Consider the following 54,741-nt stretch of genomic DNA (forward strand, 5'->3'; position numbering starts at 1 on the left):
GCCAAAGGCCTGCTGCTGTTGCCGCATTACCTGACCGAAGCCACCCAGGAAGGCGTTGCGGCTCACGTTGAAGCCGTGTGCAAATCGGTCAACATCGGCGTCATCGTCTACAACCGCAACGTGTGCCGCCTGACCGCGCCGCTGCTGGAGCGTCTGGCCGAACGCTGCCCCAACCTGATCGGTTACAAAGATGGTTTGGGTGACATCGAACTGATGGTCTCGATCCGCCGCCGTCTTGGCGATCGTTTCAGCTATCTGGGCGGTTTGCCGACGGCCGAAGTCTACGCTGCGGCTTACAAGGCGCTGGGCGTACCGGTTTACTCCTCGGCGGTGTTCAACTTCATCCCGAAAACCGCGATGGAGTTCTACCACGCCATTGCCCGCGAAGATCACACCACTGTCGGCAAGATCATCGACGACTTCTTCCTGCCGTACCTGGACATCCGCAACCGCAAAGCCGGTTACGCGGTGAGCATTGTCAAGGCCGGGGCCACTATTTCTGGGCACAGCGCAGGCCCGGTGCGCACCCCGCTGACTGATTTGTTGCCAGAAGAATACGAAGCCCTGGCGGCCTTGATCGACAAGCAAGGTCCGCAGTAAATAATTCCCAAGGCCGCTGAGAAATCAGCGGCCTTTTGCGTAAGGAAATTCGCAAAACCATGACATGGTCGTAAAAAAGCTGCCTACGGCGGTTCCTGATACACCGCTCCACCTCTGTAAGCGCTACCGCAGGGACATCATTGTTTCACCCGCGCATAAAAATAATTTGTGGGAGTACACGTACCATGCAAGCGACCAAGCCGACGCACGTGCGCTATTTGATTCTGCTCATGCTTTTTCTGGTGACCACCATCAATTACGCCGACCGTGCAACCATCGCCATCGCAGGCTCCAGCCTGCAAAAAGACCTCGGCATTGACGCCGTCACGCTGGGTTTTATCTTCTCCGCTTTTGGTTGGGCCTATGTGGCCGGACAAATCCCCGGCGGCTGGCTGCTTGATCGTTTCGGCTCGAAAAAAGTCTATGCCCTGAGCATCTTCACGTGGTCGCTGTTCACCGTGTTGCAAGGCTATGTCGGTGAATTCGGCGTCTCCACCGCGATCGTCGCGTTGTTTATGCTGCGCTTTCTGGTGGGCCTGGCCGAAGCGCCATCCTTCCCCGGCAATGCGCGCATTGTCGCGGCCTGGTTTCCCACGGCTGAACGCGGCACCGCCTCGGCGATTTTCAACTCGGCGCAATATTTTGCGACCGTGATCTTCGCGCCGTTGATGGGCTGGATCGTCTACACCTTCGGCTGGCAACACGTGTTCGTGGTAATGGGCAGCATCGGGATCGTGTTCTCGCTGATCTGGCTAAAACTTATCCACAGTCCGCGCCAACACCCGATGATCAACGAGGCTGAGTTCAAACACATCGCCGACAACGGCGGCCTGGTCGACATGGATCAAGACAACGTCAGCGGCAAGAAAGTCGACGGCCCGAAGTGGGATTACATTCGCCAGTTGTTGACCAACCGCATGATGCTGGGTGTGTACCTGGGCCAGTACTGCATCAACGGCATCACCTACTTCTTCCTGACCTGGTTCCCGGTGTATCTGGTGCAAGAGCGTGGCATGACCATCCTCAAGGCAGGATTTATCGCTTCGCTGCCGGCGATCTGCGGATTTATCGGCGGCGTATTGGGCGGGGTTATTTCCGATTATTTACTGCGTAAAGGCCACTCGCTGACCTTTGCCCGCAAGGCGCCGATCATTGGTGGCTTGTTGCTATCAACGACCATCGTGGCGTGCAACTATGTCGATATTGAGTGGATGGTGGTTGGCTTCATGGCCTTGGCCTTCTTCGGCAAAGGCGTTGGCGCGCTGGGCTGGGCGGTGGTGTCTGACACCTCGCCCAAACAAATCGCGGGCTTGAGTGGCGGTCTGTTCAACATGTTCGGCAACATCGCCTCCATCACCACCCCGATTGTCATCGGCTACATCATCAGCACCACGGGCTCGTTCAAGTGGGCCTTGGTGTTTGTGGGCTGCAATGCGCTGGTGGCGGTGTTCAGTTACCTGGTCATCGTGGGGCCGATCAAGCGCGTGGTCCTCAAAGAGCCGCCCGTCAGCGGCCCACAAATAAACACACTTGTTTCAGCTCATTCCTAAGGGGCGCGTCATGACGTTGATTGAACATTCCGATTCGCCGCGCACCATCCAATTGCATGCGCGCGATAACGTGGCCGTGGTGGTGAATGATCAGGGAGTACCGGCCGGGACCGAGCTTGCCGATGGCCTCATAACCCTGGATTTTGTGCCGCAGAGCCACAAGGTCACGTTGGTCGACATCGCCGAAGGTGGCGAAGTGATCCGCTACGGCCAAACCATCGGCTACGCCTTGCAAGCCATCCCCCGCGGCAGTTGGGTCAATGAAGACCAACTGCGCATGCCCACCGCGCCGCCGCTGGACAGCCTGCCGCTGGCCACCGATATACCGGCCGCGCAGGCGCCGCTGGAAGGTTTTACGTTTGAGGGCTATCGCAACGCCGACGGCACCGTCGGGACGCGCAATATCCTGGGTATCACTACCACCGTTCAATGTGTGACCGGGGTGTTGAACCATGCGGTCAAGCGTATCCGCGACGAACTGCTGCCAAAGTACCCGAATGTCGACGACGTCGTGGCGCTGACCCACAGCTACGGCTGCGGCGTGGCGATCAGTGCCACTGACGCCTACATCCCGATTCGCACCGTGCGCAATCTGGCACGCAACCCTAACTTGGGGGGCGAAGCGCTGGTCATCAGCTTGGGCTGCGAGAAATTGCAGGCCGGGCAAGTGATGCACGACAACGACAGCTCGGTGGACCTCAGCGAACCGTGGTTGTACCGCCTGCAGGATTCCAGTCACGGCTTTGCCGAAATGGTCGAGCAGATCATGGCGCTGGCCGAAACCCGTTTGAAAAAGCTCGATCGGCGCCGTCGCGAAACCGTGCCGGCGTCCGAGCTGATACTGGGCATGCAATGCGGCGGCAGCGATGCATTTTCCGGGATCACTGCCAACCCGGCACTGGGTTACGCCTCGGACTTGTTGCTGCGGGCCGGAGCGACCGTGATGTTTTCTGAAGTTACCGAAGTGCGCGACGCCATTTACCTGCTGACCTCACGTGCTCAAAGCCAGGACGTCGCCCAGGCGCTGGTGCGCGAGATGGACTGGTACGACCGTTACCTGGCCAAAGGCGAAGCGGATCGCAGCGCCAACACCACCCCGGGCAACAAAAAAGGCGGGTTGTCGAACATCGTCGAAAAATCGTTGGGTTCTATCGTTAAATCCGGCAGCAGCGCGATCAATGGCGTGCTTGGGCCGGGTGAGCGTTTCACGCGCAAAGGGCTGATTTTTTGCGCCACGCCTGCCAGTGATTTTGTCTGCGGCACGCTGCAACTGGCCGCCGGGATGAACCTGCACGTGTTCACCACCGGGCGGGGCACCCCGTATGGTTTAGCGATGGCGCCGGTGGTCAAAGTGTCGACCCGGACCGAACTGGCACAGCGCTGGCCGGATCTGATTGACATCGATGCCGGGCGCATCGCTACCGGGCGAGCGAGCATCGAGGAACTGGGTTGGGAACTGTTCCACTACTACCTGGACGTGGCCAGCGGCAGAAAACACACCTGGGCCGAACAGCACAAACTGCACAATGACCTCACCCTGTTCAACCCGGCGCCGATTACCTGACCCCAGCTTTACCCCAGCAACATCCCCCAAAACATCGCGATGACGGCTAACGCCATCGCGATTGAGCAACTCCAGCCCAGCCCTTTCAACCCCGGCCCAAGGGTAAATTCGCCCATGATGTCGCGGCGTGATGCCATGCGCATCATCAAAAACATGATGGGCACGGCAATCACACAGTTGACCACCGCACTCCAGACCAGCGCTTTCATGGGGTCAATCGGGGCAAAACAAATCAGCACGCCCAAGAGCGTCGACAGCGCAATCACGGCATAAAAGGCTTTTGCCGCCTGGGGTTTATCCGCCAGGCTGTTTTTCCACCCGAAAGCTCCCGCCATGGCATACGCCGAAGAGCCTGCCAGCACCGGAATCGCCAACAGCCCGGTGCCAATAATCCCGCCTGCGAATAGCCAAAATGCAAACTCACCGGCAATCGGACGCAAAGCCGTGGCGGCCTGGGCTGACGTTTGAATGTCCGTAACACCCTGCAAATGGAGGGTGAGGGCGGTCGTCAACATGATGAAGAACGCAATGACGTTGGAAAAACCCATCCCGATCAGGGTGTCGGTTCGGATGCGCTTGAAATTACTCGCAGCCTGCTCCGGGGCTTGGATCAAAGGCTGCGCGCCGGGGTGGTCTTCCATTTCTTCGACTTCTTGCGACGCCTGCCAGAAGAACAGATAAGGGCTGATGGTGGTGCCAAAGATAGCCACCACCATCGTGATATAGGCCGGGTCCCAGGACAGGTGCGGCCACACGGTGCCGCGGACCACCTCGCCCCAGGGAATGTGCACCGCGAACAGGGTGCCGACATAGGCGAGCAACACCAGGGTCAGCCACTTGAGGACCCGCACATAACGGGTGTAGGGAATGAACACTTGCAACAGCAGGGAAATGATCCCGAAGGCAATGGCATAGAGGTGGGCAGGGCCACCGATCAGCAGTTTCAACGCTTCGCCCATCGCGGCGATGTCGGCGGCTATGTTGGCGATATTGGCGATCAGCAGCAGACTGACGATGGTGTACAAAAATGGCGCTGAGTAGTGCTTGCGAAGGTTGCTCGCCAAGCCATGGCCGCTGACGCGCCCAATCCGCGCACTGATCACCTGAATCCCGACCATCAGTGGAAAGGTAAACAGCACACTCCACAACGTGTTCAGGCCAAATTGAGCGCCGGCTTGCGAGTAAGTGGCGATGCCGCTGGGGTCGTCATCGGCGGCCCCGGTGATTAAACCCGGGCCCAGCTTTTTCAGCAGCGCAGTGTCGCCGTCTGCTGGCGGCTTTGAATCGGGCTCGCGACTTTTCATGGGGGCGGCATCGAACGGTGGCAGGCGGCCACACTCAACTGTGACTCAGGCCTGCCCATAAGGTTTCCGACCGTCCGGCGCCTGCGGGGTTACTTGCCCCGCGACTGGCAAGGAATCAACAGGCTCGCGCAGATGGTTACGCTTGTCGGCATCGCGCTCTAGGTCAAAGGCGTCATACAGCTTGCCCGCTGCGGTATAGCTACGCACTTTGAGGCTTGAGCCCTGGACGTCGATGGTTTGATACAACTGGGTTTCTTCGGCGCTGCGATCCGGTTGTCGTTGGGTGCGGTCATTGAGGCCATACATCGTGGAGCCCGCCACCGACACCATGTACACCGGCCCCTGCACCTGGCTGCCGGCACGCGCCAGGCGGGAGGCTTCACGCCCGGCTTCATGGGGCACGCGGTTGTAGCAATGGTCGTGGCCCTGCCACACCAAATCGACCGAGTAACGTTCGAACAGCGGTTTCCAGGCCGCCTTCAACGGCTCGGTGTCTTCGAGGCGGGAGCAGGTGAACACGGGTTAGTGATTGACCACAATGTTCCTGCGCGCCGGGCTGTTTTTCAGGCGGCTCTCAAGCCATTCGGTTTGCTTGGCCAGCGTGCCCATGTCGAGGGCCGCAGTGCCATCGAGCACGATAAAACGCACGCCCTGGTAATCGACAAAATAAGTTGTGTTCTTTAAACCCGCCACGCCGTTGTCCGGCAACGCAAACTGACGGTTCCAGTGCGGGCTCAGGATGCGGCTTTCACTGCCGAGGTATTCGTGATTACCGATGGCGACCACTTGGGGAAGCATCGCGTAGTGGTAGCCACCGGCCTGATTCCACTCGCCCCATTGATCGTCGTGTATCAGGTCATCGCGTTGCGAGACCAAGTCCCCGGCATGCACGATCAGCGCCGGGTTGGCGACACTTTGCAGCGCCTGACGAAGACTGCGCGAGGCCAGCGACAAGATGTCATTCTGCCTATCGCCCATGTAGATAAAGTTAAACGGTTTGAACGCTTCGGCCGGGGTGTGGAACTGCAACCATTCGCTCCAGCCCTCACCTGGCTGGCGCACGGTGCTGAACCGTTTACAAGCGTCGGCAGGCATTTGTTGTCGTCGCGGGTGCTGGGTTGATGAAGGGAAGGGCGGGAAAAGCGAGGGCTGACGTTGCGGTATCCCAGAATGAGTGACTGGGATACCCATCGACATTCAGGAAGAAAACGCCTCTGCGCGTGGCTGCATGGGCTCTTTGTGTTTGAGCGGTTGGTGCCAGGCGAGTTGCGCCTGGACATCACCCACGGCATCCAGGACGCGCTGCGCCCAGTTTTCATCTTCGGGATGGACGACCACCACGCGAAAGCCGTGAGCATGGCCTTCCAGCTTCACGCCCTCGGAGTCATCGACATGCAAGTCGATATCGAAGGCTGGCGGGAATTTCGAGGGGGAGTTTTCAAGTCCGTGGGCTGCCAAGGCATGGCCATGGCTAACACTGTTGACCACGCCGTCAACACGAATGCCATGCAGTAACAGCCAGCGCCTGATGTAAGACGGGGTCCGGCCGGATGAGGTGTAGACCCAGATGCTGCAACCCTGGCGACGCAGCTCTCGGGTCAGGGAACGCGTTCCGATGCGCAGCGGCTCACCTAGCCAGCGATGAAGAAAGTCGGGCAGCCAGCTTTGCTCAACGTCGCAGTGGTGGCGTTGGCAGGCCAGGGTGTCATCAATATCAAACGAAATACGGATGCACTGGCGTTTGAGCAGGCGGGTCGGGATGCCGCACTGTTTGGCCAGTCGGCTGGCGGCTGATCGGAATTTGGCGAGCCTAGGGTGCCTGCTCATCAGTGGCCCCCTTGTCGGGCGGACAGAGGTGTGTCTTTAAGAAAAAACTTGCTGCGAGCAGGCGCCTGCTCTTCCAGAAAGGCCGCGTATTTCTTCTTGATCTTGGGCAATTCGTACAATGCCTTGACGCCATGTTTGGCAGAGTTGCGTATGACCGAGGACGGGTTGAAGTAGCCCACGGCGTTTTCCAGCGTCAGCACGAACGGCGACAAGCCTTCGCGCATGAGCAAATAGCTGACGATGAGTGAGCCGCTGCGGTTATTGCCTTCGATAAACAATTGAGGCTCGCTGAGAATTCGTACATAGACACCGGCAGCACGCTTCCAGACTGATTCGTTGCGGTGCGCGCTGTACCAATTGAACAAGTCCTTTATCCCACCCTCAACGTTGTTGAAGAAGTGCTCTTCGGTTGCCAGCAGGTGCTGAGCGTATTCCTGTCGGCCTGCCGGGTCTCGGCCACAGAGAACCGTCGCATTGATCTCCAGCATCAGGTTCAGTTGCTGAAGGTCAAACAGGTCAACGCCACGTGCGACATAGTCGTCAATCAGCGCATAGCCTTCAAGTACATTGAGCAGCACTTCGTCAGTCAAAGGATCACGCTGCTCGGTAAAGTGCTGGCTGAGCTCGGCAAAGCGGCTCTGCACCTTACGCAAGGCGTGTTCAATTGCTGGCAAATCAAGACGATGCATTGCAGGCATTAGCGTTCCTGAAAAACGGTGTTTGAGAATGAAAAACGACCGTACGTCCGACAACGCTTTTGGGCGTTTGGCGCACGTACAGTCCTGAGCCGATACCGATGGCTTAGCTGAACTTGCCGGTGATGTAGTCACCCGTCATTTGTTCGCGCGGGTTGTCGAAAATCTGCGTGGTTGGCCCCATTTCAACCAGGTAGCCGGTGCGCGTGCCTTGCGAAATATCCACCGAGAAAAAGGCCGTTGTGTCCGCCACCCGGATAGCCTGCTGCATGTTGTGGGTCACTAGGGCGATGGTGTAGTCCTTCTTCAACTCGACCATCAGCTCTTCTACCCGGCGGGTGGCGATCGGGTCGAGTGCCGAGCAGGGCTCATCCAGCAGCAGCACTTCAGGTTCGGTTGCAATAGCGCGAGCAATACACAGACGTTGTTGCTGACCGCCGGAAAGGGACAGGCCGCTGACTTTGAGCTTGTCTTTGACTTCATCCCACAGCGCGGCGCCTTGCAGGGCGTGCTTTACGCGGTCGCCCAGGTCGCCTTTGTACCGGTTGAGGCGCAGGCCGAAAGCGACGTTGTCGAAGATGCTCATCGAAAACGGGTTTGGCTGTTGGAACACCATGCCGATGTAGCGGCGCACGACAACCGGATCAACGCCCTTGCCATACACGTCTTGCCCGAGGAAATGCACGTGGCCCTCAAAGCGAAACCCTTTGACCAGGTCGTTCATGCGATTGAGGCTACGCAGCACCGTACTTTTGCCGCAGCCGGAAGGACCAATGAAACCGGTGATCTTGTTCTTTTCAATCGGCACATGGCTGTCGCGCACTGCCAGGAAGTTACCGTAGAAAATCTTGTCCAGTTTGCAGTCCATGACCACAGGCGCCTGGGTGATAAACGGAGCGGCTATTTGTGCAGATGATACGTTCAAAATTCAGATGCTCCCGTTCTCAATACTTGGGCTTGCCGAAAATACGGCTGACGATATTCACGACCAGTACGATCATTACCAGCACCAGCGAGGCCGCCCATGCGAGCTCGAGCTGGTTGTCGAAAGGCATGCCGGAGAAGTTGTAAATCAGTACGGCAAGCGACGCCGTCGGATTCATGACTGCCAGGCTGCCGTCGTGGAAGATCCAGTAGTTGCTGAACAGCGCGGTAAACAACAAGGGGGCGGTTTCGCCGGCGGCGCGGGCCACGGCCAGCATCACGCCCGTCAAGATGGCCGGCATGCCGGTCGGCAACACGATTTTCCAGATCACCTGTGAGCGGGTGCAGCCCATGCCGTAGGCGGCGTCCTTCATGATCTTGGGCACCATCTTCATCGACTCTTCAGCCGTCAACACCACGATGGGCAGCATCAGTACCGCCAGTGCCACGCCACCGGCCGGTGCCGAGTAGGTTCCGGTGGTCATGACCACCAGGGCGTAGGCGAATACACCCGCCAAAATGGAAGGCAGACCTGTCAGCATCTTCGCCGCAAAGCGCGAGGCGTTTGCCAGTTTGTTGTCGGGCCCCAGTTCAGCCAGGAATACGGCTGCCATGATGCCGACTGGAACCGCGATGGCGGCGGCAATGCCGACCATCACAAAAGTACCTGCCATCGCGTTACCAAAACCGCCGCCCGTCTCGAAACCGGTGGGTGGCAATTCAGTGAACACTTCGAGGCTCAGGCGTGCACCGCCGCGGGTGATCAGCATGTAGAGCACGGAGATCAGCGGCACGCTGGCGATCAGTGCGCCCGCCCAGACCAGCGTGGTCAACACCAGGCTGCGCAGGGCACGGCCTTCAAACCTGCGCTGCAGGCTCGGTAAGGCGGCGACTGGGGACGTGAGGTTTGTCATTATTTGTGACCCCGCTGGGCGTAAAGCATGATCATGGAGCCGAGGACGTTGACCAGCAGTGTGATGAACATCAGGACCAGAGCGGCATACATCAACACTTCGATCTCGTTGGGGCCGGCTTCGGGGAAGTTAAGCGCCAACAAGGCCGCCAAGGTATTGGCCGGGGCAAACAGAGAAAGCGAAATGTTGTTGGCGTTGCCTACCAGCATCGCCAGCGCCATGGTTTCACCCAGCGCGCGACCCAGGCCGAGGACCAGAGAGCCGAAAATACCGGTGGAAGCGGAGGGCACCATGACTTTGAGAATCGCTTCCCAGTGGGTGGTGCCCATGCCGTAGGCGGCTTGCTTGGTTTTCATGGGAACGGCGGTGAGGGCGTCCTGCGAAACAGCAGCGATGGTCGGCAGAATCATGATTGCCAGTACCAGCGCCGCAGGCAGCAGTCCCGGGCCGCTCAAAGAGGTACTGAAAAAAGGTATCCAGCCCAGTTCGCTGTTCAACCACGCTGTGAGCGGTCGAATCGCCGGGATCACCACGTAAATCCCCCATAGGCCGTAAACCACACTTGGGATGGCGGCGAGCAACTCGACGATGGTGCGAAACACCGCGGCCAGCTTGGCTGGCAAGAAATCCTGGGTTAGAAAAATCGCCATGCTGACGCCGAAAACACCGGCGATCAGCAGTGCGATCAGGGCGCTGTAAAGCGTGCCCCAAATAGCTGGCAGAATGCCGTACTTGCCTTGGTTAACGTCCCAGACGCTACCGAATATCACGTCAAAACCGTGTTTTTCCATACCTGGAAGGGCTTTGCGTCCCACCTCGAACACCAAGGCGAAGACCAGCGCCAGAATCAGAACCACCCCTATTCGCGAAAGTGCGCGGAAAGTGCGATCAACCAGAAAGTCCTTCGCAGAGGGCGGTTGGCAGGCAGAATCCGGGTTAACCGGTACAACAAAAGGTGTGTTCATTGGCTAATTCCGGAGCAGGGGGGAAACTTTCCCGGCATGGCTGAGCGCACATGCCGAGAGAGGCCTCACGAGCGTTACTGGATGTTGGCGGAAGCTTTGCGAACTTGTTCAACAACCGATTTCGGCAGTGGGATGTAGCCCATCGAGTCAGCAATTTTCTGACCTTCAGTCAGGCTGTACTCGACCATCTCACGCATGGCTTTGGCTTTAGCCGGGTTGTCGTTGTGCTTGCGGAAGATCATCCAGGTGTAGGAAGTGATCGGGTAGGACTTGGCACCGTCCGGATCAGGCAGCCACGACACCAGGCTTTCCGGCATTTTCACAGCGGCCAGCGCTTCGGCACCGCTTTCAGCGTTAGGCACAACGTAGTTGCCAGCCTTGTTTTGCAGCTGAGCGAAATCAACTTTGGCCAGCTTGGCGAAGCCGTATTCGATGTAGCCAATTGCGCCTGGAGTCTGGCGTACGGTGGCGGTTACACCATCGTTTTTCGGCGACTTGATGAACTTGTCGCTGGCTGGCCAGTTAACCGTGTTGCCTTCGCCCAGTTCCTTCTGGAACTCTGGGTTGATAGCGGCCAAGTGCTTGGTGAATACAGCGGTCGTGCCGCTGGAGTCAGCACGCACAACAACAGTGATCGGCATATCCGGCAGTTTCAGGCCCGGGTTAGCGGCTGCTATCTGTGGATCGTTCCAGTTTGTGATCTTGCCCAGGAAAATGTTGGAGTAAACATCGCGTGGCAATTTCAGCTCTTTAGGATTACCTGGCAGGTTAAAAGCCAGAACGATTTCACCGGCTGTCATGGGCAGCAGTTGCACGCCTTCTGCCACCTTGGCGATGTCTTCTTCTTTCATCGCCGAGTCACTGGCGGCGAAATCAACGGTTTTATTCAAAAAGTCTTGCACACCCGCACCGCTGCCCTTGGACTGATAGTCCACGGTGACGCCTGGGGTTTTCTTGCTGAAATCCTTGAACCAAGTCAGGTAAATCGGAGCCGGGAAGCTGGCGCCGGAACCTGTCAGACGTACACTTTCAGCAGCAAAAGACATTGAGGTTGCACAAAGAGAAACCGCAACGGCCAGTGCAGCAGACTTCATTAAACTTTTCATCGAAGGAGTTCCGTGTGAGATCGGGCCCGAGAACTTTGCAACAATGATGTGACACTTTTATGAATAGCGAATGTTCTTACAGAGTTCTGTGCCGAGTCAGATAGGGTCCGACATATGGGCGGCGGGCTTTAACTGGCTGAACTGACAGCACACGGGGATGACATAGCTTCGTAACACGTTACGACCAAGTCATTGCGTAACTCTTCGCCATTCACCTCAGCAAGCCCTTCATTTCGTCCAAAACTCAGGCTTCGACTGGCTAATAGGGCCCATTGGCTGAGTGAGGTGAATTTCCCAAGGGGGGCCCGGCCCTCATCTACCGCTCGTACGAGACGTCCGTCGCTGACGTGCTGTTCAGTCAGGCTTTTGGGCAGCCAAGCGACGCCTTTGTTTTAACCAAGAGGGACCACTCGTTTGACGTCCAGGCCTGCGAGTGCGAAATGGCCGCCATGAAAAGTGAGAAGGCCGAGGGCAAGGCGTTGTTGGCTGGGGCTTGGTGAGATGATCGCGTTAATGTGCTGTCTCTTCATTGCGCAGATTACCCTGGGCGAGAAGTTCTCACGCTTTGACCGTCTTCTTCCCTGTTTGAGCGAGTGAGAGTTCTGGGTAGGTACCTAGGCCCATATTGATGCGGTTTTTGGTGATCGGCTGGCGGTAGTTGAAGCTCCATGGGCCGGGGTAATCTGAACAGATTCTTTAAGATGCTGATTTTAATAGATTATTTACGGTTAAGCTTTTTATTGGAATACCTTTTGGAATACCATCCGCGAATCTTCTTAGATTCCCGTCTTTACGTCGACCAAAGCTCGATTCCATAGCTGTACTTCGGATCTCGCTTTTGAGCGCGACCAACGGCTTCTGATAGCAATTGCTGGCGCTTGGTAATACCTTCACTCGCTCTGGCGAGTCAGCACGTGCCTTATTGCTGTCGCGTATGTGCGCCCCAGGTTCAGAAGATCGTCAGCGCATTCAGGTCGCCGTTCGGATTGTGGTGATAAAGGGGGACTCGACCCTATCGAACGCTAAATGTACCTGGGCCTTGGCGCGGGTCACACCCACGTAAAACAGGCGCGCGGCCTCCTCATATGCTTCGCGCGTCTTAACGTATTTGCTCGGGACCACGCCTTCTTCCAGTCCAAGCATGATCACGGCCTGAGACTCTAACCCTTTTGAGCTGTGAAGCGTCATGAGGTTAATCTGATCTGGGCTCTTTCCCTGATTGTCAAAAATCTGGATGGTGAAGTCTTCAAGCACCCCACCTTCAGCGGCAGCTTCGATAAGCTCATTAAGGTTATCGATCTCGTCGCTCAGACGTGGCTCGTCACAAAGCATGTCGTCCAGAACGGCCTTAGCTAGTGTTCCGTTTGGTTAGTTCGTTAATCTAAAAAACTAGAAACCACTGGGGGTAACCTATTTTTTTAGGAAAACGAATTAACCGCTCGAGACACTAGGGAGGTCAGCCACTCATGAAGCGACAACGCGCCATCTCTCAGCGCGAAAAGAGCTGAGATCAGTTGTTTGCGAGACTGGTGTAGCTGAGTCTCGCTTTTTCCCGCCCGCTGCAAGCGTCGCCAAACTTTGAGCAAGTGGGAAAGCTGTACCTCACCGGTCTCCCAACCTCCAGCACACTATTGCGCTGCCTCGGTGAGCCGCTCGGTTACGGGCGATCCCAAGAAGGTGGGGTACTGTTTTTTAGTTATGAGATTTTTAGTAGTTGTGATGTTCTGATTCTTTCAGGTATGTGGTCATTCTTTTCTGCTTCCATTTCTATCAATATTTCTAAGAGCCTTGCTCGGCTAACTTCATAGCGGCTTGCCAACTTTTCGAGGCTTTCAATTGCCTTGTCTGAAAGAACGAAGTTGTACTGAGCTTTTCCTTTTAGATTTTCCCTGTATTTTCGTTGGGTCCATCCTTTTTTTATTTTTCCTATATAAAGTTCTTTTTGTTCTCGTGAATAATTCGTTTTGTCAAAAAAAATCAAGATGTCTTCGAATGTTTCGAATGGGGTTGATCCAAGTGTGGCGGCGAAGGAGTTCTTTGTTAGCCAGTCCCAAGCGAATTGGCTTTTCTGGTCGTCGTCTTTATACCAAACATACACTTTGTCGTTTGTTTTGTGGCTTTTCCATCTTTGTTCAAGATCTCTTAGTAGTTTTGTTTTCTGAGTTATATCTTTTTGCCATACGTCGAGGATCGCTATAGGGAGATCTTTTTCTGTGAGGTCAAAGTAATAATTGAGTTGGCTGTGTTCGGTCAAAATTTGAATTTCTCTTGTAATCCATTCTGTTGCGCGGCGGTCTTCTGTTATCCATTCAGTTTCTTTTTTGTGGACAAGTTGCTTGCATCTTTCTTTCAGTAATTCGCCGACTCTCCATGGCCTAGTTTGTAGGTATCTGGCCATTTTGTCTCTCATGCCAGTATCGAAGTAGTCATTTGGGTTAAATGTAGTTTCGAAGAATACAAGTGTGTACCACAGCCATATATCGTGGCGGTTGTTGTATTCCGTTTCGCCGAGAATCTGGGAAAGATCGTCTTCGAGGTGTAGTGCCACTGTAGAGTCCTTCTAGCGCGATTCAAGTAAAAATCTAGGTGTACTCTACCATTATTTACGTGTCAATCAAGATGATCTCTAGTAGATAGGATGTTGTCTGTCATCAGTCTTTACTGGAGAGATACGTATTTGTGGCAGCGATCTGGGCGAGATGGGGTCGCTTCGTTTTACAAGCAGCTTTTGGGTCTGGTTACATTTGGTGCGCTTTACTGCCACGGTTGCCTCGCCAGGCTCCTCCTCCTGGATGAGGGGTAGAGTCGGTAGCACGTTAATTTCTACTGGGCTTGCCAATCCTCTGGACGAATACAGGAGCTGCGTTCATGAGGATAATTCGATTGAAAGAGGTCATGGATCTCACTGGCCTTGCTAGATCTACGATTTACAAGTTTATTTCGGGCGACTTGTTTCCAAAGCCTATTCCCTTGGGAGACCGTTGCGTAGGTTGGCTGGAAAGTGAAGTTCACGATTGGATACTGGATAAAGTTAAAGAGCGGGATCAATTGGTGAGCAGGAGTAGTTGAGGTTCTGCCGTGGTTGGCTTTGAGGCTTGATTAGCTAAGTTCAGTTAACACCATCAAGGATAAGTTCCTTGATGGTGTTTTTCCAGAGTGATTGTGGTCTCTGTAATGTTGCGTTTTAACAGGATTTGTGGGTGTTTTATTTAGTGTGGTGCCGTCAGAGTGTTTCGGTATTGGTAATATGCTTATACAACATCTCTGTTACGGATATGGCTTATTTTTACTATGTGGGTGTGGAGGGTTGTATCGGAAGGAAGGTGATCTCTCTAAGCGGAGCAATATCGTGCTCCGTATTCTCAGATATAAGGTAAAAATGTACTCAGGGTTCTGACTATATGAAACTCAATACTCGGAGCTCCATCATGGCTAGACATCCAGGCAACACAAGCTTAACCCTTCATTGCGAAGGCTCTTATCAAGGCTTGGCCGTACAAGTGGGTAAGGGGCCTTTCATTCAAGAGTACCTAAACCGTCTTCATCAGACGGTGTATCGAGCGCTTAATCAGTACTCACGTGTATTTGCATTTAGGTTTGACCTACGGCTACCAACTAACATTCAATTGCCAGATTACGCTTTTACGAACGAAGTAGTTGACCGTTTCATCGAATCCTTTAAAGCCAAGATCAAGCACAATCGCCAAATGGCGAAACTTATGAATAAGTACGCACATGACACCAAAGTGCGTTACGTCTGGGCTAGGGAGCAAGGGCAGCACGGGCGACCCCATCATCACTTTGCGATCCTGCTGAACTACGATGCCTTCAATGCGCTGGGTAAGCTCGAATCGGGCCGAGACAACATGTTCAATCGTTTGGAAGGAGCATGGGCAAGTGCTTTAGGATTGCCGGTAGAAGCTGTCAAAGGTTTAGTCGAGATCCCGCCAAATCCCTACTATCACTTGCATCGTGACGAACCAGCCGGACAGGCTGCTTTCTTCTTTCGGGCGAGCTACCTGTGTAAATCGGGCACGAAGGTCTTTGGCGACGGTTCGCATGGTTTTGGATGTAGTCGTAGCTGAGCAAAACGTCGTCACGCAAAAAAATAAATAAAAGGGCACCGTGCCGATGACCACCCTGGCAACTCCAAGGGCGGTCCATCGGACGGTGTGAACATAGGAATTAAAGGTAACCTCGTTCAGCCAGAGATACGCAGCCTTCATGACCTACAACAATATGATCCAACGTCTGGGTGCCAATCATGCTGAGGGCGTTCTTGAGCGCCAGGGTTAGCGTGCGATCGGCCTGGCTGGGTTCAGGATCGCCGGATGGATGGTTATGTACCAGAATCACCGCTGCCGCATTGTGCTCCAACGCAATCTTGACCACCTCCCGCGGGTACACGCTGGCACCGTCTAGGGTGCCTCTGAATAGCTCCCTGAAGGCAATAACTCGGTGTTTGCTGTCGAGCAGTAGTAGCGCAAAGACTTCGTACTCGTGGTACTGCAGCAGTGTTTGCAGGTGGCTAAAAACCTGCTTTGGCTCAGCCAATGCCCGGCCTTTAGACAGACGACTCATTGCCAGTTGTTGCGCCATTTGCAAGATGTCAGCCTCGGTAACCGGGGATTCCATGACATAGGTGCCGGTTGTTTCACCGGCTATCAGCTTGTGATATTTCATGCGGGTATTCCTGAGCGAATTGGGAGAACACAGAAGAGTTTAAGAAGGGGTTACTGAACCGAAGTCCTGTCTTTGTGCCGCGAGGCTTGCGACTCCAGCTTTTGGGCGAGTGAGGGTTTGTCAGGCGCTGCCAGTTGGGCTTGAAGCTCTATGTGGTTGTGCTGATCTTCAATCGCGGGGAAGAACTCTTCGACGATGGCCCCGGTGTCTTCCTCGCTGTCTTCAAAGGCCCCATTGTTAAAGCCCTGCCGGGCCGCGTGATCCAAGGCGCTCTGGTCAAAGCCCGAGGCTTGTCGGGTTTCCTCTAGCTGCTTGGCTTCCAGCAAGGTGTCTTCTAGGCTCAGGCCACTGCGCACCGTGATGTCGACGTAGAAGATCGGTGTACCGTGGCTTTGGCGAGTGGACTTACCCCGCAGACGCAGCTCCAGCGGCAGACAGGCCAGGCGATTGCCGGAGATGGCTTGTAGGTAGTGCAGACGTGCCGCCAGGGTGCGGATGCTGTTGTAGCCCGTGGTGCGAAAGACAAAGCTGCCCAGCGGATCATCGTCACCAATTGCCACGTTGAGCCGACCGTAAGGCTTGCAGGCATTGCCTTGGGCCAGTGAACAGCCATCTGGAGAAGGGCAGGGCAACGACTGGATGCCGTCCTTGGTCAAACGCTTGCAGGTCTCACCATTGCCGACGCACAGCGGCCGGCCGCTGTTACGGTCGAATAGGCTGTAGTCCGCTCGAAAGTTCAGGTCAGGCTCGTTGAACAGCAGCCGGATCGGAATGCTGCGCAATTTGGCGTCCTGGCCATTGCGCAGTTCTTCGTTAAGGGGATGCAGTAACCAGCCGTCACGGCTTTGTACTTGGGAGGTGAGGGTGAATTGATCGTCCTTTTCTGGCAGACGCTTGCCGTTCTTTTCGACGACCTTGCCGATGGAAATTCGGCCCAAAATCGGCGGAGTGATGGCTAAACCTTTGAGCATGGGAGTTCTCCTGTATCTGAAATAAAAACGCCACCGAGACCGCGCAAACGGCCAGGGTGGCGTTAGAGAGAAAGGGCGTGGGAATAAGGGAAGAGCGAACGAACGTTCAGGCCAGCAGAAAACGCCGACTGCCGGTTTTGGTGGTCGAGTAGCGTACTTGCAGATGGGGCTTCTCTTTGAGCAGACGGGGGATGTCCAGCGCCACGCTGTCTTTGGCTTTCTTCCACGTGATACAGCCGGCTGCGAAGGTCGCCCGACTGGCATCGCCCATGGCCTGTTGTAACGTTTGCTTGAGTTGAGCTTCCTGCTTCTCCTGCAAAGCAATTGACTCGCGCACGCTCTGCAGTTTGGTAAAGGTCGTGCAGAGCAGAGTGTCCTGGCTGAAGTCCAGACTTTGCCCACTGTCCTGTGGATACAGGCAGCGCAATGCCTGCTCCGCCGAAGCAGAACCGTCTGCCGGCGGCGGGGTATCACTGACGACGTAATCCCAGAACAGCCGCTCCAGGTCGATCAGCCGAACAATCAGTGACTCGTCACGTTCGATGCGATGGATTTCCAGGTGCTGGCCACCGAGCAGTACCGCCACATTAGCGGCATGCTTGCCAGTCACGGCGAGCTGATGCATGACTTGCAACTGCACATACTCGGGCACTCCCTCTTTCCAGAGGCGTGCGCCGTTTATGCCGGCGGTTTTGCATTCGAGGATCTGCACCTCTGGCGCGCCGATCACCTCACGGTCGATATTGGCCAGCATCCAGGCCAGTTTGGGATCAGGATGCTGCAGCACCGCATTGATCCGCCGCACCCGGTGGCCACTGCGCTTGCTGTAATGGGTTGCGACAATCGGCTCTAGGATATTGCCCCAATAAGCCGGACTTTCCTCGTCCTGCGGATCGAGCTTGGGCAGTGAGGTGTCACGGCCAGTTTTCTCCATCCACAGCTCCAACTGGGATTTGTAAGGGTTAAGGCCCACGGCCGCGGCTGCATCTGAGCTGCCGATACCTTGTTTGCGCACGGCCAACCAGTCCTCGCGCGGCAGTTGTTTGGTGCCCACGAGGCGCAGCGCCGGGCGGATTTTGCTGCTGGGGTGTTGCAGAGTTTGCGTGCCCATGATGTTTTCCTGTGTGGCATAAAAACGCCCGGCCAGCAGAAGCTGACCAGGCGCTTTAGTATTTGAGTAAGTGAGTGGAGCTAGGCGGCGAGTTCCAGTGCGGCCTGCAAGGCGCGTCGTTTGATGACAGCACCTTGGCCAAACCAGGCCGAGTCCATGCGGTATTCAGTACTCCTGGCGCGTCGCTCGTGATCGACATATTCGGTCACGGCGTTGAGCAAGCCCCACGCAGTTCCTTGGGCTGATTCAAGCGTGGCGCCGCGACCTTGGCCTTCGTACAAGCTTTGCACCTTGCGCAGTGCGCGCTCGTTCGGTAGGACTTCGGGCAGTTTGCTATTGGGGGTTACGTCACACAAAATGTTCATGAAGAACCCCATCGCTTCATGCCACTGCACCTTGCGTTCAGCCAGTGCTCGCATACGGTACATAAACTCGTCCCACTGGGAGACGGCGATGCCCAGTTGTTTCTTCACGGCCTGCGGATCGAAGCGGGTGTTGTGCGGCACCTTGATCGCGCGGGTTGTGCCATCCAAGGCGATGGTCAGGGTGTTGTTGCAGACCACCCGTACCGTGGTCGGGGTGGCGGTGGTGGCCAAGGTGCCGTCACAGGACGTCGCCAATAACAGATAGCCGTTGACCTGATCGTTGCCCTTCAACTCGGTCGTTTGACCGGTGCGTGCCAAGGCCCAAAATTTGCGGCCACCCTTCAGCACGCCAGCGGTTTCCAGCTCGTAGCCGGAGACCTCGGTCAGATCCCGATAGAACTCCAGGACTTCACGCGGTTGTACGATTTGGTACCGGTTGGACACGACGGAGAGCGGTGCCTTGGTATCGGAGCGGTACAGCACTTTTTGTTCCGGGAACGAGTGGATGGTGCCCAGTGGGCCGATGCTGTCGGCCTTGAAGTGAACAGGGCTTTCTTGAATCTTCCAATCCATGCCCGCTTCACGCTGCCAGACTTCGAGCGGTTGTTTCGGGGAGAGGCGACTGCCCAGGCCATGCCAAGGAGTGTTGCCAACGTAAGCCATTTGTTCAACGAGATGAGCCATGGGAATGATTCCTTGTGAATGAATGGAAAAGAGCGTCGTTGTCAGCGACAAACGACGCCTGTTCACAACGATTTAACGGTTGACGCTGAAGCTGTAGCCGCACGCCAGGCACTGATAGTTGTGAAGGACTTTTTCATCGATCTGCTCGCCAATCGTCGCGCCGGCGAGACCACCGGCGACGCCGCCAAACAGGCCGCCGAGAAGGGCGCCGGCAATACCGCCCACTGCGATGCCGACGGGGCCGCCGATTACTCCCAGCACCGCGCCGGCTTCTGCACCTGACAGGGCACCGGCGGCACCACTGGCCGCACCGCCTGCCGCACCAATTAATCCACCCGTTTGCTTACCGATATTTTTCGTGATGACGCGTCCAGAGTTACAGCTTGGGCAAGGGGTATACATAAGCAGATCCTCTCAAGTGATGAGCGTGCTGAGCCAAAAAGCAGGCACGCCAAATCCCTACCGCAGTGATGCGGTGGGCGTTCACAGAGGTGATATAGGTTTGAAATTTTTTTGATTGGGATTTCAAGCAGCAATGAGTTGAAATCAGGCAGAAAGTCGAAATTTTTCAGGTGTTACAGGGGGATCGGGAGCTGGAAATTGAGTGCGCGTTGCTGACGCGCTAGCTCAATGAGTTCACCAATACCTGTGCAAGTCAGCTACGAAGTTGTATGCGGACAAGCACCATGGCTTTGGATGCAGCAGGAGCTAAGTCCCGCCTCTGGTCTTGACTCAAGTAGAGGTGCCAACGTTATCGAAATCCCTGGTTCGTCGCTAAGATGCCCTGTTATCATCATTTTTAGCATGATTAATGATGGCCATGTGGACAAGGATCAATTTAAATGCCGAACCTGGCACCGGGTGGAGCCTCACCTAATCAACGCGAACGCCTTTGGCAGATCGATTTCCTAGCGCGTTTTCGTGGTCAGGTGTCCCGGCAGGATCTGGTGCGCCGCTTTGGCATTGCACTGTCAAACGCCACTCGGGACTTCACTCTCTACCGTCAGTTGGCACCTGATAACCTGGATTATGACCACCGCGACAAGGTGTATCGCCGGGCTAGAGGCTTCCAGCCGCTGTTCATCTATGATTGTGAACATACCCTGCAAACCCTGACCTGGGGCCAAGGGGTAGGGTTGGAAGCCTGTGACCAGCCGATTCTTGTTGACTCTGCGCCGACACTAAATCAGCCCGATCTAGATATTCTAGCAGCGGTATCTCGTGCCATGTATGCAGCCAAGGCGCTGACTATCCGGTATGTGTCTGTTAGTAGCGGTGAATCTACACGTGAAATTGTGCCGCACAGCTTGGTCAATACTGGCCAGCGCTGGCATACGCGTGCCTACTGCAGAGCGCATTCCGAGTTCAGGGATTTTGTGCTGACCCGCATCACCGTTGCAGACGAAGTGGACGGTTTGATCGATGCAACGGTTGAATCTTTGGCTCAGGATCAGGAGTGGAATCGTGAAGTGGAGCTGGAGCTGATCCCACACCCCCGCGCAACTTATTCCCGTGCCATCGAGCTGGATTACGGTCTCGAATACGGGCAATCCATCAAGCTGTCAGTCCGAGCAGTAATGGCCGGCTATCTGCTGCGGCGTTGGGGTGTCGACTGCAGTCCCAAGGCAACATTGCACCCTGATGAGTATCAACTGGCGTTGCGTGACCCCGAGGGGGTCGCAAACCAGGTCAACCTGTTCATTGCCCCTGGCTTTAATGATGAGAACGGCCTCTGATGAGCTCGACTGAATCCCAACAAAAATTCGGCTTCAAGTTCGGCCGTAACGGTGCCCACTCCGCCCGCACGATGATGCTGGCAGAGATTACCGAGCTGTTTCATGGTCGCGGCGTTGAGGCAATTCCCGCCCAATACCAGGAAGACATAGAGCTATTCAATGTCCTCCATAAGCCGACCGAGAAGGCAAGAAAGCTGACTTGGCGTCATCTCCTCGACCTTTACGGCATGGATATTACGATCCCACTGTTCCGGATCTTTCGCCGTTTATGGGAAAGCGACGAATCGGCAAGACCCATGCTCGCTTGCCAAATGGCTCTGGCTCGGGACCCGTTGCTGCACCTGTCCCAGGAAAAAATCCTTTCGCTCGTACCAGGTCAATGGCTTCCTCGTGAGGAAATGGAACAGGCGTTGGACGAGCAATATCCGGATCGCTACAGCAAAGCGATGCTCAAATCACTGGCGCAGAACGTCAACGGCACTTGGACTAATGCGGGCTTTCTGAAAGGGAGAACCAAAAAGCACCGTGCCGAGCCAGAGGTGCGTCCGGTCAACGTGGTGTTTGCCTTGTTCCTCGCTTATCTGCAAGGAGCCACCGGCAACCGGCTGTTCACCAGCGAATGGACCCACCTGCTCGGCAGCCGCCAGGAGCGATTGCTGGAGTTGGCCCGTCAGGCCAGCTACAGCGGGATGATTAATTTCAAACACTCCAGTGAAGTGGTGGAAGTGACTTTTCCCGACTATCTGACCAAGGAAGAGGAGTCCTGGTTGCATGAGTAACCGACTGAACCGCCTGATCAAGAGCTACGCCAACCATATCAGCCTGCCCTGGATGAAGGGCTTGGCTAACGAGCAGCGTGTGCTGTTTGCCGTTTATCACAAAGAAGACGAGCTCAAACTGCGTGCCAGGGTTGAAGAGTTTCGACTGGCCACCGAAAGCGCCGGCCACCCCTGGCTGGAGCTAGATATTACCCGCCTCTTCTCTGACTGGATGGCCAAGCAGAAGTACCGCGAAGACTACTTTGAAGACCCGGATACCCTGACTCCCAAGTACAAGACCTTTGTCCGTCAGTCGGTCGAAGAGCTAGCTGAGCGAATCAAAAGCCAATCCGATGAAAAGACTGTCGTCGCGCTCATGGGCTGCGGCACCCTGTTTGGTTTTGCCTCCGTCTCTGACTTTGTTAAACAGCTGGCCGAGCATGTTCCAGGGCGCCTAATGGTGCTATTCCCTGGCGAGTACATCAATAACGGCTACCGCCTGCTCGATGCTCGCGACGGCTGGGGTTACCAGGCTACGGCGATCACCGCTGACAACTGAATTCAGTCGCATAAAGAAACTAACGCACAGATTGGCGCAGTAGGCGCAAAGGGAGCATGCCCAGGATGTTGAATCGCGAGATTTACCAGCTCGACCCCCAGCAGAACCGTCTGGAAAACAACGGCGTCGCCGAAGTAAAGGACGACCAGTCAGCCCAGGCACTTAAGACCCTGCGCTACGAGCTGCAAACCTTCGTCTGCGACGGTGAGTACCAAGCTGGTCTCGACAAGATTTTGTCTGCCTACCTGCGCAATTTGGGCACTCAGCACGAACAGCCCGGCGTATGGATATCTGGCTTCTTCGGTTCAGGTAAATCGCACCTGGCCAAAATGCTACGCGCGCTGTGGACTAACCAGCCGTTCAGCGATGGAGTTTCTGCTCGCGATATTGCCGATTTACCGCAGGAGGTCAAAGACCACTTCAAGGAGCTAAGCAACGCCGCAAATCGTCACGGTGGTCTGCATGCCGCTTCCGGTACGTTGGGCTCCGGTGCCAACAACAACGTGCGTCTGGCACTGCTCAACATTGTGTTCAAGTCCGCAGGTCTGCCCGAGCAGTACCACCAGGCCCGCTTTGTGCTGTGGCTGAAAAAGCAGGGCATTTTTGATCGGGTCAAAGACAAGGTCGAAACCGTGGGCGACAGGTGGGATGACGAGCTGGAAGATCTATATGTCTCCCGCAGCATTGCCGGGGCACTGCTTGAGGTGGACAGCACCCTGAGCGATGATGTCAAAGGAGTGCGCCAGCTGCTACGCGAGCAGTATCCCAATGTCCAGGATGTCACCAACCAGCAGATGGTCGACGCCATCTACGATGCCTTAGCTCCGCAAGGTCAGTTCCCGCTAACCCTGGTGGTGCTCGATGAGGTTCAGCAGTACGTCGGCTCCGATACTGACAAGGCGCATCAAGTCCAGGAAGTGGTAGAAACCTGCTGCAAGCATTCCGTCTTTCAGAACAAGCTGCTGTTCGTCGCCACGGGGCAAAGTGCTCTTTCCGGCATGCCTAATTTGCAGCGCCTGCTTGGCCGCTTCCAAATTCCGATTCAGTTATCTGATACCGATGTCGAGTCGGTGATCCGCAAGGTCATCCTGCAGAAAAAAGCCTCGGTCAAGCCGCAACTGGAGCAGGTACTGCAATCTCACCTGGGCGAGATTTCACGTCAACTGCGCGGCACTAAAATCGAGCACCACCAGGATGACGAAAAAGTCATGCTGGCCGATTACCCCCTGCTACCGGTACGCCGCCGCTTCTGGGAGCGGGTGCTACGTATCGTTGATACCACTGGTACCGTTTCGCAATTGCGTAACCAGCTCAAGGTTATCCATGAGGCCGCTCAGGCCACCGCCGATCTACCGCTGGGTCATGTGGTGCCGGCTGACTTCATCTACAACCAGATTGCAGTCAACCTGCTGCAGACCGGCGTCATCTCCAAAGAAATTGCCGAAACCATCGGCCGCCTGTCCGCCGGCGATGCCGACGACAAGCTCAAATCGCGCATTCTGGGGCTGGTGCTGCTGATCGGTAAACTGCCTTCCGATCCGACTGCTGACTGCGGGGTGCGCGCCACTGCCGACATGCTCGCCGATCTGCTGATTGATGACCTCAACAATGGCAAGGATTCCATTCGCACCAGTGTTCCCAAACTGCTCCAGGCATTGGCCGACGAAGGCCTGGTTATGCCTATGCAAACCAGCATCGGCACCGAGTTCCGTCTGCAAACGCAGGAGAGTGCGCAGTGGTACGACACCTTGCGTCAGGAAGAAGCCGACCTACGCGGCAATATGCAGCGTATCGAAAATATCCGCGTAGACCTGTTGCACAAAGAACTGCGCCGCCAGGTAGCTCAGGTGCGTCTCACCCAGGGCAAGTGCAACGAGCCGCGTCAAGTGATCCCTTGCTTTGACGCCGAGCTGCCCAAAGACGCTAAAGAAAAAGTCTACGCCTGGGTACAGGACGGCTGGAGTATTGATGAGAAGAGCTTCCTCGCCGATGCCCGTAGCCGCCAGCCGGGCGAGCCGACTATTTTCGTCTTTGTACCCGCGCGCAACCGCTCCGAGCTGACCAGCGCCATCATTGCTGAGAACGCCGCTCACGCCACTCTGGAAAAGCGCGGCATCCCCAATACCGATGCCGGCAAAGATGCCCGTAGCGCGATGGAAACCCGCTACCGCGATGCGCAAAAGCAGGTACAAGCATTGCTGCGCGAAATTTTCGACGGCGTGCAAGTGCTTCAGGCCGGTGGTAACGAAGTAGACGGCAGCACTATTGCCGATCGGGTAGAAACTGCTGCTAAAGCCTCGCTGATTCGCCTCTACCGTGACTTCGATGCCGCTGACCATACCGGCTGGGGCAAGGTGTATGACCGAGCCAGCAAAGAGGGCGGGCAAAATGCCTTGGAAGCACTGAGCTACATCGGTGATGCCGAGCAGCAGCCCGTGTGTGCTGCCATTAAGCGCTATATCGGCGTGTCGAAAAAAGGTAACGAGATCCGTGAGCACTTTCTGGCTGCCCCGTATGGCTGGCCGCAGGACGCCATCGACGGAGGCCTAGCCATTCTGATGGCGACCGGTATTCTCATTGCCTACGACAACCGCAACAACCCGGTTACTGCCACAACGCTGGACCGCAAGCAGATCACCCAAACCAGCTTTAAGCCGGAAAGCATCACCATCCGCCCGATAGACTTGATCAAAATACGCGGTGTACTCAGCAGTAGCGGCATCGATTGCCAGCCCGGTGAAGAAGGTACCAAACTGCCCCTTCTAGCTGAAAAAGGTCGTGAACTAGCCAAACGAGCAGGGGGGGAAGCCCCTCTACCGAAAACCCCCGACAGCCGTATTTTCGATGAGCTGGCGCGTCACTCTGGTAATGCACAACTCAAGCATGTGCTCGATGAGCAAGACGCCATCAAACAGGCAGTCAAGACCTGGGCCGATATTGCCCAACGTATCGAAGCGCGGCGCAGTGATTGGGCGCTGCTCAAAAACCTGCTCGATCTTAGTCGTGGTCTGTCTTTCCATGCTGCTATCCAGACCGAGGTGGATGCCATAGTCAGCCATCGATCCCTGCTGGATGAACCCAATCCGGTATCCGGCCTGGTTCAGCCGCTGGTCAATAAGCTACGCGATGCCATCCAGTTTCATGTGCAGGCCTATCAGGGGCGGTATGCCGAATGCCTCATTCAATTGCAGGCCGACAGCCACTGGCAGCAACTCAGTGAGCAGCAAAAAAGCGACATCCTCGGCAAACGTAAACTGCTTACCTTGGCGCAACCGGTGCTGAACGACGCCGAGGCCATTATCGACAGCCTCAATGACGTCAGCTTGGAGCAGTGGACCGATCGCACTGAATCGCTGTCCAGTAAATTCGATAGTGCACGCATGGAAGCCGTTCAGCTGCTGCAACCCAAACTGCAGCGCATCAGCCTGCCGCGCAAAACATTCGAGACCGAGGCCGACGTCGACACCTGGCTGGCAGAAGTGAAGCAACAAATCCTGGACAAAATTAACGACGGACCGGTGACCTTCTGATGACTCGACTGCCCCTCGATAAAGCCCTGCGGCGTGCGCTGGAAACCACCGTGGTCAAAGCCCGTGACATCGCCGAGCAAGCTGCCATCCAGGCCCTCAAGCGACTGGGCGTAGGTGATGCCAAACCTGCCGAATACTTGAATGATGAGCAGCGTAAGCTGCGCACCCGCCTGCGCGCTCATGGCCGTCAGATAGGTGATAGCAAAGATGTAAACGGCCAGCAAATAATCCACAAACTGGTCACAGAAGTCGCTTATGAGCATTGGAATCGTATGTTGTTCGCGCGTTTTCTGGAGCAGAACAGTCTGCTTATGTATGACGAGCACACCCAATTAACCCTGACCGAATGCAATGAGCTTGTGCAGGACCCGGATGTGGCCCGCGACGATCTTGAGCGTCGCTGCCAGAGCGGCTGGGAGCTGGCAGGAGTGCTGGCCTCCAAAATGCTGCCGCAGATCTTCCGTGTGGACTCACCCGTTTTTGAGTTGGAGTTGGCCCCCGAGCACCAGCGCAGTCTGGAGCAACTTGTCACCGGCCTGGCTTTAGAAACCTTTCAAGCCCAGGACAGTCTCGGTTGGGTTTACCAGTTCTGGCAGAGCAAGCGCAAGGAGGAAGTTAACAAGTCTGAGGTCAAGATTGGTGCTGACGAGCTATCGCCAGTTACCCAGCTGTTCACCGAACCCTATATGGTTAGCTTTCTGCTGGATAACAGCCTGGGTGCTTGGTGGGCCGGTAGACGTTTGGGTTATAGCGACTGGCAGCAGTCCAGCAGCGAACAGGAGCTACGTGATAAAGCAGCCATCCCCGGCGTACCGCTCAGCTATTTGCGTTTTGTAAAAGATGAGTCGACCCACCACTGGCAACCTGCCTCTGGCACCCTTGAAGGCTGGCCCAAGCGACTCGGCGAACTGAAAGCCCTAGACCCCTGTTGCGGCTCCGGCCACTTTTTGGTCGCCGCTTTTCTGATGCTGGTGCCGATGCGCATGCAAGAGGAAAGCCTGACGGCGCAGCAAGCCATCGACCGGGTACTCAGTGACAATCTGCATGGCCTCGAGCTGGATCAGCGCTGTGTGGAACTGGCTGCCTTTGCCGTGGCACTCGAAGCCTGGCGTTACCCAGAAGCTGGTGGCTACCGCAGCCTGCCCGAGTTGCATCTGGCCTGCAGTGGCCTGTCCATTGCCGCTGCCCGTGATGAGTGGAAAGAAATCAGCCGCAAAGCTGGAAAACAGAACCTGACCATTGCTCTGGATTGGATGTACCAAACCTTTCAGGACGCGCCGGTACTCGGCAGCTTAATCAATCCACGTCGCAGCAAGGCCGCGCAAATCGCCCAGTGGAGCGAACTGCAGCAACTACTGGGTGAGGCGCTGTCGCAGGAACAAGCGAAGCATCAGAGTGAGGCCGATGCGGAGGTATCTGTTCGCACTAACCGGCTGGAGGCGGGCATCGTTGCTCAAGGCCTGGCCAAGGCCGCCGAGCTGCTATCAGGGCAATATACCTTGGTAGTCACGAACGTTCCCTACCTGGCGCGGGGCAAACAGAGTGATACCCTCAAAGATTATTGCGAAGCCTATTACCCTGCAGGCAAGAACGATCTGGCCACGGTGTTTCTCGACCGCTGTTTGGAATTTTGTGTACAGGGCGGCACGGCTAGTATTGTTTTGCCGCAGAACTGGTTGTTTCTCTCCAGCTACCGCAAGTTTCGCGAAAAGTTGTTGCGGAGCGACACCTGGCATTTGATTGCTCGGCTAGGGGCAGGAGCTTTCGAAACCATCAGTGGCGAGGTCGTCAAAGCGATTCTGATCAATCAGACCCGTGGCATTGTGACGGGCCAGTCGGTGGATCTACTGAACAGTGCTGGGCAGGGCAGTTGGATTCGTGGGCTGGATGTCTCCGAATCCCGCACGGCAGCGGAGAAGGCTGAGGGGTTGTTGACGGTTGATGTGAAGAGTGTGGAGCAGAGTCAGCAGCTGGAAAATCCGGATGCGGTAGTAACCTTTGAGAAGCAAACAGATTTACCATTGCTTGCCGATACAGCGAAATATGGTAAGGGCAGTACTACCGGTGATGGCCTGAGGTTTTTGCTTAATATTTGGGAGTTTCCCGTTATTGAACCTCACCACGTCTATTGGCTCAATTCTCCTACCGAAGGTCTGGAGTGGTCTGGTAGAAGTGAGATATGTAAAACCTATTTAAGCGATCCGGCTTTGACCTCGCAGCTGGGATGCTGGCTGAGGGGGCATGACGTATACGGGAGAAAGGGTGTTGCTGTAAACAAAATGAGAAAGCTGGAGCCGTTTCTCTATTTTGGCGAGGTCTTTGATGACAATATTTGTCCAATTTGTCCAATTGATTCAGAGAGTCTCGCTGCAACATGGGCGTTTGTTTCATCTCATGAATACCATGATCGCGTTAGGGCGGTAGACCAAGCTTTAAAAGTCACCGCAGGTACCATTACCAAAGTGCCATTCGATCACGCTCGCTGGACCAAAGTCGCCGGAGAACAATACCCCAACGGCCTACCTCAGCCTTACACCAATGCCCCCACCCAGTGGATCTTCCATGGCCATCCCTGTGGCTCGGTGATCTGGGACGAAGAGGCAAAGTGGACAACACATGGCGAACTGCGTGTCGATGACAGTGTGCTGCAAGTCGCTGTCGCCCGGCTGCTCGGCTACCGCTGGCCGGCGGAGTTGGATACAAATATGGAGCTGGCCGCCGAGCAGCGCGCCTGGGTGCAGCGTTGCCAGCAGCTCTACGCCTATGCGGATGACGATGGCATCGTCTGTCTGCCTGCTGTGCGCGGTGAAAAGGCCGCCGACCAACGCCTGGAAGCCCTGCTGCAAGCCGCCTACGGTGACGCTTGGACCACGCCGCTAAAAAACCGTCTGCTGGAAACCGTCGGCAGCAAGTCCCTAAGCCTTTGGCTGCGCGACAAGTTCTTCGAGCAGCACTGCAGGATGTTTCAGCATCGGCCCTTCATTTGGCATATCTGGGACGGTCTAAACGACGGCTTCAGCGCCCTGGTCAACTACCACAAACTCGACAAAGCCGGTCTCGAACGCCTGATCTACACCGACCTGGGCGACTGGATACGCACCCAGCAAAGCGGGATGGCCAGCGGTGAAGACGGTGCCCAAGAACGACTGCTCGCCGCCGAAGCATTGAAGCGAGAGTTGGAAGCCATTCTCGAAGGCGAGGCACCCTACGACATCTTCGTGCGCTGGAAGCCCCTGGCCGAACAACCCATCGGCTGGACCCCCGATCTCAACGACGGCGTGCGCCTCAACATCCGCCCGTTCCTCAGCGCTCGCAGTGTCGGCAAAAAAGCCTCGGGCATTCTTCGCTGGATGCCCAACATCAAATGGGCCAAAGATCGCGGCAAAGACGTCGAGTCCGCTCCCTGGTACACCCTTGGCCTGCAATATGACGAAGGTGAAGGTGCGCGGATTAACGATCACCATCTGTCGTTGGCTGAGAAACAGGCGGCAAGGAGCTAGCCCATGATCAAGTCTGTTTACAATTACCCGGTTTCCACCCTACTCGATATCGAGAGCGGGATGGTTTATGCCATCCCGCGCTACCAGCGTGAGTACACCTGGAGCCGTGCGCAGTGGGACGCGCTGTTCGAGGATTTGCTGGACAACGAGCTACACTATTTTCTGGGTTCGATCATCTGTATCAACCAGTCGCAAGATGCCTTGACGGTACAAAGCCTGGAGCTGGTAGACGGACAACAGCGCATGACCACGCTGTCTTTGCTGCTGGCGGCTATTTATCAGAGTTACCGTACCCTGCCGAATCTGGGTATGGAGCAGCAGATTGAGCTCTATAACCTCAAGCACAAACTGGTGCTGAAGAAAAAGCCGGATCAGCCGCGCCTGATTCCCCAGGTGCAAAACAACAACCAGCAGGACTACTTTGCGGTGCTCGGACAGACCGGCATTTTGGACGATGTGGATACTGTTCCGAATGCGGGCAACCGTCGCGTGTTGAAAGCCTTCCGGCATTTTATCAGTCGTATTGAGCTGTACTTGGAGCACAGCACTGACCCCATCGCCAGCTTGCAAGCCCTGCTGGAGAAGGTAAACACCGCCACCCTGGTAAAGATTGAGGTCGCCGGGCATTCCGACGCCTATACCCTGTTTGAGTCGCTGAACAATCGCGGTGTACCGCTTACGGCCATTGACCTGATCAAGAACAAGTTACTGGCAGTTCTGGAGTCCAAAGACCCCGGCAGCATCGATACGCAGTACAACCGCTGGAAGAAGGTGATTGACGCCCTGGGTGATGACTATGCCGTGCAGGAGCGTTTCTTCCGCCAGTACTACAACGGCTTCAAGACCGATTTGAAGGATGTCGTTTCAGTACCGGTGGCTACTAAGTCGAACCTTATGCAGGTGTATGAAAAGCTGATCGCTCATGATGCTGAGGGCTTTTTGCACGCAATGATTCGTCTCTCCAGCCGCTATGCTCAAATTGTCGGCTACCGTGCTGTGCCTGAGCAGCCACAACTCTCCAGCCTACTGCTCTCGCTGGATCGCATTCAGGGTGCCGCCGCTTATTTGCTGCTGATGGTGCTGATGGAGCGCCAAGCCGAGCTGGAGCTGAAGCATGAGCACCTTGAACAGGTCGTGAGTTTTCTGATTGCCTTCTTTGTTAGGCGCAATACGACCGACTTGCCGCCTACCCGTGATTTGACCCGTATCTTCATGGATGTGGCTGAGACCATCCGGGAGCTGTGTGCCGGCGATGTGGTCAGTCATATTCAGCACAGACTTAAAGCAGAAAGCGCCAGTGATGAGCAGTTCGAGAAAAGCCTCAAAGGTCCGATCTATGAAGACAATAAGGCAGTCTGTCGCTTTGTGCTCTGCGCCCTTGAAGAAAGCCGCATGACCCGCGAAACCCAAGTCGATCTGTGGGCGCTGAAAGGCAAACAGTACGTATGGACCATCGAGCATATCTTTCCCCAGGGTGAAAACATCCCTGACAGTTGGGTGCAGATGATTGCCGATGGGGATGCGAACGTGGCCGAGCAACACCGTCAGACATACGCCCACTGCCTGGGTAACCTAACCATCTCGGGCTACAACAGCGCTCTGGGCAACAAGAGCTTTGGGGAGAAGCAAAGCCGCACCGACAGCCAGGGTCGAGAGGTTGGCTACAACAACGGCCTCTATCTGAATCAAGCACTGGCCACTGAGGACAGCTGGACCGTGGAGAAGCTAAAGACGAGGACGGTACAGTTGGTGCTGGAGGTGCAGGCGAAGTATCCATTGGTTATTACGGCCGCATGATCAAGCCTGCTTAATGAATCCCAAGGATTGATATGAAACTGATCGATTTGCTGGCCACGGAAATCCGGAACAGCGCTGCCTACAACTCCAATGTACAAGTCGCCCCCAGCGTGATTCTGTGGACTGACATGCTCCGCCAGTGGGAGGCAGCATTGCCATTGCTGCAAGCTGCAATGCCGGAACTGATTGTGTTGGGTGACTACGCCCCCGAAAAGAAAACAGGTCCAGCCATCTGGATTAAATGTGTTGTCGAGAATGCGCTACCCAGCATCGAGCTTCCAGCCGATCGAACGCCGATCCTATATTTACCGGGCGTGGAACGCCGCGACCTGCGTGCAATCGGTACTTGCCCGGACGCCCTCAAACCGCTGGCTGAGCTGCAGTACCGAGGTTGTTGGTGGATCTACAACAACTCTGGCCGTGATTGGACGGTGAACGCCTTTCTGATCTCCAGTAACGGTGGAGCAGGGTTGGATGTCGCCAAGGATGAGAAATCCCAACAAGCCATGCTGCGTGTTTTACCTGAGATTCTGGAAAGCGAGTGTGATGAGCTGTGCAACCGCCGGCTCGAGGCAGCAGATTTCAATAAGCTAGTGAGCAGCGACCCGGTGCGTGATTTGCTCAGTTGGATGAATGACAGCAAAAGCTGCCGTGAGCGCTGGGACGGGTCACGCTGGCAAGCACTGGTCGGCATCTGCGAAACCGAATACCACTTCAATCCTGAGCAGGATGGTGAGCTGACGGCAGCCGAATTGCTGTGTCAACGACAGGGTATTTGGGAGAGCGTATGGCAACGCTATGCTGAGTCTTGCCGCCACTACCCGTTCTTGCCGCAGTTATTGCTCAAGGTCCAGCCTGATTTGGCTTCCAGCGGTGAAAGCTATCCGGCTATCAATTTGAGTGAAGAGGGATACTTGGAGCAGACGCTACAGCAGTTGCTTGAGCAAGGTGCGGCTCAGGTTCGCCAAAGCCTGCAGACCCTTGAGCAACGGCATGCACAACGGCGTACTTGGATTTGGTTTGAGCTTGATTTGGCTCCGTTGGCAGGCGTTCTTGGCCACCTGAGCCAAGTGGCTCAGAAGACCACAAAGGTCTTCTCCGGCGTTGATGCAGAGGAAATGGCGGCGCAGTATCGGGAGCACTATTGGCAGGCTGATGATCAGATGCTCAAAGCCTTGGCTTCCCCCTTGTCCGCAAGCCAGCAAGTTCTTGTGCAGCAGATCCTCACGCTGATCTACACGCCTTGGTTGGATGAGGTGACGCGCAATTTCCAAGGTGTGATCAAATCTAAGGGCTATCCGGGTAGCAACCAGGTGAATGAAGCCACGGCTGAGTATGCCGCGGGTGGTGAAGTGGTATTTTTCGTAGACGGCCTGCGTTACGACATTGCCCAGCGTCTGAGTCGGGCTCTGCAAGGATTGGGAGCAGTAACGCTTTCGGCAAACTGGGCAGCTTTGCCTTCAGTGACGTCTACCGCGAAAGCAGCCGTGACACCGGTGCATAACCGGTTGACTGGCAGAACCACCGACCGTGATTTTGAGCCCAGCTTGCTGGACGAAGATAAGGACTTTTCAGCTTATTACCTGAAGAAGTTTCTGCAGGAAAAAGGCTGGCAATATTTGGATGAGGGCGATTCAGGCGACCCAGCATCCAATGCTTGGGTTCAAAGCGGCGATATTGACAAAGAAGGCCACGTGAAGGGGCTCAAGCTGGCGGCGCGAATTGATACCTTACTGGCTGAAGTCGTTGAGCGGGTTGAAGAACTCCTTGCTGCAGGCTGGCGCAAAATTCGTATCGTCACTGACCACGGCTGGATGCTGACGCCCGCACCTATGGTTAAGGTCGAATTGGCCAAGCATTTGACTGAAACGCGTTGGGGCCGCTGCGCGGTCATCAAGGACTCTGTGGACAGCGGTTATCAGCAGGTAGGTTGGTACTGGAACGGTGCTGTCAGCATTGCCATGGCTCCAGGTGCCTGTAGTTTCAAGGCAGGACAGCACTATGATCACGGTGGCCTAAGCCTGCAGGAGTGTTTGACGCCGGTGCTAGAGGTACGCAGCACACAAGCCCCAGTCACGACCTCAGCGATCTCTGCAACACTTTCGGATCTGCGCTGGGTGGGATTGACCTGTAAAGTCCAGGCGCAAACCAGTGCTGAAGGGGTACTGGCGGTACTCAGAACGCACCCGGCTGATCCGGATTCAGAGATCACCAAGCGCAAGCCGCTGAAAGAAGCCAAGTGCACTCTATTGGTAGATGACCAGTATGAGGGCACTACTGCTGTATTGGTGCTGCTGGATGACCAGGGCAATGTGCTGGCGAAAAAACCAACTCTGGTAGGAGACGAGTAAGTGGAAATGGATACGCTGGACCGTAAGTCCGCGGAGGTCTTTGAGGGGTACTTGGTTCGCAAAGACCTGGTGCGCACTTTTGCGCGTCAATTTCCGGTTCCGACCTATGTCGTCGAGTTCATGCTGGGTAGATATTGCGCCTCAACCGATCCCATTGAAATCGAAGAGGGTTTGGAAATCGTTCAGCGACAGCTGTCCGATCGTACCGTGCGTGCCGGCGAAGAAGAGCTGTTCAAGGCACGCGCCTATAAAACCGGCTCTGCCAAACTGATCGATATTGTCAGCGTGCGGTTTGTAGAAAAGGAAGGTGGCTACCTGGCGTCGTTGCCCAGCTTGAATCTCAATCGTGTGCGCATCCCAGACAAAATTGTTGATGACAACGAGCGTCTGCTGACCGGTGGCTTTTATGCTGAGGTGACGCTGGAGTACGACAGCATCATTGCTGAGGAAAAGGGCCACGCCTTTGGCATTGCAGAGTTGCGCCCCATCCAAATGTCCAAGCGCAATGTGTTGGATATCATGGCAGAGGCGCGTACCCGATTCAGCAGCGAAGAGTGGCGGGATTTCCTCACACGCTCCATCGGCCTGGAGCCAAGCGCGCTGTCACCGCGAGCTATAGACGCCATCATGCTCCGCATGGTGCCGTTCGTTGAGCGCAACTACAACATGGTCGAGCTGGGGCCGCGGGGCACGGGCAAGAGTCACCTATTTCAGCAAATATCGCCCTACGCGCATTTGATCTCAGGCGGCAAGGCGACCATCGCCAAGATGTTCGTCAACAACGCCAGCGGGCAGCGCGGCTTGGTTTGCCAGTACGATGTGGTTTGCTTTGATGAGGTCAGCGGGATCTCCTTCGATACTAAGGAAGGGATCAACATCATGAAGGGATACATGGAGTCCGGGGAGTTCAGCCGGGGGAAGGAAAGCATTCGAGCTGATGGCTCCATGGTGTTTGTCGGCAACTTCGATGTCGATGTCGAACACCAGCAGCGAGTAGGCCATCTGTTTGGCCCACTCCCAGCAGAGATGCGTGATGACACTGCCTGGATGGACCGTATCCATTGCTATCTACCTGGCTGGGATGTACCTAAAATGAACAAGACTCTGACCACCGACCACTTTGGCCTGGTCAGTGACTTCTTCTCCGAATGTATGAGTCGCCTGCGTTTCCAGAGCCGCGTATCTGCCATGCAGAATCGCGTTCACCTGGGCGGAGCACTAAGTGGCCGCGATACCAATGCGGTCAACAAAACCGTCTCCGGCTTGCTCAAGCTGATGTATCCAGGTCAGGACATGGTTGTATCCGACGAAGATTTGGAATGGGCCACTCGTTTAGGGCTTGAGGTACGGCGCCGGGTCAAGGAACAGCAAAAGCGAGTCGGAGCCGCCGAGTTTCGTAATACCCACTTCAGTTACTTCATTGGTGATGATGGGGTCGAGAAGTTCGTGGCTACGCCGGAGCTGCGCGCCGACAACGAAATCGGTGATGACCCACTGGAACCGGGCCAGATCTGGACCGTCAGCGAAGGTGGGGCGGACATCGACGACAACGCTGGCCTGTATCGCATCGAGGTGAATGAAGGCCCTGGCTCTGGAGTACGCATCCTCAATAATCCGGCACCCGCAGCCTTCAAGGAGTCGCTGCGCTATGCCGAGCAGAATTTGTATTCCAGAGCAACTCAGCTCATCGGAGACCGCGATCCACGCGCCCATGAGTTCTCCGTTCAGCTCAGAGCCTACGACGCCGCCAAACGCGGTTCCAAACTGGGCATGGCGGCGCTGATTGCGATGTGTAGCAGCTTGCTGAAAAAGTCGGTGAAGGGCGGAGTGATCGTCGTCGGCGAGATAAACCTTGGCGGCTCGATTGAGCCGATTAGCAGCGCAGTGAATATTGCCGAGCTGGCGGTAGAGAAGGGCGCCAGCGTGCTGCTCATGCCTGTCACAGCCAGGCGCCAGCTGTATGACCTATCTGATGACATGGCAACAAAGATCGACATCCAGTTCTACCAGGATGCACGGGATGCGTTGTTGAAAGCGATTGTGGAGTAGGGGGGATGGAAGCCAACCGCCTACCGTTTAGCAATCATTGACGACTGTCTCAGAGCCGCCCTTGTCCACAGGGCAAGCCTGCGGTCTGAAGGTGCAGCAGATTGGGTGAAAAAAAGAGGATCGCACATCAACCAACGTCCATCGCCAGCAGGCGATGGACGTTGGTTGATGCTCACGGTTATCCATATATGTTATTTGCAGTGCTCCGTAGCCGACTGAAAATCAAGTAAGTCAGTACTGCTGCAATCAGCAGCGGCGGAAACCGCATCATGAGAATCAACAGAAGTAGCGCTGTCATGCATCAGGCAAGAATGCCGACGAACATGAACATGGCTGCGAGTATCCTTAGCCACTACCGTGAGGCTCGCACCTAACAGAAGCATGCGGGTCGCAAATTATGGGGTCGAGCTCCAGCTTGTCGGCTAGGCACCAAATTCATGGACGCCTTCGTAGTGATGGCACAATAATGGTTCTTCAGCATCATGTCAGAGATGAGCAGCGTGTTCGAGAACATCAATATTGCCCAAGTTGTGATTCATGAAGTCTTCAAGCGCGGACCGAACCGTGAGATTGTCGACCCCGTTTTCGGTGAGCAAACAATCCTGTTGGATGCCGAGGCGATGACGGCCTTACGAGATCGGCTCATCAAAGCGCTTGGTCAATCCTCGCGCTGCATGGAAATGGATCTTCAATTTGATGGTGAAGGCAGCGGTGTTGATCTGGCCAAGCGGCTGCTCGAAGCGGGCGAGAATTTTGCGCTGGCCTCACGAGAGGTCGCGACGAAGCTCGCTGGCGCCCAGACGCGATAAGATCTTCCTGGCGGTATCGTAGTAGTGTTAATCGGAACCGCTGGCATGCCTGGAAAGCGCTTTGTATGTAAGCTCAAAGCGGAACCCCACAATGGTTTTACCCGTGTGGCTGCGGCCGGCGTCATTTCACTTCAGTTCCTGAAGGACCTGATCCTCACTCCGCAGACTCGCCTGTACAAGATTGGCTGTTTTGTTGAATTGGATAAGGACGCGCCTGCGGACACACCGTTGGCATCTAACTGGAAAGCGTTCATCTACGACGAAACCATGTCTACATCCAACAAGCTCTCGGCCGCTAACTATTTTTACGACGGCTTCTTGGGACTGAAATTTCCTCAGAACGGCGCGACGCGCACAAAAGAGTTTCACGACCATACCAAAGACTTCATCAAGGGGCTCGATATCTCCCCTGAGCGCAAGAATGATCTGCTCAACGCACTGATCACTTACCTGAAGGTCGATCAATCGCCGAGCATTCAGGTCGCTGAGTTCTCACAGGCTTACTTGGCGGAGCCCGAAATTCGAGACGGTTACGAAGGGTTCATGACGGAAAAGAACTTCCCGTTGACGGCTATCAGCAAGGATCTTGCGTATGTCGAGAAAAGCCTGAAATTCCGGCGCGTAGTTTTTTCACAGGGGATCAAGCTGACTGGCCCCGCCGAACAGTTCGCCGAAAAAATCACCATTGAGCAGATTCTCGGAGACCAGGGTGAAGACGGCGCTGCCGCTCCCTGGACGAAGATAATCATCAAGTCACCGATCCAACTACAAGAATGAACGAGCACGAGTTCGCTGCTCGATGGGCTGAAGAATCACCCCAATACGCTGCTTGGGGGAATTACATCACCAAGCATATCGTGGAGACACTCGATCAGCGGATAAGAAACGATCACTCCACCTTTCTCAAAATTCCGCCTCAACCCCGGTTAAAGAAGCTCGAGTCCTTGATCGACAAGGCTTTCCATCGTGGAAAACCTTATACCGATTCTTATGTCCAGATTACTGACAAAGTAGGCGTACGGTTCGTCGTGCTCCTGGTCAATGACATCAAGTTCATTGAAGGGATCTTGGCTGAATGGGAGGACATCGCCTATTCGAAGGATAGGGACTATGAAAAGGAGCGCCTGGAAAATCCGCTCGAATTCACCTACCAGTCTGTTCACTATGTGGTTCGCGCCGCTAGAGCCATCGAGCACGATGGTGTCGAGATAGCGGAAGGGACTCCTTGCGAAATCCAGATACGAACTCTGCTTCAACATGCCCACAGTGAGCTGACACACGACAGCATCTACAAACCAGCAGCGGCGGTAAAAGCAGACCCCTCGGTTTTGCGAGTGGTAGCGCGCAGTATGGCGTTGATCGAGGCGACAGACGAATGCTTCGATACCGTGGTCGAAAAACTGACGGAGATGGAGCGACCTTTCCGAGAATCGCTCGACATACTTGGCCGCCTGTACCATGAGTGGCTACATAGGCCCGCAGAGCTGGAGCGATCAAACACACTGATCTTGGAAGCCTATTCCGACCTGCTTGGCGACAATCTGGAAACCAGGATGCGTGATTTCATCGAGCGCAAACCGTATATCGTTGCCCAGATCGCACTGCATGCTGAAAGCAGTCACCTATTTCGCCAGGCATCAACGTTACTCGTCTACATGGCGGCGAGTGCCAAACCTCACACCACCAAGGATAGGTGGCCATTTACCACCGATGATCTGACGCTTATCTACTCAGACTTGGGCATCAATTTCGATGCCTATTGATCTGCAATCGGTAAGCTTCTAGAACCACCGTAGTTGGTTGGGATACTCGCGCCTTCAGGTATAAGTCCTCGGCCCGCTTGCGGAGGCGCCACGCTCTAAAGTGTACTGGTCGTGACTACGTCAGAGCTACAAGCGATTTTCTCTCGGGTCGATGGCATCCCTTGGGTCAGCGTATCGAGACGACTTTTCTATCCCGGTTTTCCTTAATGGCTGACACCGACAGGCTGCCAGTTGCTGCCTCTTGGATGTGCTCACTCCACCAGGCCATCATCGGGCGTCGGCGCTCAATGTAGTCGGCTCGGTTGTAGGCGCTGCGTACCTCATCTTTATCGACGTGGGCTAGCGCAACCTCGATTAACTCAGGATCCCAACCGTGTTCATTGAGGATGGTACTCGCCATTGAGCGCATGCCGTGACTTACCAGGCGCCCCTCGAAACCCATACGCTTCAGTGCCATGTTGGCGGTCTGGCTGTTGCAATGGGTGCGAGGGTCTCGGTCTGCAGGGAAAACGTACTCCCGATGTCCACTGTAGGGCTTGATCGCTTCCAAGAGCGCCAAAGCTTGTTCAGTGAGCGGAATGATGTGTATCCGACGTTTCTTCATGCGCTCTGCCGGTATCGTCCAGATCTTCTTTTCGAAGTCGATATCAGCCCAGCGGGATGTGGCAGCCTCGGCTGGCCGGGTCATGGTGTGAAGTTGCCACTCAATTAGGCAGCGCGTAGTTCTTTTTATGCTGGCATTGGCGATTGCCACCATGAGCTCTTTCAGTTCATCGGGCGCAAGGGCCGCCATGTTTTTCTTTTTGGGTTTTTTAAAGACGGAGCGGATTCCACTAAGCGGATTCGCGTGAATCAACCCCGAATTAACACCATAGGTCATGATCTCATTGAGGCGTTGGGTTAGACGTTTAACGGTTTCGAGGCTTCCCTTCGTCTCAAGCGGGCGGAGCAAATTGATGACTTTAGGGGCGGTGATAGCTGAGATTGGCGTCGTGGCCAGATCAGGGAAAACATGCAGCGTGAGAGAACGCCAAATGTCCTCGGCGTAGGCTGTGGTGACCGAATCCTTTTTAAGCTCAAACCACGCTGTCGATACGTTTTCGAAAGTGTGCTCAGTGGCGGCTTTTTTCGCGTGCCGTTCCGCATCGCGTTTTTCTTTCGGGTCCAGCCCCTGGGCGACGAGCTCTCTCGCTTCCACGGTTCTCTTGCGTGCTTGAGCCAAGCTTACCTCAGGAAAGGTGCCCAATCCCATGTTTATCCGCTTTTTCGTCACGGGTTGGATGTAGTTGAAATTCCATAGCTTTGAGCCATTGATTCTCACTCGCATCTGAAGGCCGTTGCCATCGGTGAGTATGTAGTCCTTTTCCTTTGGCTTCGCGGCTTTGACCTTTACGTCTGAAAGGCGCGTGGCTTGGGCACCCATGGTGTATTCCAGTGCTGTTTATGTATTCCAAAAAATAGCAGGTGAGGGCTTGGAATACCACTTGGAATACACGAAATCGTAGATGGTCACGGATGCTGGTGGACGCTCGTGGACTCTAAGCCCCTGTATTCACTGGATTTCAGGCACAAAAAAAGACGTCCGTGGACGTCTTTAGATGATTATTTGGTGGAGCCGGGGGGATTTGAACCCCCGTCCGCCAGTACTCCGCTGTCGGTACTACATGCTTAGCCGTATCTATTAAGTTAACCCTCAGCGACCCGAAGGGCAGGGTGCTTTGGGCGAGTTGTGTAAGTTTTAGCCGATTCGTCCACAACGTACTGCACGGCGATCCTGTTCTATATGACAATCACTTCAGGTTTACAGGCATCCCCTAGTGATTGCTGGACCCGAAGGTACCAGGAGGATGGCTAAGGCAGCTTACGCTGCGAGAGCTTGACCCTCGTAGGTTTCGTCATTGGCAACTATAAGTAGTTGCAACAGTGGATTTACGAGTTCTGTTACCAACTCGGCATGCACCTAGAGTTTCGCAACCGGCGTCGAATCCTAAACGGCCCCGATGCTTGCTGGCCGTAACCAGCAAGCCTGCGCAGTCTACGCCAATCCAGCGCAGAAGGCCAACCTCAACAACGACTTACTTGTTGTCGCCCGAGTTGAGCCGGGTGATCTTTGCCAGCTCGGCACTGGTGATTTCGATGCACAGCTTGTCGTTATTGGCAGCTTTTGCGTCTTTGGCTTTTGCGAGGGCGTCGTTCAGGTTGTCACTGGTGTTCTCGCTTGTCGCTTTTGTCGAGCTGTCCAGGTACGTCTGGATTTTGTTGATGTTGATTGAGCACAAATCGTTGGGCGCAGGATTTGTTTCTGCGGCAAACACCGGAGAGGCCAACATTGCAGCGCAAACAAACAGACCAGCAAGCGCGGTACGTTTCATAGGGGAAAGCTCCTTGTGCACAGTTAGGCCCGGTGTCTCCGGGCTCGGTTATATGCCCTAAACATGAGGGCCTTAAGCCAGTTGACTATAGCCGTACTCAGGAGTTCTGCTTTTATTTGGCCACTATCGAATGATTTTTTTTGTGCCCAAAAAGGGGGCGTTTTAAGGCGTTTCGTAGGTCCGATCCCTTTCATTCTGATGAAGCAGCCTGGAAGCTCTCGTTCGCTTGCGCCTGCCACGTTCCAGGCATTGTCTCGGCCCATCGCTGCTATTCAGTTCAGTCCTCGGGTTTAGCCGCCCGGCTTGTAAACTCGGCGCAAGGCGCCACCTTTGTGAGGCGCTTTTTTTCGGCCTCTCGTTTTATGGTGGCCGTGCGCAGGGGCACTTTCGCGTGCGCCGGTTTCCAAGTGTGCCGGTCGACTAACCTGTGTACGGCTGCCACCCCATCGTTTAGTCGCGATCAATAGCCGCTCCACAAATTTGGAGCACGCTATGAAAAAAATGTCCCCGATCCAACCGCGTTTGCCCTGCAAGCTGCTGCTCAGTGTGATGCACTGTTGTTAGACCATGTGGCCGCCGATCGCGCCCTCAATGACTACCGGTATGGCTATAAGCCTCCACGGCACGGGGAGCTGGCCACGTATGCGATCCCGGACAAGCTCGCTCCACAGGAGCCGCTGGATCAGAACAGTCCGGACGTTGGTAGTTGAGTGCCCTTGAGGTGGCTAGCCCCGACCGCCGCGGCCTTCCAGTGACGTGGATTGTGATTGGCCACGGTTCGCGCGTTACGCCAATGCCGGTCTAGGTTGTAGCTGCGGCCGGTAGCAGAAGCGCCGCCTACATCGAAGACTAACTCGGCAGCCTTGAGTGCCGATTCGGCGGCGATGTATTGAGCCTGTGCGACCTCGATGGCGGCCTGTTCGATCGAGTCGACATCCAGGCCGTTGTGCCAGGCACGGTCTATCGCCTGGGCTGCACGTAAGACCACCGCTTCAGCTGCGTAGGCTCGTGCACTGATGTCGCCAACACTCAGTTCCACGTAGGGGTCATCTACTGAGCGTTTTGCGCTACTGTGCACGATTGGGCGCGCATGATGTTGGGCAAACTCTGTTGCATCATTGAGGGCGTTTCGGGCGATGCCGGCCTCAACTGCACCCAAGAACAGTTGCACGAACGGGGTGATGATACTGCGCTTGCCATCCACGGCACGGGGCGGGCGAAGTTCATCGGGGTAGACCACGACATTGTTAAGGTGCGTTGTGCCACTGGCTGTCAGGCGCTGGCCCATTGCGTCGAAGTCATCAATCAGTTCCAGCCCTTCGCGGTCGCGTGGCAAGACAAAAGAAAGCGGTTGGTCGTTTTCATCCAAGGCAATCGCCATCACCCAATCCGCGTACAGCGCACCGGTGCTGTAGTACTTGCTGCCATTGACCCGGTAATGATCACCTTCGCGCACCAGCCGGGCACTGACTGAACCATTGGCGCCGCCCACTTCCCAGCCTGCGTTGCCGACGACAGTTCCCTGCAGGTAGCGATCAAACCACAGCGCGCGATCCTGCTCTGCGTTGTCGCTCTGTGAGGCGAGCAGCCCTTCGAGAAAGCCAAAGCCTGGGCGCAAGGCTTGGGCTGCGTTTGAGTCAACCGCCGCGATGCGTATCAGCAAGCCGATGGCATCTTCCACGCTGCCGCCGGGGCCTCCGTAGGCTTTGGGGATCCGGCACGTAAGCACTCCCGCGGCGGCCAAGCTGCTCAGCGCGGCATAAGGCAGTTGGCGATTACGTTCGCGTTCAATTACCCCCTCGCCAATTTCCGGCAACAGTTTTTCCACCCGGGCGATGAGTTCATCAACAGACGCGGGCGGGGTCGAGTACGCAGAAGGAGCAGAAGATCTGTAAGTAGGTAATGACATGGGCTAAACAGCTTCGATGCGGGTGGATCTGAGTCGTTGCAGAATCTGTGCCGATATTTTTTTCTATTAAAATCAATTTGTTACGTTTTTTGGTGGCGTGCAGATAACAACAGTTTGTGTGTGAACTGTTGCCTGGCAGACAGTGACTGGCTTTTTAAAGCCGGTACTGAGGAAACGGCCAAAGGCTGCGATGTTTAAACATCAAAAGATCGCAGCCTGCGGTATTTCCTACAGGGTTCTCGGCGCGCTGACTCGGTCTACCAGATAGACCAGCCCGTGGTAGTCGATCCCGCCATGTTGGGTCAGGCCAATTTCACACGTGCGGCTGGTCGAAATCCCTTCGCTGCAATGCTGCACCGCGTCTTTCAAGGTGCGCAGCGAATGGGCGTTCAACTCGGGGGTGGTGAAGCCTTTGTCGCCTGCAAATCCGCAGCAATGAATCCCTTCCGGTATCACCACGTGAGTGCTGCACAGACGCGCGATGTCGATCAGCGCCTGGCTTTCGCCCAAGTGCTGGGTGCTGCAGGTGACATGCACGGCAATCGGTGCGGTTTGTGGGGTGAAGTTCAACTTATCCACAAGGTGGGTGCGGATGAAGCGCACCGGGTCGTACAGGTCGAGGCGGGTGTCGCCCAGGTCTTGGACCAGGCGCAAGGTGCACGGGCTGGTGTCGCAGTAGATGGGGTCGACTCCGCCACGGCTGGCGTGCAGCAAGGCGCCGATCAGTTCCTGGCGTTTGTGTTCGGCCTGTTCGGCGTAGCCCTTGGATGCGAACGGCTGGCCGCAGCACAAGCTGTCCATGTTGTCGGGGAACACCACTTGGTAACCGGCTTTTTCCAGCAGGCCCCGGGTTTTGTCGAGCAGCGAGGTTTGTTCGCTATCGCCCGCGGCGGGGCCCATGACCCGTGACACGCAGGCTGCCAGGTAAACCACGCGTGGGCGTGCGTCTTTGACTGGCGGGCTGAAGCGGATGGCGCGCTCGGGCTGTGGCATGGCGTTGGTCCACTGGGGCACGCGGCCTTTGCTGGCCTTGGTCAGCGCGGCCGAGATTTTGCCCAAGCGCGGCGCGCCCAGCAGCATGCGCGCACCATTGGCCACGTGCAGGGTAAAGCGCACGCCTTGCAGTGTGGTTGCAAAGTGATTGCTCAGCCAGTCGGCGGTTTTCACGCTATTAGCGCTGCGGGCGCGCAGTTTTTTCACCAACTCGCCGGTATTGATGCCGACCGGGCAACGTTGGGCGCACAAGCCAGTGGCGGCGCAGGTATCGATGCCTTGATAGGCGTAGGCTTCTTCCAGCTCGCGGGTATCGACCCCGGCGCGCTTTTTGGCCTGGATGTCGCGCCAGATCACAATCCGCTGGCGGGGGCTGAGGGTCAGGCCTTTTGAAGGGCACACCGGCTCACAGAAACCGCACTCGATGCACTTATCCACAATCTCGTCGGCCGCAGGCATCGGCTTGAGGTGTTTGAGGTGAATGTGCGGGTCTTCGCTAAGCACCACATCGGGGTTGAGGATGCCTTGCGGGTCGAGCAAACGCTTGAGTTTCCACATGAGCTGGTAGGCATCGCTGCCCCATTCCAGCTCAACAAACGGCGCCATGTTGCGCCCGGTGCCGTGCTCGGCCTTGAGCGAACCGCCAAATTCCACGGCCACCAGCTGCGCCACGTCGTCCATAAACGCTTGGTAGCGTGCGACTTCTTCGGGGTTGTTAAAGCCCTGTGTGAATACAAAGTGCAGGTTGCCTTCCAGAGCGTGGCCGAACAGGATCGCTTCGTCGTAGTGGTGCTTGTCGAACAGTTCGATCAGGCGGTTTACGCCGATGGCCAGTTGCTCGACCGGGAAGGTTACGTCTTCGATGATGACCGTGGTGCCGGTTTTGCGCACTGCGCCGACGGCCGGGAAGGTATCTTTGCGAATCGCCCAGAGCTTGGCGTTTTCGCCCGGATTTTCGGTGAAGTCGACTTGTTTCTCGACGGGGAAACCCGTCAGCGACGCCATGATTTGCGCCAATTGTTCGTGCAGTAATGTCTGCGTTGCCGCGCGGGACTCGATCAGCAGGGCGCAGGCGTTGTCCGACAGCTGTTTTACGAAAGCCGGCATGCCGGGTTTTTCTTGTACTGAGCGCAGGCTGCGGCGGTCCAGCAGTTCAACGGCCGACACCGGCTGGCTTTTGAGCACGGTCACGGCGTTACAGCAGGTTTCAACGTCGGGGAAGACGATCAGCGCCGAGGCTTTGTTTGGGTGGTCGATGACGGTGTCGTAGGTGACGGAGCTGATAAAGCCCAACGTGCCCTCACTGCCTACCAGCAAGTGGCTGAGAATATCCAGCGGATCATCAAAGTCGACCAAGGCGTTGAGTGACAAGCCGGTGGTGTTTTTCAGACGGTATTTGTGGCGGATTTTTGCAGCCAGTTCGGCATTGGCGCGAGTCTCGCGGGCCAACGTCGCCAACTGTTCGAGCAGCCCGGCGTGGCTTTGCCTAAAGGCGGCGATGTTGGCCGTATCTTCGGTGTCGACTCGGGTGCCGTCGGCCAGTACCACGCGGATACCTGCCAGGGTGTGGTAGGTGTTTTGGGCGGTGCCGCAGCACATGCCGCTGGCGTTGTTGGCGACGATGCCACCGATTTTGCAGGCGTTGATCGAGGCAGGGTCGGGGCCAATCTTGCGCCCGAACGGGGCTAGCCAGGCGTTGGCTTGGGCGCCGATCACGCCGGGTTGCAGACGGATTTGCAAACCCTGCTCGCGAATGACTTTGCCGTTCCAGTTGTCGCCGAGCACGATCAGTACCGAGTCGCTGATGGCCTGGCCCGACAGGCTGGTGCCGGCCGCGCGGAAGGTCACGGGCACTTGATCGCGACGGGCCAAACGCAGTAAGTCGACCACTTCGTCTTCGGATTCGACGCGGATCACCAGTTTGGGGATCAGCCGGTAAAAGCTCGCGTCGGTGCCAAAGGCCAAGGTGGACAGTGGGTCGGTGAAGCGCCGGTCCTGGGGGATCAACCGCTCGGCATCACGTACAAACGTTATGGGCAGACTCATGCGTCCTCCAGAATCAACACCACCAGGTCTTTCGGGCCGTGGGCGCCGTAGGCCAGTACTTGTTCAATGTCTGCGGTTTTCGACGGGCCAGACACCAGCAATGCGTTGGTCGGCATGCCCGCGGTCCACTTCATTTCACGCTGCACCTGATAGAAGTTGTCGCGGATTTCACTGGCCTTGAGCAACGCAAAATGCACCGGTGGCACCAGGCTCATGAGGCGCGGCTCTTCTGGGGTGGGCCACATGATCAAACTGCCGGTGGCGGCAATTGCGCCCAAGGTGGTGGTGAGGCTGGCCGGGGTGTCGTTAAACAGTTCGGTTTTCCATTCTTCTACCGGGCGGTCGTAGGCTTTGAGTGATGGCAGCGCAGGGTTTTGCGCCCAATGGGCCGTCACTTTTTGGCCGTGTGGCGTAGTCGGTGCGATCAGCAGGCTTGGCAATTGACGGTCGGTGACCAATTGCGCCAGCAGGGCGGGCCACTCTTGCTCGGTGCTGAGGTGGATTTCGGTGTGCACCGCTTCCATCAACTTGCGCAGTTGTGGGATGCGTTGCTCTGGCGTGTAGGTCCAGGGCGCGGTCACCAGCACTTCGTCGAAGTTGTCCGGCACGGGTGTGGTGCCGGTCAGGCTGTTGCGCAGTTTGTTGAGGATGTTGTGCTTGGCGCTCATCGCGATTCTCCCGACTTTTTGGCCAAATGCTCGCGGGCCATATCGTGTAGCGAACGGGCGGCGGGTTTGGGGGCGCTGTGGTTTTGGGTCCACGGCCCGACATTGCTTGGCGTCAATCCGCGCAGGCGTGTGGCGGCTTTGAGGAACACACGATACAGGGCAGGTGAGCTGTTGAGTTTGGCCCACATGTTCCAGATCAGGCGCTCTTTGCGAGAGTACTTGCTGCCCTGGCCGCGCATGATGCGAGGCGAGGTGTCTGGCGATTTAACGTTCTCTTCGCGCAGGCGACGTAACAAGGCCGGGATCGGAATTTTTACCGGGCACACTTCGCCACAGGCACCGCACAGCGACGAGGCGCTCGGGTGATCCGGGACTTTGGCCAGGCCGACCATGTGCGGGGTGATGATTGCGCCAATCGGACCGGGGTATACCTCGCCGTAGGCATGACCGCCGATGCGGGTGTACACCGGGCAGTGGTTCATGCAGGCGCCGCAGCGAATGCAGTTCAGGGTCTGGCGCAGTTCGCTGTCGGCAAAGGCTTGGCTGCGGCCGTTGTCGAGTAAGACGAGGTGCACTTCTTCGGGACCGTCGAGTTCACCGGGTTTGCGTGGGCCGGAAATCATGTTGACGTAGGTGGTGATCGGCTGGCCAAGGGCCGAGCGGGTCAGCAATGACAGCAACGGGACAACGTCGCGCAGGTTTTCGACGACTTTCTCGATCCCGGTGACGGCAATATGCACGGGCGGCACGGTGGTCGACATGCGGCCGTTGCCTTCGTTTTCGACCAGCAGCAGGGTGCCGGTTTCGGCCACGGCGAAGTTGACGCCGGATACGCCTATGTCGGCCTCGAAGAACTTTTGGCGCAGCACGCGGCGACCGATCTGGATCAATTGGTCGACGTCTTTGGTGTATTCAACGCCGAGCTTTTCATGAAACAAGTCGGCAACTTGCCCGGCGTTCTTGTGGATCGCGGGCATGATGATGTGGGACGGCTTCTCGTTGTCGAGCTGAACGATGTACTCGCCCATGTCGGACTCAAGGCATTCAATGCCTTGGGCGCCGAGCACGTGGTTCATCTCCATCTCTTCGCTGACCATCGACTTGCCTTTGATCACTTGCGTGGCGGCGCGGCGGCGGGCAATCGACATCACGATTTCGTTGGCTTGTTCGACGGTTTCAGCCCAGTGCACTTGCACACCGTTGCGGGTCAGGTTGGCTTCGAGTCGTTCCAGCAGGTCGGGCAGTTTGGACAGGGCGCGGGCTTTGACCGCATTGCCCAAGGCGCGCAAATGTTCACGCTCATGGGCATCGCTGAAGGACGCCGCACGTTTGGTCATCAGCGAATCCATGGCGCTGCGAAAGTTGTTTCGCAGTTGCTTGTCGCCTAGTGCTTCATGGGCGCGCTCGCGGAAGTCTTCTTCTACGGCGACGGTAGGAATCAGAGTGCTGGTGCTCATTGTCCACCTCCGGTGCGCTGCCACAGGAAACTGGCCAGATGCTGGCCGCGCAGAGCTTGTTTCTGTTTTTCGAGCGAGCCGTTGATGTTCATCAGGCAGCCGCAGTCGGCGGTCAGCACTTGGTGCGCACCGGTTTCAATCAAGGAGCGGGTCTTATCGGCGACCATCGCCCCGGAAATATCGGGCATGCGCACGCTGAATGTTCCACCAAAACCGCAGCATTCACTTTCATGGCTATGGTCGATGCGCTCAACGTTGCTCAGTTGGGCGAGCATTTCGCGGCCGTGCAGGTGGGTGTTCATTTCGCGGCGGGCCGAGCATGAGGTGTGCAAGGCGACTTTGACGGGCGCGCCGCTGTCCTTGAATTGCACTTTGCACACGAACAGCAGGAATTCGGTGAGTTCAAAGGTCCGTTCGGCGAGGGCATGAACCTTTTTCAAGGTATCGGGCTCGTCTTTGAACAGGTCTTCGTAGTGCTCGCGCAGCATGCCGGCGCAGGAGCCGGACGGCACGACCACGGGGTAATCTTCGGCAAACAGCGCGAGCTGGGCGCGGGCAACTTCGCGGGCCTGGTCGGTGTAACCCGAGGTGTAGGCCGGTTGTCCGCAGCAGCTTTGGCCTTGCGGGTAGTCAACTTCGATGCCTTCGCGTTCGATCAGGTGAATCGCGTCCATCCCGGCTTCCGGGAAGAACAGGTCGACCACACAGGTGCCAAACAGGTAGACCTTGCGGGGTTTGTGCGCAGGGTATTGGCGCGGGGTCGGAAGGGGTGGGGCGACACGGGTCGCGTTGGGCACGGCATTGTAAAAAAGCTCGCTCATCAGGCGTCTCCGGGTGGTCCCGGTTATGTGTCCAGGGTCGCGGCTGAAACACCTCTTCAGCCGCAAGGCGGACCGGGTAGTGAATGATTGGCGCCGGGTGTGAGCCCGGCGCTTTTAACGTGCAGTAACCTTAGCGCTATTTATCAGTGCACCAGCATGCCGGTGAACCAGTAGGCCTGAGCCAGGGTGATCAGGCCGACGATCGTTGCAAAGAACAGGCTGTGTTTCAGGGTGAAGCGGAACAGGTCAGATTCTTTACCTACCAGTCCGGTTGCCGCACAGGCCACGGCGATCGATTGCGGGGAGATCATTTTGCCGGTCACGCCGCCGCTGGTATTGGCGGCCACCATGAGGGTGTCGCTCACGCCAATCTGGTGTGCAGTGGTGGCTTGCAGCGAGCTGAACAGGGCGTTCGATGAGGTGTCGGAGCCCGTCAGGAACACACCCAGCCAGCCCAGGAATGGCGAGAAGAACGGGAATGCCGCGCCAGTACCCGCCAACACCAACGCCATGGTGGAGGACATGCCCGAGTAGTTGGTGACGAAGGCAAATGCCAGCACCATACCGATGGACAGGATCGGCCAGCGCAGCTCGAACAGGGTCTCTTTAAAAGTGGTCAGACCGGTTTTGATGTTGATTTTCAGGATCAGCATCGAGATCAGTGCCGAGAAGAAAATCGCAGTGCCGGTGGCCGAGATCGGGTCCAGTTTGAACACGGCGGCAATCGCAGTCGGGGCGTTAACGATGGGCGCGGTCTTGATCACCAGTTGATCAAGGTGCGGGATCGCAAAGTTGAACACCCAGCCATACATCGAACCGCCTGGCGAGAACAGGGCCTTGAACGGTTTGAGGGTCCAGATGGTGACCAGTACGGTCAAGATCAGGAACGGCGACCAAGCTTTCAAAATTTGCATCAGGCTGTAAGGCGAAACCATGAGGTTGGTTGGTTTGCCGAAACCGCCTGCGCTGGCGGTAACAATCACGTCAGAGGTAACGCCCGCAATCTGTGCGCCTGCGGTGCGTTTTGGCTGCCAGACTTTCAGGAACAGGGTCAGGCTGACCAGGCTGGCCAGCGCGGAGGTAATGTCCGGCAGCTCTGGGCCAATGAAGTTGGACGTGAAGTATTGGGTGACGGCGAAGCTCAAGCCAGCCACCAGTGCCGCAGGCCAGGTTTCACGCACGCCGCGCAGGCCGTCCATCATGAACACCAGCCAGAACGGCACGAACAGCGACAGCAGTGGCAGTTGGCGACCGGCCATGGCGCCGATCTTGAAGGCGTCGATGCCGGTGACTTGACCTGCCACGATGATCGGGATGCCGAGTGCGCCGAACGCCACTGGGGCGGTGTTGGCGATCAGGCACAGGCCGGCCGCATACAGCGGGTTGAAGCCCAGGCCTACCAGCAGGGCGGCGGTAATCGCGACCGGAGCACCAAAACCTGCAGCGCCTTCCAGGAACGCGCCAAAGCAGAAACCAATCAGCAGCACTTGCAGGCGCTGGTCGTCAGTAATCGAGAGTACCGAGCTGCGGATGATTTCGAACTGGCCGCTTTTGACGGTCAGTTTGTAGAGGAACACCGCGGCAACGATGATCCAGGCGATGGGCCAGAGGCCGTAGGCAAATCCATAGCCCGCTGCGGCAAAAGCCATGTCGACAGGCATCTGGAAAGCGAAGATCGCGACCAGAATCGACAGGGCCAGAGTGATGCTGCCAGCGACATGCCCTTTGAGACGGAACACGGCCAAGGCCATAAAGAAGAACACGATGGGAATAACGGCCGCGAGTGCGGACAGGCCGAGGCTGCCGAGCGGGCTGTAGAGCTGTTGCCAGGTTTGCATATGGGGTGGCCCCTAATTGTTATTGGTCGATGCTGCTGAGCGCATTTGGGTAATTGGTATTACCAATTTACAATCGCTGTCGGCTAGGTTAAAAGCCTTATGCGGTATGTGTCAATTTGCCGCCCCTAAATCTTTAGTCGAGATAATCGTTGTCTGGGCAACTGATGGGGTCAAAGGCAGCTTTTCTGATAGGTGTCTGGCGAGCGTCAATCGGCCAGAATAGAGGGCCCGGCGTGTGGTCGGGAGCGTGGAGAGCAGTTATGGGGTTTGATCAAATTCGTCAGCGCCGTTTGTCGGACGATATTGTCGAGCAGCTTGAGGGCATGATCCTCGAGGGCACGTTAAAGGCTGGCGAACGTTTGCCGGCAGAGCGTGCGCTGGCGGAGCAATTTGGTGTGTCGCGCCCATCGTTGCGTGAAGCGATTCAAAAGTTGGTCGCCAAAGGTTTGTTGGTCAGTCGCCAGGGCGGTGGCAATTACGTGGCGACGTCATTGGGTTCGACGTTCAGTGATCCACTGCTGCAACTGTTGGAGAGCAACCCCGAGGCGCAGCGCGATTTGCTGGAGTTTCGTCATACGCTTGAGGCGTCTTGCGCGTATTACGCGGCGTTGCGGGCCACAGATATGGACCGCGAGCGTTTGCGGGCAGCATTTGAGCGGTTGCAGGATTGCTATGCGCGGGTCGATGAAGTGAGTCGCGCCGAGGAGGGCGAAGCGGATGCCAGCTTCCACCTGGCCATCGCCGAGGCGAGTCATAACGCGGTGTTGTTGCACACGATTCGCGGCCTATTTGATTTGCTCAAGCGCAACGTGGTGACCAACATCGGCGGCATGTACAAGCAGCGTAGTGAAACGCGCGACATGCTGATTGGTCAGCATCGCGAGTTGTATCTGGCGATTATCGAGGGCAGGTCAGAGGATGCGCGGGAGGTTGCGAGCCGCCATCTCGTGTATGTGCAGGAAGTGCTGGAGGAGGTGCGTCAGGAAGTTCAGCGCGTAGCGCGGGCAGAGCGACGTAATGGTTTGTGAGTGACCTGCAGGAGCGAACTTGCCTCGCGATCATTTAAAGATCAGAAGATCGCGAGGCAAATTCGCTCCTGCAGCCAAGGGAGGACGAACTAGTCTTCCTTGCCCTTATTGCGCACCGCGCGTTGCAACTCGCGATCAGAATCGCGCTCACGCTCGGTATGACGCTTGTCGTATTCCTTCTTGCCTTTACCCAGGGCAATTTCGCACTTGATCAAGTGCTTGCTCCAGTAAAGCGAGAGGCAGACGCAGGCGTAACCCTTCTGCTGCACTGAGGCAAACAGCTTTTCCAGCTCGCGCTGGTTGAGCAGCAGTTTGCGGCTGCGCGTCGGGTCGGCAATAACGTGGGTGCTGGCGGTCGTCAGGGGGGCGATATGGCTGCCGAGCAACCATGCTTCACCATCCTTGAGTAGCACGTAGCTGTCGACCAGCTGTGCTTTGCCTGCACGCAGACTTTTTACTTCCCAGCCGGCCAGGACCAGACCAGCCTCGAACCGATGTTCGATGAAGTAATCGTGTCGCGCCTTTTTATTTTGCGCGATGGTCCCTGTGGGGTGTTTCTTCTGTTTAGCCATAGGGGCGGCATTATAGGCAGTTGCGAGCGAGTCGGCTACGGTCAACCTGTGTGCTTGAGCACGTAGATTGATTCCCGGACAATGCGCGCTCTTTTTTTGGTGGTTGGGCGTAGTAACGATGTCGACAGACAAGGTTTCTGTCCACGGCAGTTGGGCAAGCCGTTGGGTCTTTATTTTCGCTGCAACCGGTTCTGCCGTGGGGTTGGGCAGTATCTGGAAGTTCCCTTACATGGTGGGCGTCTACGGTGGCGGCGCGTTTGTCCTGGTGTTTTTGGCCTGTATCGCGCTGATTGGTGTGCCGGTGATGCTGGCTGAAACCTTGATCGGGCGGCGCGCGCGGCTCAGTCCGGCGAATGCCCTGAAGGTATTGGCGGTAGAGGCGGGCCACTCAGGACGGTGGTCGTGGGGGGCGTTCGCCGGGATGATCACGGCGTTGCTGATTCTTTCTTTTTACAGCGTGGTGGGCGGTTGGTCGCTGGATTACATCATCAACATGGGCAAGGGCGACTTTCAGGGCGCTACCGCTGATCAGGTCAGCGAGTATTTTGGTGGGGTAATTGCCAACCCCTGGCGCCTGACGTTTTGGCACACCGGTTTTATGTTGCTGTCGGCGTATGTGATCGCAAAGGGCGTGGTGGCGGGGCTTGAGCGCAGCCTGCGGATCATGATGCCGCTGCTGTTTGTGCTGTTGCTGGTGTTGTTGGGCTACAGCATGACCACCGGGCATTTTATGCAAGGGGTGCATTTTATGTTCGACTTCAACCCTGACCGTGTACTTGATGGGTTGCTTGCCGCCATGGGGCATGCGTTCTTTTCACTGAGCGTAGGCGTGGGCTCGATCATGATCTACGGCGCGTATATGCCCAAGAGTGCGTCGATCTCAGGCACCGTGGTCGGTGTGGCGTTGATCGATACTTTTGTCTCATTGCTGGCGGGGCTGGCATTGTTTCCCATTGTGTTTGCGTCGGGGTTGAACCCGGGGGAAGGGCCTGGCCTGATGTTTGTGACGCTGCCGTTTGCCTTTGGCAATGTCGCGTTCGGACAATTAATGGGCGTGGTGTTCTTTGTCCTGGTGGCTGTAGCGGCCTGGAGTTCGGCCATTTCATTGCTTGAACCGATGGTGGCTTATTTGGTTGAGCGAACCAAAGTCCGGCGCTTGTGGGTGACGTTCTGGCTGGCGTTTAGCTGCTGGTTTGTCGGCTTGGGCACGGTGTTTTCGTTCAATATCTGGAAACAGGCCAAGTTTTTCGTGAGTGAAGACTCCGGTTTTCACTTGTATCAATGGGGCGCCGCGAGTGGTTTGGACTTCTTTGGTGTCGTCGATTTCCTCACCTCGCGTATCATGCTGCCTTTGGGTGGGCTGTGCTTTGTGGTCTTTGCAGGCTGGATCATGGGGCGCGGCGCGGTACGCGATGAATTGTCGATGCGCAGCCCGAGACTGTTTGGCTTGACTCTTTTTTTGATGCGCTATGTGGCGCCACTCGGCATTCTGATTGTGTTTGCCGCCCAGCTGTGGAAGTAACGCTGACATGACTACCCATATCCAACGTTCCGCCTTGCTGCCTTATCCGGCGCAGGCACTGTATGACCTGGTCAACGATGTAGCGCGCTACCCGGAGTTTTTGCCGTGGTGCTCATCGGCCGAGATTATTGAAAACACTGGGGTGCTGATGCGTGCCAGCCTTGGCGTGGCCAAAGGTGGCTTGAGCCAGCACTTTGTCACGCGCAATACGTTGGTGCCGGGCCAATCGATTGAGATGAACCTTGAGGAGGGGCCGTTTACCAAGTTGCACGGCCTTTGGGTGTTCAAGCCGTTGGGTGAGAAAGCCTGCAAAATCAGCCTCGACATGACCTTCGATTACGCGGGTGCGATTGTTAAAGCAACTCTGGGGCCTCTGTTTAATCAGGCCGCCAACACCTTGGTTGATGCCTTCTGTCAGCGTGCAAAACAGTTGTATGGCTGAGCCGGTGATAGACATTGAGGTGGTGTATGCGGCCATTGATCGCCAGCAGTTGTTGGTGCTGACGGTGCCTGAGGGCACAACAGTGCGTGCTGCAGTGTGGGCGTCCGGGATTGGGCAGGCGTTTCCTGAATTGGACCTGGCCGATTGCCCGGTGGGTATCTTTGGCAAGCAGGTGATGGATCCGCAGGTTCGCGTGGTACAGGCTGGGGACCGTATCGAGATCTATCGCCCTCTTTTGGCTGACCCTAAAGAGATCAGGCGTCAGCGTGCCGCCAAGGCGGCTGAGGCCAAGCGATTGAGCGAGTTGTAAGCAGCTGTTTTAGTGCAGACAACAAAAAGCCCGGCATGCCGGGCTTTTTTGCAACGAGCGTTTATTGCTCGTTGGTTTCCAGAGGCGTTGGCGTCGGGACAGGTACGGTTTTAACCTCGTCGACGTCTTTCTGGATTTGATCAAGCAATGATCCCGGTTTGGCCGGAACCTCACTCTTCTCTGCAGGAGTCGGTGCTGCATCTGTCGGTGTGACCACCTCGGATGGACCTTCTTTGCCCAGAATGGCTTCGTCGCGGCTTACGCCAGGCTTGAAATCACCTGACAAGCTGACGAGCTGGTCGTTTTGGTTGAAGAACACACTGATGCGTTCTTGTTGGCGTTCACCGCCGCCGGGCTGCAGGCTATACAAATAATCCCAGCGGTCAGGGTGGAATGTATCAGTCAGCAGGGCGTTGCCCATGATAAACCGCACTTGCCGGCGGGTCATTCCCGGGCGCAACTGGTTTATCATGTCCTGCGTGACGACATTGCCCTGTTGGATGTCGATTTTGTAAACCCCGGGGAATGAACAACCGGCGAGTGCGAGCAGTCCCACAAAGGTGAAACTGGTTAGCAAGAGCTTGGTGTGTTGCAGCGGTGGGCGACTTCCACTCTCGTGGCTGGGACACCGTAAACGCCGAGCAGACC

Annotated in this window: 46 protein-coding genes, 1 other RNA gene and 1 pseudogene; 20 read left to right on the forward strand and 28 right to left on the reverse strand. The window is 56.1% G+C overall.

All coding sequences use genetic code 11. From position 1 onward, the window contains the following. The 3 genes from ACIQYF_RS21685 to garD form a co-directional block, all read left to right on the forward strand. The coding region (locus ACIQYF_RS21685; protein WP_402865915.1) for a 5-dehydro-4-deoxyglucarate dehydratase at positions 1-600 on the forward strand (600 nt) is incomplete at its 5' end. Between the two features lie 185 nt (positions 601-785). Continuing rightward, entirely contained in the window at positions 786-2,150 is a 1,365-nt protein-coding gene (locus ACIQYF_RS21690; RefSeq protein WP_402865917.1) for an MFS transporter, read from the forward strand. Positions 2,151-2,160: 10 nt separating this feature from the next. Next, the gene (garD, locus tag ACIQYF_RS21695; RefSeq protein WP_402865919.1) at positions 2,161-3,714 is read left to right on the forward strand and encodes a galactarate dehydratase; all 1,554 of its coding nucleotides are present in this window, start codon (positions 2,161-2,163) and stop codon (positions 3,712-3,714) included. An 8-nt stretch (positions 3,715-3,722) separates the two neighbouring features. On the opposite strand, the gene ACIQYF_RS21700 is transcribed toward garD, so the two are convergent. From ACIQYF_RS21700 to ACIQYF_RS21755, 12 genes and pseudogenes are all read right to left on the reverse strand, one after another. Beyond that, complete coding sequence (locus ACIQYF_RS21700) at positions 3,723-5,018, reverse strand: NRAMP family divalent metal transporter (protein ID WP_402865921.1); 1,296 nt, start codon at positions 5,016-5,018, stop codon at positions 3,723-3,725. 45 nt (positions 5,019-5,063) lie between these two features. Continuing rightward, entirely contained in the window at positions 5,064-5,537 is a 474-nt protein-coding gene (locus tag ACIQYF_RS21705) for a hypothetical protein (protein ID WP_402865923.1), read from the reverse strand. 3 nt (positions 5,538-5,540) lie between these two features. Further along, positions 5,541-6,113, reverse strand: coding sequence for a metallophosphoesterase family protein (locus tag ACIQYF_RS21710; RefSeq protein WP_402865925.1), 573 nt, complete (start codon positions 6,111-6,113; stop codon positions 5,541-5,543). Positions 6,114-6,215: 102 nt separating this feature from the next. Then, positions 6,216-6,845: a hypothetical protein gene (locus ACIQYF_RS21715; protein WP_402865927.1), complete on the reverse strand. Its 630-nt coding sequence runs from the start codon at positions 6,843-6,845 to the stop codon at positions 6,216-6,218. Beyond that, a complete protein-coding gene (locus ACIQYF_RS21720; protein WP_402865929.1) occupies positions 6,845-7,543 on the reverse strand; it encodes a hypothetical protein in 699 nt (232 codons plus the stop codon). The genes ACIQYF_RS21715 and ACIQYF_RS21720 overlap by 1 nt, the downstream gene beginning before the upstream one ends. A gap of 103 nt (positions 7,544-7,646) precedes the next feature. After that, entirely contained in the window at positions 7,647-8,408 is a 762-nt protein-coding gene (pstB, locus tag ACIQYF_RS21725; protein WP_402865995.1) for a phosphate ABC transporter ATP-binding protein PstB, read from the reverse strand. Between the two features lie 76 nt (positions 8,409-8,484). Further along, complete coding sequence (gene pstA / locus ACIQYF_RS21730) at positions 8,485-9,378, reverse strand: phosphate ABC transporter permease PstA (protein ID WP_402865931.1); 894 nt, start codon at positions 9,376-9,378, stop codon at positions 8,485-8,487. Beyond that, complete coding sequence (gene pstC, locus ACIQYF_RS21735; RefSeq protein WP_402865933.1) at positions 9,378-10,343, reverse strand: phosphate ABC transporter permease subunit PstC; 966 nt, start codon at positions 10,341-10,343, stop codon at positions 9,378-9,380. Before pstC ends, pstA begins: the two co-directional genes overlap by 1 nt. Before the next feature lie 74 nt (positions 10,344-10,417). Then, positions 10,418-11,449 carry a phosphate ABC transporter substrate-binding protein PstS gene (pstS, locus tag ACIQYF_RS21740; protein ID WP_402865935.1) on the reverse strand — a complete coding sequence of 344 codons (1,032 nt, stop codon included), beginning with the start codon at positions 11,447-11,449 and terminating at the stop codon, positions 10,418-10,420. 228 nt (positions 11,450-11,677) lie between these two features. Then, a pseudogene (locus ACIQYF_RS21745) lies at positions 11,678-11,841 on the reverse strand (LysR family transcriptional regulator); the annotation flags it as partial. 577 nt (positions 11,842-12,418) lie between these two features. Then, positions 12,419-12,781 carry a 3'-5' exonuclease gene (locus ACIQYF_RS21750; RefSeq protein ID WP_402865937.1) on the reverse strand — a complete coding sequence of 121 codons (363 nt, stop codon included), beginning with the start codon at positions 12,779-12,781 and terminating at the stop codon, positions 12,419-12,421. A gap of 364 nt (positions 12,782-13,145) precedes the next feature. Next, positions 13,146-13,997 (reverse strand): hypothetical protein, encoded by an 852-nt coding sequence (locus tag ACIQYF_RS21755; RefSeq protein ID WP_402865939.1) that lies wholly within the window; start codon positions 13,995-13,997, stop codon positions 13,146-13,148. 320 nt (positions 13,998-14,317) lie between these two features. On the opposite strand from ACIQYF_RS21755, the gene ACIQYF_RS21760 reads away from it, so the two are divergent. Both ACIQYF_RS21760 and ACIQYF_RS21765 read left to right on the forward strand, forming a co-directional pair. After that, complete coding sequence (locus ACIQYF_RS21760; RefSeq protein WP_122800081.1) at positions 14,318-14,518, forward strand: AlpA family transcriptional regulator; 201 nt, start codon at positions 14,318-14,320, stop codon at positions 14,516-14,518. 359 nt (positions 14,519-14,877) lie between these two features. Next, positions 14,878-15,534 (forward strand): inovirus Gp2 family protein, encoded by a 657-nt coding sequence (locus ACIQYF_RS21765; protein WP_402865942.1) that lies wholly within the window; start codon positions 14,878-14,880, stop codon positions 15,532-15,534. Positions 15,535-15,634: 100 nt separating this feature from the next. Here the strand turns inward: ACIQYF_RS21765 and radC are convergent, their stop codons facing one another. The 5 genes from radC to ACIQYF_RS21790 all read right to left on the reverse strand — a co-directional run bounded on the left by radC (position 15,635) and on the right by ACIQYF_RS21790 (position 19,665). After that, the gene (gene radC, locus ACIQYF_RS21770; RefSeq protein ID WP_402865944.1) at positions 15,635-16,132 is read right to left on the reverse strand and encodes a DNA repair protein RadC; all 498 of its coding nucleotides are present in this window, start codon (positions 16,130-16,132) and stop codon (positions 15,635-15,637) included. A gap of 50 nt (positions 16,133-16,182) precedes the next feature. Then, positions 16,183-17,103 carry a hydrolase or metal-binding protein gene (locus ACIQYF_RS21775; RefSeq protein ID WP_402865946.1) on the reverse strand — a complete coding sequence of 307 codons (921 nt, stop codon included), beginning with the start codon at positions 17,101-17,103 and terminating at the stop codon, positions 16,183-16,185. Positions 17,104-17,209: 106 nt separating this feature from the next. Then, positions 17,210-18,214 carry a YqaJ viral recombinase family protein gene (locus ACIQYF_RS21780; RefSeq protein WP_402865948.1) on the reverse strand — a complete coding sequence of 335 codons (1,005 nt, stop codon included), beginning with the start codon at positions 18,212-18,214 and terminating at the stop codon, positions 17,210-17,212. Between the two features lie 80 nt (positions 18,215-18,294). Beyond that, complete coding sequence (locus ACIQYF_RS21785) at positions 18,295-19,263, reverse strand: DUF932 domain-containing protein (RefSeq protein ID WP_402865949.1); 969 nt, start codon at positions 19,261-19,263, stop codon at positions 18,295-18,297. A gap of 72 nt (positions 19,264-19,335) precedes the next feature. Continuing rightward, complete coding sequence (locus tag ACIQYF_RS21790; RefSeq protein WP_402865950.1) at positions 19,336-19,665, reverse strand: hypothetical protein; 330 nt, start codon at positions 19,663-19,665, stop codon at positions 19,336-19,338. A gap of 440 nt (positions 19,666-20,105) precedes the next feature. Here ACIQYF_RS21790 and ACIQYF_RS21795 point away from each other — a divergent pair, with 440 nt between their 5' ends. The 11 genes from ACIQYF_RS21795 (at position 20,106) to ACIQYF_RS21845 (ending at position 38,115) form a co-directional block, all read left to right on the forward strand. Beyond that, positions 20,106-20,999, forward strand: coding sequence for a WYL domain-containing protein (locus ACIQYF_RS21795; RefSeq protein ID WP_402865951.1), 894 nt, complete (start codon positions 20,106-20,108; stop codon positions 20,997-20,999). Beyond that, positions 20,999-21,778 carry a hypothetical protein gene (locus ACIQYF_RS21800; RefSeq protein ID WP_402865953.1) on the forward strand — a complete coding sequence of 260 codons (780 nt, stop codon included), beginning with the start codon at positions 20,999-21,001 and terminating at the stop codon, positions 21,776-21,778. The genes ACIQYF_RS21795 and ACIQYF_RS21800 overlap by 1 nt, the downstream gene beginning before the upstream one ends. After that, positions 21,771-22,316, forward strand: coding sequence for a BREX protein BrxB domain-containing protein (locus ACIQYF_RS21805; protein WP_402865955.1), 546 nt, complete (start codon positions 21,771-21,773; stop codon positions 22,314-22,316). Before ACIQYF_RS21800 ends, ACIQYF_RS21805 begins: the two co-directional genes overlap by 8 nt. Before the next feature lie 65 nt (positions 22,317-22,381). Further along, positions 22,382-25,846: a BREX system P-loop protein BrxC gene (gene brxC, locus ACIQYF_RS21810; RefSeq protein ID WP_402865957.1), complete on the forward strand. Its 3,465-nt coding sequence runs from the start codon at positions 22,382-22,384 to the stop codon at positions 25,844-25,846. Next, on the forward strand, positions 25,846-29,346 hold the full coding sequence (locus tag ACIQYF_RS21815; protein ID WP_402865959.1) for an Eco57I restriction-modification methylase domain-containing protein: 3,501 nt from the start codon (positions 25,846-25,848) through the stop codon (positions 29,344-29,346). The genes brxC and ACIQYF_RS21815 overlap by 1 nt, the downstream gene beginning before the upstream one ends. Before the next feature lie 3 nt (positions 29,347-29,349). Next, positions 29,350-31,143, forward strand: a complete 1,794-nt coding sequence (locus tag ACIQYF_RS21820; RefSeq protein WP_402865961.1) for a DUF262 domain-containing protein — start codon at positions 29,350-29,352, stop codon at positions 31,141-31,143. Positions 31,144-31,175: 32 nt separating this feature from the next. Then, positions 31,176-33,494 (forward strand): BREX-1 system phosphatase PglZ type B, encoded by a 2,319-nt coding sequence (gene pglZ, locus ACIQYF_RS21825; RefSeq protein WP_402865963.1) that lies wholly within the window; start codon positions 31,176-31,178, stop codon positions 33,492-33,494. Positions 33,495-33,500: 6 nt separating this feature from the next. Continuing rightward, the gene (gene brxL / locus ACIQYF_RS21830) at positions 33,501-35,543 is read left to right on the forward strand and encodes a BREX system Lon protease-like protein BrxL (RefSeq protein WP_259155459.1); all 2,043 of its coding nucleotides are present in this window, start codon (positions 33,501-33,503) and stop codon (positions 35,541-35,543) included. A gap of 482 nt (positions 35,544-36,025) precedes the next feature. Beyond that, positions 36,026-36,352, forward strand: coding sequence for a hypothetical protein (locus tag ACIQYF_RS21835; RefSeq protein ID WP_402865965.1), 327 nt, complete (start codon positions 36,026-36,028; stop codon positions 36,350-36,352). Positions 36,353-36,397: 45 nt separating this feature from the next. Continuing rightward, the gene (locus ACIQYF_RS21840; RefSeq protein ID WP_402865967.1) at positions 36,398-37,129 is read left to right on the forward strand and encodes a hypothetical protein; all 732 of its coding nucleotides are present in this window, start codon (positions 36,398-36,400) and stop codon (positions 37,127-37,129) included. Continuing rightward, the gene (locus ACIQYF_RS21845; protein ID WP_402865969.1) at positions 37,126-38,115 is read left to right on the forward strand and encodes a GTP pyrophosphokinase family protein; all 990 of its coding nucleotides are present in this window, start codon (positions 37,126-37,128) and stop codon (positions 38,113-38,115) included. Before ACIQYF_RS21840 ends, ACIQYF_RS21845 begins: the two co-directional genes overlap by 4 nt. A gap of 166 nt (positions 38,116-38,281) precedes the next feature. Here ACIQYF_RS21845 and ACIQYF_RS21850 read toward each other — a convergent pair whose 3' ends face one another. The 9 genes from ACIQYF_RS21850 to ACIQYF_RS21890 form a co-directional block, all read right to left on the reverse strand. Continuing rightward, positions 38,282-39,538, reverse strand: coding sequence for an integrase domain-containing protein (locus ACIQYF_RS21850; RefSeq protein ID WP_402865971.1), 1,257 nt, complete (start codon positions 39,536-39,538; stop codon positions 38,282-38,284). Between the two features lie 184 nt (positions 39,539-39,722). Continuing rightward, positions 39,723-40,114, reverse strand: a transfer-messenger RNA (tmRNA) gene (gene ssrA, locus ACIQYF_RS21855). Between the two features lie 76 nt (positions 40,115-40,190). Further along, positions 40,191-40,487 (reverse strand): hypothetical protein, encoded by a 297-nt coding sequence (locus ACIQYF_RS21860; RefSeq protein ID WP_402865973.1) that lies wholly within the window; start codon positions 40,485-40,487, stop codon positions 40,191-40,193. 682 nt (positions 40,488-41,169) lie between these two features. Then, on the reverse strand, positions 41,170-42,396 hold the full coding sequence (locus tag ACIQYF_RS21865) for an acyl-CoA dehydrogenase family protein (RefSeq protein ID WP_402865975.1): 1,227 nt from the start codon (positions 42,394-42,396) through the stop codon (positions 41,170-41,172). Between the two features lie 228 nt (positions 42,397-42,624). Then, positions 42,625-45,435, reverse strand: a complete 2,811-nt coding sequence (locus tag ACIQYF_RS21870; protein WP_402865977.1) for an FAD-binding and (Fe-S)-binding domain-containing protein — start codon at positions 45,433-45,435, stop codon at positions 42,625-42,627. Continuing rightward, entirely contained in the window at positions 45,432-46,103 is a 672-nt protein-coding gene (locus ACIQYF_RS21875; protein WP_402865979.1) for a lactate utilization protein C, read from the reverse strand. Before ACIQYF_RS21875 ends, ACIQYF_RS21870 begins: the two co-directional genes overlap by 4 nt. Then, entirely contained in the window at positions 46,100-47,560 is a 1,461-nt protein-coding gene (locus tag ACIQYF_RS21880; protein ID WP_402865981.1) for a LutB/LldF family L-lactate oxidation iron-sulfur protein, read from the reverse strand. Before ACIQYF_RS21880 ends, ACIQYF_RS21875 begins: the two co-directional genes overlap by 4 nt. Beyond that, positions 47,557-48,381, reverse strand: coding sequence for a (Fe-S)-binding protein (locus ACIQYF_RS21885; RefSeq protein ID WP_402865983.1), 825 nt, complete (start codon positions 48,379-48,381; stop codon positions 47,557-47,559). Before ACIQYF_RS21885 ends, ACIQYF_RS21880 begins: the two co-directional genes overlap by 4 nt. 143 nt (positions 48,382-48,524) lie before the next feature. Then, positions 48,525-50,219: a lactate permease LctP family transporter gene (locus ACIQYF_RS21890; RefSeq protein WP_402865985.1), complete on the reverse strand. Its 1,695-nt coding sequence runs from the start codon at positions 50,217-50,219 to the stop codon at positions 48,525-48,527. Positions 50,220-50,479: 260 nt separating this feature from the next. Here ACIQYF_RS21890 and ACIQYF_RS21895 point away from each other — a divergent pair, with 260 nt between their 5' ends. Then, on the forward strand, positions 50,480-51,247 hold the full coding sequence (locus ACIQYF_RS21895; RefSeq protein ID WP_402865987.1) for a GntR family transcriptional regulator: 768 nt from the start codon (positions 50,480-50,482) through the stop codon (positions 51,245-51,247). A gap of 89 nt (positions 51,248-51,336) precedes the next feature. On the opposite strand, the gene smpB is transcribed toward ACIQYF_RS21895, so the two are convergent. Continuing rightward, positions 51,337-51,819 (reverse strand): SsrA-binding protein SmpB, encoded by a 483-nt coding sequence (smpB, locus tag ACIQYF_RS21900; RefSeq protein ID WP_048383611.1) that lies wholly within the window; start codon positions 51,817-51,819, stop codon positions 51,337-51,339. Positions 51,820-51,937: 118 nt separating this feature from the next. Between smpB and ACIQYF_RS21905 the strand changes: the two genes are divergently transcribed. Genes ACIQYF_RS21905 through ACIQYF_RS21915 form a run of 3 tightly spaced genes read left to right on the forward strand, consistent with a single transcriptional unit; the run spans position 51,938 to position 54,093 of the window. Next, positions 51,938-53,341, forward strand: a complete 1,404-nt coding sequence (locus ACIQYF_RS21905) for a sodium-dependent transporter (protein ID WP_402865989.1) — start codon at positions 51,938-51,940, stop codon at positions 53,339-53,341. Positions 53,342-53,348: 7 nt separating this feature from the next. Continuing rightward, positions 53,349-53,783, forward strand: a complete 435-nt coding sequence (locus tag ACIQYF_RS21910) for a type II toxin-antitoxin system RatA family toxin (protein ID WP_402865991.1) — start codon at positions 53,349-53,351, stop codon at positions 53,781-53,783. Beyond that, on the forward strand, positions 53,776-54,093 hold the full coding sequence (locus ACIQYF_RS21915) for an RnfH family protein (protein WP_402865993.1): 318 nt from the start codon (positions 53,776-53,778) through the stop codon (positions 54,091-54,093). The genes ACIQYF_RS21910 and ACIQYF_RS21915 overlap by 8 nt, the downstream gene beginning before the upstream one ends. Before the next feature lie 61 nt (positions 54,094-54,154). On the opposite strand, the gene ACIQYF_RS21920 is transcribed toward ACIQYF_RS21915, so the two are convergent. Further along, on the reverse strand, positions 54,155-54,688 hold the full coding sequence (locus tag ACIQYF_RS21920) for an outer membrane protein assembly factor BamE (protein ID WP_402865999.1): 534 nt from the start codon (positions 54,686-54,688) through the stop codon (positions 54,155-54,157). Positions 54,689-54,741 lie beyond the last annotated feature (53 nt).

The sequence above is a fragment of the Pseudomonas sp. NPDC096917 genome (assembly GCF_044762555.1).
GTDB lineage: Bacteria > Pseudomonadota > Gammaproteobacteria > Pseudomonadales > Pseudomonadaceae > Aquipseudomonas.

What these genes read in the sequence shown, in the direction of transcription:
- ACIQYF_RS21690 (WP_402865917.1), top strand. Translation starts at nt 786, where the DNA reads ATGCAAGCGACCAAGCCGACGCACGTGCGCTATTTGATTCTGCTCATG.
- garD (WP_402865919.1), top strand. Translation starts at nt 2,161, where the DNA reads ATGACGTTGATTGAACATTCCGATTCGCCGCGCACCATCCAATTGCAT.
- ACIQYF_RS21700 (WP_402865921.1), bottom strand. Translation starts at nt 5,018, where the DNA reads ATGAAAAGTCGCGAGCCCGATTCAAAGCCGCCAGCAGACGGCGACACT.
- ACIQYF_RS21710 (WP_402865925.1), bottom strand. Translation starts at nt 6,113, where the DNA reads ATGCCTGCCGACGCTTGTAAACGGTTCAGCACCGTGCGCCAGCCAGGT.
- ACIQYF_RS21715 (WP_402865927.1), bottom strand. Translation starts at nt 6,845, where the DNA reads ATGAGCAGGCACCCTAGGCTCGCCAAATTCCGATCAGCCGCCAGCCGA.
- ACIQYF_RS21720 (WP_402865929.1), bottom strand. Translation starts at nt 7,543, where the DNA reads ATGCCTGCAATGCATCGTCTTGATTTGCCAGCAATTGAACACGCCTTG.
- pstB (WP_402865995.1), bottom strand. Translation starts at nt 8,408, where the DNA reads ATGGACTGCAAACTGGACAAGATTTTCTACGGTAACTTCCTGGCAGTG.
- pstA (WP_402865931.1), bottom strand. Translation starts at nt 9,378, where the DNA reads ATGACAAACCTCACGTCCCCAGTCGCCGCCTTACCGAGCCTGCAGCGC.
- pstC (WP_402865933.1), bottom strand. Translation starts at nt 10,343, where the DNA reads ATGAACACACCTTTTGTTGTACCGGTTAACCCGGATTCTGCCTGCCAA.
- pstS (WP_402865935.1), bottom strand. Translation starts at nt 11,449, where the DNA reads ATGAAAAGTTTAATGAAGTCTGCTGCACTGGCCGTTGCGGTTTCTCTT.
- ACIQYF_RS21750 (WP_402865937.1), bottom strand. Translation starts at nt 12,781, where the DNA reads ATGCTTTGTGACGAGCCACGTCTGAGCGACGAGATCGATAACCTTAAT.
- ACIQYF_RS21760 (WP_122800081.1), top strand. Translation starts at nt 14,318, where the DNA reads ATGAGGATAATTCGATTGAAAGAGGTCATGGATCTCACTGGCCTTGCT.
- ACIQYF_RS21765 (WP_402865942.1), top strand. Translation starts at nt 14,878, where the DNA reads ATGGCTAGACATCCAGGCAACACAAGCTTAACCCTTCATTGCGAAGGC.
- radC (WP_402865944.1), bottom strand. Translation starts at nt 16,132, where the DNA reads ATGAAATATCACAAGCTGATAGCCGGTGAAACAACCGGCACCTATGTC.
- ACIQYF_RS21775 (WP_402865946.1), bottom strand. Translation starts at nt 17,103, where the DNA reads ATGCTCAAAGGTTTAGCCATCACTCCGCCGATTTTGGGCCGAATTTCC.
- ACIQYF_RS21780 (WP_402865948.1), bottom strand. Translation starts at nt 18,214, where the DNA reads ATGGGCACGCAAACTCTGCAACACCCCAGCAGCAAAATCCGCCCGGCG.
- ACIQYF_RS21785 (WP_402865949.1), bottom strand. Translation starts at nt 19,263, where the DNA reads ATGGCTCATCTCGTTGAACAAATGGCTTACGTTGGCAACACTCCTTGG.
- ACIQYF_RS21790 (WP_402865950.1), bottom strand. Translation starts at nt 19,665, where the DNA reads ATGTATACCCCTTGCCCAAGCTGTAACTCTGGACGCGTCATCACGAAA.
- ACIQYF_RS21795 (WP_402865951.1), top strand. Translation starts at nt 20,106, where the DNA reads ATGCCGAACCTGGCACCGGGTGGAGCCTCACCTAATCAACGCGAACGC.
- ACIQYF_RS21800 (WP_402865953.1), top strand. Translation starts at nt 20,999, where the DNA reads ATGAGCTCGACTGAATCCCAACAAAAATTCGGCTTCAAGTTCGGCCGT.
- ACIQYF_RS21805 (WP_402865955.1), top strand. Translation starts at nt 21,771, where the DNA reads ATGAGTAACCGACTGAACCGCCTGATCAAGAGCTACGCCAACCATATC.
- brxC (WP_402865957.1), top strand. Translation starts at nt 22,382, where the DNA reads ATGTTGAATCGCGAGATTTACCAGCTCGACCCCCAGCAGAACCGTCTG.
- ACIQYF_RS21815 (WP_402865959.1), top strand. Translation starts at nt 25,846, where the DNA reads ATGACTCGACTGCCCCTCGATAAAGCCCTGCGGCGTGCGCTGGAAACC.
- ACIQYF_RS21820 (WP_402865961.1), top strand. Translation starts at nt 29,350, where the DNA reads ATGATCAAGTCTGTTTACAATTACCCGGTTTCCACCCTACTCGATATC.
- pglZ (WP_402865963.1), top strand. Translation starts at nt 31,176, where the DNA reads ATGAAACTGATCGATTTGCTGGCCACGGAAATCCGGAACAGCGCTGCC.
- brxL (WP_259155459.1), top strand. Translation starts at nt 33,501, where the DNA reads ATGGATACGCTGGACCGTAAGTCCGCGGAGGTCTTTGAGGGGTACTTG.
- ACIQYF_RS21835 (WP_402865965.1), top strand. Translation starts at nt 36,026, where the DNA reads ATGTCAGAGATGAGCAGCGTGTTCGAGAACATCAATATTGCCCAAGTT.
- ACIQYF_RS21840 (WP_402865967.1), top strand. Translation starts at nt 36,398, where the DNA reads ATGCCTGGAAAGCGCTTTGTATGTAAGCTCAAAGCGGAACCCCACAAT.
- ACIQYF_RS21845 (WP_402865969.1), top strand. Translation starts at nt 37,126, where the DNA reads ATGAACGAGCACGAGTTCGCTGCTCGATGGGCTGAAGAATCACCCCAA.
- ACIQYF_RS21850 (WP_402865971.1), bottom strand. Translation starts at nt 39,538, where the DNA reads ATGGGTGCCCAAGCCACGCGCCTTTCAGACGTAAAGGTCAAAGCCGCG.
- ACIQYF_RS21860 (WP_402865973.1), bottom strand. Translation starts at nt 40,487, where the DNA reads ATGAAACGTACCGCGCTTGCTGGTCTGTTTGTTTGCGCTGCAATGTTG.
- ACIQYF_RS21865 (WP_402865975.1), bottom strand. Translation starts at nt 42,396, where the DNA reads ATGTCATTACCTACTTACAGATCTTCTGCTCCTTCTGCGTACTCGACC.
- ACIQYF_RS21870 (WP_402865977.1), bottom strand. Translation starts at nt 45,435, where the DNA reads ATGAGTCTGCCCATAACGTTTGTACGTGATGCCGAGCGGTTGATCCCC.
- ACIQYF_RS21875 (WP_402865979.1), bottom strand. Translation starts at nt 46,103, where the DNA reads ATGAGCGCCAAGCACAACATCCTCAACAAACTGCGCAACAGCCTGACC.
- ACIQYF_RS21880 (WP_402865981.1), bottom strand. Translation starts at nt 47,560, where the DNA reads ATGAGCACCAGCACTCTGATTCCTACCGTCGCCGTAGAAGAAGACTTC.
- ACIQYF_RS21885 (WP_402865983.1), bottom strand. Translation starts at nt 48,381, where the DNA reads ATGAGCGAGCTTTTTTACAATGCCGTGCCCAACGCGACCCGTGTCGCC.
- ACIQYF_RS21890 (WP_402865985.1), bottom strand. Translation starts at nt 50,219, where the DNA reads ATGCAAACCTGGCAACAGCTCTACAGCCCGCTCGGCAGCCTCGGCCTG.
- ACIQYF_RS21895 (WP_402865987.1), top strand. Translation starts at nt 50,480, where the DNA reads ATGGGGTTTGATCAAATTCGTCAGCGCCGTTTGTCGGACGATATTGTC.
- smpB (WP_048383611.1), bottom strand. Translation starts at nt 51,819, where the DNA reads ATGGCTAAACAGAAGAAACACCCCACAGGGACCATCGCGCAAAATAAA.
- ACIQYF_RS21905 (WP_402865989.1), top strand. Translation starts at nt 51,938, where the DNA reads ATGTCGACAGACAAGGTTTCTGTCCACGGCAGTTGGGCAAGCCGTTGG.
- ACIQYF_RS21910 (WP_402865991.1), top strand. Translation starts at nt 53,349, where the DNA reads ATGACTACCCATATCCAACGTTCCGCCTTGCTGCCTTATCCGGCGCAG.
- ACIQYF_RS21915 (WP_402865993.1), top strand. Translation starts at nt 53,776, where the DNA reads ATGGCTGAGCCGGTGATAGACATTGAGGTGGTGTATGCGGCCATTGAT.